Source organism: Rubrobacter calidifluminis (assembly GCF_028617075.1).
Taxonomy (GTDB): Bacteria; Actinomycetota; Rubrobacteria; order Rubrobacterales; family Rubrobacteraceae; genus Rubrobacter_E; species Rubrobacter_E calidifluminis.
In genome coordinates this window covers 1-53,511 of record NZ_JAQKGV010000017.1, presented here as the reverse complement: position 1 = coordinate 53,511, position 53,511 = coordinate 1, and the positions used below count along the sequence as shown (strand labels likewise).

The window sequence follows — 53,511 nt, the reverse complement described above, 5'->3', positions numbered from 1 at the left end:
CAAGGGCCCTGCCTCAGCCTCGATCCGGGAGACCATCTCTTCTACAGCGTGTGGATCCGATACGTCCGCGATCGCGGGGATCCCACCGCACTCTTCGACGATCCGGTCAAGTTCTTCGGAGGGTTTCATGTCGTTCGCCACCACGAGCATGCCGTCTGCGGCGAGCCTGAGTGCCGTGGCGCGGCCGTATAGGCAAGTTCGGCGTAAAGGTATTTCCAGATCCGGATATCCGGGAGCGCGTGGAGTCCCACCGCGCTCGGTGCCGGGAAGATCCATAAGCCCGCAAAGGTCAAGCGCTCCGCTCCGGGAGGCGGAACGCCCATAGCAGAAATCCTCTATCCGTTTTCACTCCTCCCGATATCACAGTCAAAACTTGTGGTCGTGATGGTCTTCCAGAAGAATACGGTTCGCTTTCGACGAGTATCACCGCCGCATTGCAGTACGGTTGCAGTAAATGCCCTTCGACATCTCAATGAAATTTTCCCCGCGGCTTCGCGTCGTTCCTGCAAAACGGGGTATTTCGCAGTGGACCCGAGGGGATTCGAACCCCTGACCCCCGCCGTGCAAAGGCGGTGCTCTCCCGACTGAGCTACGGGCCCGTGTGCCCGGATATTCTACACGTCCTTCTCGTTCACCGTCCCTCATCGAGTACTCGCTTGAGGACGACGGCGCTGTTGTGCTCTTCGTCTCTGCTGGCGTAGACGAGGGTGATGGTCCCGTGCTCGGAGAGCAGGCTGCGCAGTTCATCCAGCGCCTGCCGGCTCTCTTCACGCTCTGAGAGCTCTCTCCGGTACTTCTTCGAGAAGTTTGCGAAGTCTCCGGTTTCGTGAAACCATCTTCGCAGCTCGTTGGTCGGCGCGATCTCTTTCAGCCAGTACCCGACCCGTTCGTCCTGCCTGGGGATGCCGCGGGGCCAGAGCCTCTCGACGAAAACCCTCTGCCCTTCTCCTTCCTCCACATCCTCGTAGACCCTCTTCACCCTCACGCTCATCAAAGCAAGCCTCCCTCGAGCTGGTTCCCGGTACGCTGATACCACCGCCGCGGGTGTTTAAAACCGCGGCGGGTCGGGAGTAGACTGGTTTTGTCGTCTCCGGTCTCGGAAAGGAGGACGTTGGAGGAGAAGCTGCGTCGGCTGAGAGAGATCCTGCGCGAGGTCTATGTCCTGAGGAGGTCAGCGGCGCTCCTGTGGTGGGATCAGGCGACCAAGATGCCCCCAGGCGGTGCCGCCGGACGCGGGGAGCAACTCGCCACGCTCGGGAGGCTCGCCCACGAAAGGTTCACCTCGGAGGAGGTCGGGGAGCTTCTGGAGGCGCTCGCGCCCGCGGCAAAAGAGATGCCCTACGACTCGGACGAGGCGGCCCTGATCCGGGTGACGAAGAGGCTCTACGAGCGGGAGACCAGAAAACCGGCGGAGTTCGTCGCCCGGCTCGCCCGACACACCTCGGAATCCTACGCGGTGTGGCGCAGGGCGAGGCCGGAGAACGACTTCGCGGCGGTCGCACCATACCTGGAGCGCTCGCTCGAGCTGGGGCGGGAGCTCGCCGGCTTCTACGAGCACGAGCACATCGCCGACCCGCTCATCGCCGAGTCGGACTACGGGATGAACACGAAGAGGGTGCGAAAGCTCTTCTCGGAGCTCAGGGAAGCCCTGGTGCCGCTCGTCGCGGAGATAACGGAGAAGCCGCCGGTAGACGATTCGTGCCTGCTCAAAGAGCTTCCTGCACACGAGCAACTCGCCTTCGCAGCAGAGATGGTCTCCCACTTCGGGTACGACTTCTCGCGCGGCAGGCAGGATCTCACGGCGCACCCGTTCGCGGTCAAGGTCTCCACGCCGCAGGATGTGAGGATCACGACCCGCATCAGGCCGGGGGATCTCAGGGACCCGCTCTTCTCGACGCTGCACGAGGCGGGGCACGGGATGTACGAGCAGGGGATAGACCCGAACCTGGCGTGGACCCCGCTCGACCGGGGAGCCTCCGCCGGGCTGCACGAGAGCCAGTCGCGGCTGTGGGAGAACGTCGTCGGGAGGAGCCGCGAGTGTTGGGAACACTTCCTGCCGAGGCTCAAAGAGAGGTTCCCGGGCCACTTCGATGGGGTCTCGCTCGAGGAGTTCCACCGGGCTATAAACAAGGTCGAGCGTTCCCTGATCCGCACCGACGCCGACGAGGTCACCTACGACCTGCACGTGATCCTGCGCTTCGACTTCGAGGTCGCGATGCTCGAAGGGGACCTCGAGGTCCGCGACCTCCCGGAGGCGTGGCGGGAGAGGATGAAGCAAGATCTCGGCATCGAGCCGCCGGACGACCGCGACGGGGTGTTGCAGGACGCCCACTGGTACGACGGCATCGTCGGCGGGCAGTTCCAGGGCTACTCCTTGGGCAACATCATGAGCGCCCAGCTCTACGCCGCCGCGCTCGAAGCACATCCGGAGGTTCCCGAGGAGATCTCCCGCGGTGATTTCTCGACGCTCCACGGCTGGCTGAAGGAGAACGTCTACCGCCACGGTAGCAGGTACACCTCGGAGGAGATCCTCGAGCGGGCCACCGGCTCCGGGATAACGACCGCACCATACCTGGAGTACCTGCGCGGCAAGTACGCTGAGATCTACGACCTGTAGAGGAGGAAGATGCAGTACAGAAGCCTGGGACGCACCGGGGTGCAGGTGAGCGAGCTGTGCCTGGGGTGCATGATGTTCGGCGGGCGCACCGGCGAGAAGGATTCGATCGAGATCATCGACCGGGCGCTCGACGCCGGGATAAACTTCCTCGACACCGCGAACGTCTACAGCCGCGGAAGGAGCGAGGAGGTCGTCGGCAAGGCGCTGGGGCGCGACGGCAAGCGCGAGAGGGTCTTCCTCGCGACCAAGGTGCACGGCCGGATGGACGACGATGACCCCAACGCCGCCGGCAACCACCGCCGCCACATCATCGAGCAGTGCGAGGCCTCACTGAAGCGCCTCCAGACCGACCACATAGACCTCTACCAGATCCACCGCCCCGACTCCAGGGTCCCAATAGACGAGACCCTGCGGGCGCTGGACGATCTGATCCACGCGGGCAAGGTCCTCTACGCGGGCACGAGCACCTTCGCCGCCTGGCAGATAGTCGAATCACTGTGGGCCGCAAAGGAACTCGGGCTGAACCGCTTCGTCACCGAGCAGCCGCCCTACCACCTGCTCGACCGGCGCATCGAGCGCGAGCTCGTCCCGATGGCACAGACCTACGGCGTCGCGCTCATCCCCTGGTCCCCCCTCGCGGGAGGATTCCTGACCGGCAAGTACCGCCGGGAGCAGGAGGCCCCTCAAGACTCACGCTACGGCCTCGAGCCGCGCCGCCTCGGGCGCAACCACTTCGTCGAGGAGGCCTGGCGGGTGCTGGAGGTCGTCGAGGCGCTGGCGAAGGAGAAGGGCTGCACGCCGGGGCAGCTCGCGCTCGCCTGGTGCAAGGACCAGCCCGGGATAACCAGCCCGATCATCGGTCCCCGCACGATGGAGCAGTTCGAGGACAACCTGGGCGCGCTGGACGTGGAGATAACCGACTCAGACCGCGCCCGACTCGACGAGGTCGCCCCCCCGGGACGGGCGTCCGTCTTCTACTACGAGGCGGACTTCGGCCCCCACCCCTTCCGGTGGTAGTGGCCGCCGAAGAGCCCCGATGATCCCTGCATGGCCGAGAGCACCAGACCGAGAGCGAGCATCATCACCCCGGGAAGCAGGAACGCATCCCCGAAACCGAGCGCGGAGGCGATGAGCCCCGCCCCCACCGGCCCGGCGGAGAACCCGAGCGAGACGGCGGATGAGGCGAACCCGAAGGCGGTGGCCCTCCTCCCCGCCGGTGCGGCGTCGCGCACCGCGAGGTTCGCGGCCGGGATGATGCCGCCGAGGAAGAAGCTCGTCAGCACCCTGAGCGCCCACAGCTCGGCCACCCCGCCAGCCCAGACCTGAGGCAGGGTGAACAGACCCGCCGCGAGCAGCGAACCCGCCACCACCGGCCACGTTCCCACCCTGGGCGTGAGCCTCCCGGCGAGCACGGACCCGAGCGAGGCGGCCAGCGCACTCGACCCGATGATCCATCCGGTCTCCCCCGAGAGGTGCGAGACGGCGACGGACATCTTCTCCAGGAAACCGGGCAGCACCACCGCGACGCTGGCTATTGTGGCCTGCGCAACGAACAGCGCGAGCATCGCGGGAAGCAGCTTCCTGTAGGGGAGGGACCCCTTCTCCTCCCTCTCCTCTACCGCCTCACCCTCCCCGGCGACCGCGGCCTTCCTCTCCTCGACCACGCCGAAGAGGATCATGGCGCCGGAGACGGCCAGGAGCACCGAGGTTATGAAGAAGGAGTTGCGCACGCCCGCAACCTCGGCGAAGAGCCCGCCCAAGCCCGGCCCGGCCCCCCCGGCCAGAAACACGACCATCTGAAGCTGCCCGAGCCGCGCCCCAACCTTCTCCGAGGGTGAGTTCGACCCCACCAGCGCCGTCGCCGCGGGCGTCGTCCCGGTGAGCGTCCCCTGCAACAGCCGCAGGAACAGAAGCTGCCACGGGCTCGTTACGAAACCCATCAGGCAGATCACGACAGCCCCGGCGAACGTCGCCCGAAGAAGCATGGCTTTGCGCCCGATCCTGTCCGCGAGCCTCCCCCACAGCGGCGCCACCAGCGCCATCGTGATCCCCGAAGCCCCGTTGATGAACCCGGCCCACGCCGCCGCGCTCCCCACACTTCCCACGCCGAGCTGCCTGACGTATATCGGCATGAAGGGCATCACGAAGGTGAAACCCGTCGTCGCGATGAACTGCGAGACGAGCAGTACCGCGAACGAAACCCCCTCCGGAACCCTACCCCTCTTCCTCCCGACGATAGAGAACATCAATACCCCCTCCCGTGCCCCGCGCGGCCTCTGAGCCCGCCACGTACGCCGGAAGAGGGTGCAGATCGAAAGTAGTCGCGCCCCGGATGGAACCCGTCCGTCCCATCCTCACTGAAAACTTCGTCCTCGAACCAGATCTCTTCTTCCGTGATCCTCCTTTCTCTCAGAACAAAGGCAGACCGGTACCTTCTCGTCTTCAAATATCTGAATATATCTTAACCGACCCGTACGTACGGGTCCATGTACACCCTGTGAAGGGGCTCACCCGGTACTTTGGTCGGAGATCTCCTCGAGACGCTGCTCGCAGAGCCGGATGTCCCGTTGCAGTTCGCGGCGCAGCGTCTCCGCCCGCCTGAGGTCCTCGCGCATCTTGCGTATCCTCTCGGCTACCTCGCGCTCCTGCTGCTCGAGGCGCTCCTTGGCCTCCGAGAGCACGGCGCTCTTGGTGGCCTCCTTCGCCGCATCGCGAACGGCGATTATCTCCCGGATGGCAGCCAGGGAATATCCCATGTCCTTGAGCCGCAGGACGCGCTCCAGCCGTCGTATCTCCTGCTCCCCGTAGAGCCTGAACCCGCCCGGCGAACGCCTCTCAGGAGAGACCAGACCAAGCTCCTCGTAGTACTTGATCGTCCGAGGACTCACCCCGAGCCGCACCGCAACCTCCCCTACCTGGAGTAGCTCCTTCGAGGCGTCCATCTGTTCGAAGCCTTTCCGTCGCCCGACACGTCTGAGCCTCGTAAATTCTAACCCCGCGTTCGAATAATTTTTTGTCTCAACACCTGTACGTGCACGTATAGTTGTACTATATTAAGTAACAATTTGAAACACGGGGTTGTACAAGGTTCTTAAGAGGAGGCGGATTTTGGAGAGAGCAGCGCGCAAGAGGAGAGAGAGGGCGCACGTTCTGCGCCGTGAGCGGGAAGGTTCGGGCGCGGAGAGGCGCAGAAAGCGTTTTGGGCTGGAGTACAAGTGGAGTGCGCTCTCGTGCACGAGCCTGGGGGCGCTGCTCGCCTCCATCAACGGCGCCTCGCTGATCGTCGCGCTCCCGACGCTTCTGAGGGAGCTCCACACGGGGCTCTTCGCGCTGGTGTGGGTGCTCCTGAGCTACCTGCTGGCGCAGACGATCCTCACGATCGTGGCGGGGAGAATCGCGGACATGGTCGGGAGGAAGCGGTTGTATGTCGGGGGCTTCGCGCTCTTCACCGTGGTGAGCCTGCTCGCGGGGTTCGCGACCAACGCTGGAGAGCTCATCGCGGCGCGCACGGTGATGGGCGCCGCAGGTGCATTCATGATGGCCAACTCCAGCGTGATAGTCACCGACGCCTTCCCCCGGCGCCAGCTCGGGCAGGCGCTCGGGATAAACATGATGATGGCCGCCGCCGGCTCCACGCTCGGTGTCGTGGTGGGTGGGATCATGACCTCCATCTCCTGGCACTGGGTTTTCTGGTTCAACGTGCCGCTCGGGGTCATCGGGACCATCTGGGCCGCGGTGAACCTGCGCGAGCTCGTCACGCTTAAAAAGGGCCAGCACCTGGACATCCCCGGCAACGCGGCGTTCCTGATCGGCATCCTCGGGCTCCTCGTGGGGCTGACGCAGGGGGGGATAAAAGGCTGGAGCGCGCCGGAGGTGGTCGGAGGGTTTGTGGCCGCGGCGATCTTCCTGCCCGCCTTCCTGTTCATAGAATCGCGGGTGAAAGAGCCGCTTCTCAGGCTCTCGCTCTTCAGGAGCCGCACGTTCGCCTTCGGCAACGTGAGCGCTCTGCTGAACTCGGTGGCGCGCTTTGCGGTCATGTTCATGTTCGTCTTCTACTTCATCGGGGTGGACGGCTACGACCACCTGATGGCCGGGATACTGCTCATCCCGCTCGCCGGCGTGATGTTCGTCGTGGCCCCCATCTCCGGATGGTTCGCCGACCGGGCGCACGCGAGGGTGGTGAGCACCATCGGGATGGTCGTCACCGCCATCGGCCTCATCGGGATGGGCACCCTCATCGGGGCTGAGACCCCCTACTGGGAGATAGCGCTCTTGATGGTGATCGTGGGGGTCGGCAGCGGGATCTTCAACTCGCCCAACACCCGAGCGATCATGAACTCCGTGGAGCCCGGGCAGCGGGGGATAGCGAGCGGCACCCGCACGTTTCTGACCAACATCGGGGGGATGCTCTCGATAGCCCTGGCGCTCTCGATCATCACGAGCTCGATGCCCCGGGAGCAGATGTTCAAGGTCTTCTCCGGCACCGTGGGCCACGGGATGACCGCGGCGCAGGCCGCCCCGTTCATAAGCGGCTTCCACGAGGCGCTGCTGGTGGGGGCCGTCGCGAGCATCGTGGGCGCGGTGTTCTCCGCCTTCCGGGGGAAGGGAGACCAGGAGGATGATGGCTGAGAAGGAGGGGAAGCTGGAAGAGGAACCCCAGGAGAGCATCCTGAAGCAGCCCAAGGCCGTCTGGGCCGTGGCCTTCGCGTGCGTGGTCGCGTTCATGGGGCTCGGTCTCGTCGACCCGATCCTCCCGGCGATAGCCACGCAGCTCCACGCCACACCCCCGCAGGTGGAGCTGCTCTTCACCAGCTACTTTCTGGTTACCGGCGTCACCATGGTCGTGACCGGCGCCGTCTCCAGCCGGCTCGGTTACAAGACGACCCTTCTCTCCGGGCTCGGGCTCATAGTCCTGTTCAGCGCGCTCGCCGGCGCCTCGAGCGGGGTCGCGGGCATTGTGCTCTTCCGGGCCGGTTGGGGGCTCGGCAACGCCCTGTTCATCGCCACCGCGCTCGCGGTCATCGTGCAGCTCTCGAACGCGGGCACCGAGCGGGCCGTCATCCTCTACGAGGCCGCGCTGGGGCTGGGGATCTCGGTGGGGCCCCTGCTCGGCGGGGCCCTGGGTGGGATAAGCTGGCGCGGCCCCTTCTTCGGGGTCGCCGCGCTCATGCTCGTCGGGTTCGCCGGGCTCTTCTTCATGTTGCCGCGCCTGGAGAAACCGGAGCACAGAAGCTCCCTCGCCGACCCGTTCCGGGCGCTCGGACACCGGGGGCTCCTCACGCTCGGTCTCACAGCCCTCTGCTACAACTTCGGGTTCTTCACGATGCTCGCCTACACCCCCTTCCCGCTGCACCTCGGCGCACACGCCCTCGGCCTGATCTTCTTCGGGTGGGGCGTCTTGCTCGCGATAACCTCGGTCTTCGCCGCCCCAAGGATACAGGCCCGCTTCGGAACCCTTCCGACGATGTACGCGATGCTCGCGCTCATCGCGCTCGACCTGCTGACGATGGGCCTCGGGGTCTCCTCGCGGCCGGTCCTGATCGCGGCCGTCATCCTCGGGGGTGCCTTCCTCGGGATCAACAACACCATGATCACCACCGCCGTGATGCAGGCCTCGCCGGTCGAGCGGCCGGTGGCCTCGGCGGCCTACAGTTTCGTCAGGTTCGTCGGCGGGGCGATCGCCCCGTTCCTCGCCGGCAAGCTCGCGGAGTGGTTCTACCCCGGCGTCCCGTTCTTCGTCGGCGCGGTGGCGACCGCGGCGAGCGTGCTGGTTCTCTTCTCCGGCCGGGCTTATCTGAAGAAGGTCTAGCCACGGAGCGCAGGATCTCTCTCTGGAGGGACGCGCTATACCGGCTCTACGAAAACCGCAACCTCAGGCTGCTCCTGGCCGGACGCGGCCTGAGGAGCCTCGCGCAGGGGTACCTCTCGGTCGTCGTGCCGCTGTACTTCGCCCGCCTCGGGTACGGGGCGACCAGAATCGGGCTCGTGTTCACGGCCTCGGCGGTGACGAGCGCCATCCTCACCGCCGCCGTCGGCTTCCTCTCCGACCGCTTCGGACGCAAGGCGCTGCTCGTCGCGATCTCGCTCCTGATGGCCGCGGGCGGCCTCGTCTTCGCCCTCTCGAGCAGCTACGTCGTGCTCCTGGTCGCAGCCGCCGTCGGCACCTTCGGGCGCGGTGGCGGCGCGGGCAGCGGCGGCTCCTTCGGCCCCTACTACCCGGCCGAGCAGCCGCTCGTCGCCGCCTCGGTGCGCGACGAGGAGCGAACGGGGACCTTCGGGCTGCTCTCCTCGGTCGGGGTGCTCTGCGGGGCGGCGGGCTCGCTGCTCACGCTCGTGCCGGGGGCGCTCGCCCGCGCCGGGCTCTCCACCCTGGACGGCTACCGCATTCTCTTCCTGCTCACCGCCGTCATCGGGTGCGCGATGGCGCTCGTCGTCCTGCCGATACTTGAGAAACGGCCGAAGCCATCACGCAAGAAAGGCGGCTCCACGGTCCGCCTCTCCCCGGAAGGCCGCCGGCTGATAGCCAGGTTCATGACCACCAACGCGGTCAACGGCCTCGCGGTCGGGATGCTCGGATCCTTCGTCGCCTACTGGATGCACCGGCGCTACGGGGTGGGGGCCGGGGAGATTGGGAGCCTCTTTTTCGCGATAAACCTGGTCTCTGCGATCCCCTACCTCTTCGCCGGGCGGCTCTCGCGCAGGCTCGGGGCGGTGCGGGCGGTGGTCGCCACCCGCGCCTGCTCTGTGGTGCTGCTCGCGGCCACCGCCCTGATGCCGACCTTCGCGCTCGCCGGGGCGCTCTACCTGCTGCGCATGGTCGCCAACACCCTCTCGATCCCGGTGCGGCAGTCCTACCTCATGGGCGTGATGTCGCCCGGAGAGCGCTCCCGGGCCGCGGGGCTCGGCAACCTCCCCTCCCAGGTCGCCTCGTCGAGCAGCCCGGCCTTCGCCGGGTACCTGATGCAGAGCGTCTCGCTGGATATGCCGCTCGAGCTCGCCGCCGGATTGCAGGCCGTGAACGCCGCGCTCTACTACCTCTTCTTCAGGAAACTCCACCCTCCGGAGGAGCATCCTCCTCGCAGGGGCGGTTGACGTACCCCGAGCGGAACGGTGAGACCGCGCCGGTCTCTGGGTCGTAGGAGTGGCGCCAGACGCACCCGGTATCGGCCGCGAGCAGGTGGATGGAGACCGAGGGCACCTCGGAGACGGTGCGCACGCCGTGGATGTCGTCCCGCGGCGGGAGCAGCGGGTAGAAGTCCCCCGGGCGCAACCTCCTCCGTAGCACGACCTCGAGCTCTTCACGTTCCCCCACGGGACGCCCCTCTTCCTTCCTGGCGTAGACGACCTCCTCCTGCTCCCCGGCGTAGAGCCCGACGAGCCCCCACGAGAGATGGTCGTGCACCGGCGTGCTCGACCCGGGCGGCACCACGAGCGAGAACAGGCAGAGATCCCTCGCCGCCGAGCGGAAGATCAGCCACTGCCCGATACCCCCTCCCATCCCGCTCTCCGCAGCGGCGGAGCAGAACTCCTCCGGCAGCCACCCCTCCGCGGCCAGAAGCTCCGCAAAGGCCGGCCTCATCCGCTCGATGGCATCTTCCGGTGATGCCGAACGCACGATATCCTCCCGCACCCTCCCGACGAAGTCCCGCACCAGCGGGTGCTCCAGCAGAAACTCGTCCTCTCTTCCCATCGGTCTCTCCCTGGCATCACGGTACCGACACTCGCAGGGTACAATAACGACCGGAGGATCCAAACGCCAACGTAAAGAGGTGGAGAGGATGGCACTCTACGAATACAGATGCGCCGAGTGCGAGGAGCACTTCGACCTCATGCGGCCGATGAGCCAGGCCGACGAGCCCGCCCGCTGCCCGGAGTGCGGCTCCGACTCCTCGGAGCGGGTGATCACGGCCAGCTTCGCCTCCATGACCACCGGCGCCTCCGCTCCGTCCTCCTCCCCGAGCCCGAGCAGCGGTGGCGGCTGCTGCGGCGGTGGCTGCGGCTGCGGCTGCGGATGACGGCCATCCCCTCCCGGATCTCCCGGAGGAGGTCCTGAGGGGGATAGAGGAGTTCAACCGGGGCGCCTTCTTCGAAGCCCACGAGCACCTGGAGGACGCCTGGAGGGCGGAGAGCGGCCAGATACGCTACCTCTACCAGGGCATCCTCCAGGTCGGGGTGGGTTTCTACCACCAGCAGAACGGCAACTGGTCCGGTGCCGTCTCGTTGCTGCGCGGCGGCATAAGGAGGCTCGAGGATTTCGAGCCCGAGGTGCTCGGGATAGACGTCTCGGGGCTCGTGCGCCGCTGCCGGGGGTGCCTCGCAGAGCTCGAGAGGCTCGGCCCGGAGAGGGTGCACGAGTTCGGGCAGGAGAAGATCCCGAGGGTAGAATTCTCCCGGCGGAAGGCCTCCTCCTAGCTGAAGCCTTCGCTGGAGGCGTGCGGCACGTAGAGCCGGTGCACGTAGTCGCGCACCATCCGCTGGGTCGAAAAGGCCGGGGCCACCGTAACAACGGCCCGCCTCATCACCCCCACCCAGCCCTCCGGAACCCCGGATGGACCGGCACCGTGATAGAGGGGCACGACCGCCTCTTCCAGGATGCGGTAGAGCGCATCGGCGTCGGCCGCGTCCTGCTCCTCCTGTGAAAGGCTGGTTCCCTCCCCCCCGACGGCCCAGCCGTTCGTGCCGTCGTAGGCCTCCGGCCACCAGCCGTCGAGCACGCTCAGGTTGGGGGCGCCGTTGAGGGCCGCCTTCTGCCCCGAGGTGCCGCTCGCCTCAAGCGGAGGGCGGGGGTTGTTGAGCCACACGTCGACCCCCTGCACCAGGTGACGCGCCAAGTTCATGTCGTAGTCCTCCAGCACGAAGAGCACCCCCGACAGCTCCTCCTCCGCGGCCCGGCAGAGTTCGCGGATGAAGCCCTTCGCCGGGGTGTCCGCCGGGTGGGCCTTGCCTGCGAAGACAAACTGAACCCGACCCTCGCCGCAGATGGCGCGCAGCCTCTCCGGGTCTTGCAGGAGCAGCGTCGCCCGCTTGTAGGTGGCGAATCGGCGGGCGAATCCGATGGTGAGCGCCCCGGGGTCGAGGCCGGGACTCCCGGCCCCGATCCTCCGGGAGGCGAAGGAGAGAGCGCGTTTCTTCACCCTCCGGTGCGTCTCCCAGAGCTCCGAGGCCGGGATCTCCTCGACGAAGGACCAGGCCCCCGCGTCGTCCACCGCCTCCCGCCAGGCCCTCCCGGAGGCATATTCGTCGAAGAGCTCGGCCATCTCCGGCGAGAGCCAGCTCCAGGTGTGGATCCCGTTGGTGATGTGGTCGATCCGCCCGCCGATCTCGCGCAAGAGGTCACCCCACATGTCCTCGGTGACCTTCCGGTGGATCGCGGAGACCGCGTTGCGTCCGCCGGAGAGGCGCATGGCGAGCACGGTCATGTTGAACGTCTCGCCCCACTCCTCGTCTCTGCGGCCGAGCGCCCAGAGCCCCTCCGGCGTCGTCCCGAGAGCCTCCGGCCACCCCTGCATGAACTCCCAGAAGAGCCCCGGCGAGAAGGCGTCGTGCCCGGCCGGGACGGGGGTGTGGGTGGTGAAGACGGTGCTCGCGGCGACCCGGCGCACGGCCTCCTTGAAGGACGTCCCGGCCGCGACAAGCTCCCGCACCCTCTCCAGGGAGAGGAAGGCGGCGTGCCCCTCGTTCATGTGGAAGACGGCCGGGCGCTCCCCGACGGCGCGCAGCGCCCGCACCCCACCCACGCCGAGTATGATCTCCTGGGCGATCCTCGTGCGGGCGTCACCCCCGTAGAGCCGGGCGGTGAGCGTGCGGTCCTCCACGGAGTTCTGCGGGATGTCCGCGTCGAGCAGCAGCACGCGGCAGATCCCGACGCGAACCTCCCAGACCTTCAGGTAGAGCGTGCGTCCCGGCATCGAAACCCCGACGACCACCTCCCCGCCGTCGGGATCGTGCGCCGGTAGGATGGGCCGGGAGCGCGGGTCGAACGGCTCGTAGACCTCCCGCTGGACGCCGCCCTCGATCCGCTGGCGGAAGTAGCCCTGGGCGTAGAGGATCCCGACGCCCACGAGCGGCACCCCCAGGTCGGAGGCGCTCTTGACGTGGTCCCCGGCGAGCACGCCGAGCCCGCCGGAATAGATCGGCAGCGACTCGTGCAGCCCGAACTCTGCGGAGAAGTACGCCACCGGGGCGCGGAAGTCCGGGTAGATGCGTCCCATCCAGGTGTCACGCCGCCTCATGTAGTCGTCGAAGGCACGCATGACCCCGTGGTAGAGGTCCACGAACCCCGCATCATCGGCCGCACCCGGGAGGTTCTCCGTCTCGAGCAGCAGCCTGACGGGGTTGTGCTCGCATCGCTCCCACAGCCCGGGGTCGAGCCGCTCGAAGAGCCTCTGCGCCTCCGGGTGCCAGCTCCAGAACAGGTTGTACGCGAGCTCGGACAGCCGCTCGATACGCCGCGGCAGCCTACCCGTAAGGTGTGCCATAAAAACCTCCCAGCTCTCAGATCCTCCAGTCATACCCGGAGGAAGACCGTGACCGCAAAGAAAACGGGTGTCAGATCCCCCGGTCGAGCCCGGAGAGCTCGCGCAGCAGCCGCCTCAGGCGGGGGGCGAGGTCTTCGAGCTCGTCCGCCTCGCACCTTATGTGCAGGTGGATGCTGATCCCGGCCGGTGCGGGAGCCGCCAGGCTCACCTCGGCCGCCTCCAGCTCCCGGACCTCCGGCTCCTCCTCGCCCCCGTAGCTCGCCACCACCCGGCCGTCCTCCTCGCGCAGCAGCCCGGCGGCGCGCAGGATGTCTATCACCGCGTCCGCCCCGGTCATCACCGGCTTGTTCCGCGGCTGCTTGGCCGCCTGCGCGATGTAGGCGCGGAGGTCCGGCCGCGACATCCCCTGCCGGATGGTGACCGCGGAGACGATGTTCTGCAAGAACTCGCTGCCCGAGACGACCCTGCGCCAGTTGCGCCGGATGCCCTCCCGGTCCCTGCGAGCGAGGGCGAGCGCGAGCTCGCGGCCCTGCGGGGTTATGGTGCGCTCCTTCTCCCCCTCGAGGATGCCGATGGAGGCGAGGAAGGCGTTGTTGCGGCTGGCGCTCGCCGGGTGGGCCGAGTCGAGCTTGCGCACGTCGGCGGGGCCCGCCTCCTCACGTGCGCCGTAAGCGATTATGATGCTCGCTATCCCCTGGTACGTCGAGCCCGGCAGCCTGAACTCTCCAGCCATCCTCCGCCTTTCCAACACTCACCACGCGCGGCGACGGGCCACGCAGGAATGTAGAATACACCTTACTTATGGACACCGCGAACCGTAGGGGTGCGACCGTGCAGTCGGTCGACCGGGCCGTCTCGGTGATGGAGTTCCTCTCCGGCAACGGGTGGTCGGGTGTGACCGAGGTCGCCGAGAGGCTTGGCATCCACAAATCCACGGCCTACCGGCTGCTCACCACGCTGCGCAACCGGGGGCTCGTCGAGCAGGACGCCTCGACCGAGAAGTACCGGCTGGGCTTCGGGCTCGTCCTGCTGGCGAGTGCGGTCACGGCCGACCTGGACGTGGTGCGACACGCGAAACCGCTCTGCAGGGAGCTCGCTGAAGAGTCCGGTGCGACGGTCACCGTCTCGGTACTGGAGGGCGACGAGGCCGTCGTCATCCATCAGTCGATCCCCTCTTCGTCGGTCCTGAGCGTGGACTGGTCCGGCAGGCGTACGCCGCTGCACGCCACCGCCGACGGCAAGGTTCTGCTCAGCCACATGCCGGAGAACCGACGGGAGCGCATCCTCTCACGCCCCCTGAAACGCTTCACCGAGAACACCATCGTGGACCCCGGAAAGCTGCGGAAGCAGCTCGAGGAGGTACGCTCCCGCGGATACGCCTGCACGGTCGAGGAGCTCGAGGTGGGTCTCAACGCCGTGGGAGTGTCCATCTGCTCGGCGAGCGGCGGGATCGCAGCGATGAGCATCTCAGGACCTTCGTTCAGGCTGCCGCCGGATTCCCTCCCGGAGCTGGGACGGGAGGCGGCGAAAAGAGCCGGGGAGATCTCGTACCGTCTCGGCTTTCGCGGTGTGAAAGGCTCTTAGAAGAGCAGACGCCGGGTTATCCCACGACCCGTCTCGGGAAAAGAGGTGCGTGTGAGCGGAGAAGTCCACGACCGAACGGTAGGAGCGCGGGATACGGCGGCAGCGGCGCACGTCGTGGACCTCGGGCTGGTCTGCGCCCCGGACATACCGGAGAAGATCGGACACCGGCTCGCGCGGGAGCTGCCCTCGCTGCTCGGGAGGATGGTCGACGATGCCGTCCACTGGAAGATCTCGCTCGTCGTCGACCCCTTGACCGGAAGCGATCGTGATGCGCCGGAGCTGCTCGACGCCTGCCACAAGTGGGCGCTGCGCGAGGGCTGGGACATCGCCATCTGCCTGACCGACCTCCCACTCTACCGGGGAGGGCATCTCGTGGTGGCCGATGCGAGCCTCTCGCGGAGGGTCGCGGGGCTCTCCCTACCGGTCCTGGGGGCGACGCGGCTGCACCCGCGGGCCCGGGAGGCAGTCGTTCAGCTCGTACACGAGCTCTACCCGGCGCTGGATGGCAAAACCGCCGAAACCCGACGGGAGGAAGATCTGCCGGGGCCGAGGCCCCGGCACCTGGTCAGACGCCGCCTGGCGGAGCTCCTGGCTCCCTTCCACCGCCTGCATCCTCCAGACGAGGATATGCATCGACTGGGCGTCGACACCCGGTTCGTGGCTCCAAGGATGCGCGGTCACCTCAGGCTGTGGGCGGGCATGATCCTGGCCAACAGACCCTGGAAGCTCTTCCCCAGCTTTCACCGCTCGCTCGCCGCGGCCTTCGCGACGAGCGCCTACGTGCTGGTGATCCCAACCATATGGAGCTTCGCCCGCCACCTCGGCTGGGAGCGATTGCTGGGGCTGATGGTCGTGGCGATCTGCGCGATGGTCGTCTGGATCATCGCGGCGCATCATCTCTGGGAGCATCCGAGCAGCCGGGAGGATCGTCACTGGAGCCTGCTCTACAACGGGGTGACCGTGTTGACGATCGCGATCGCGGTGTTCTTCTCCTACACCGTGCTCTTCGTGCTGGTGCTCCTGGCGGCGTGGGTCTTCGTCCCGGAGGGCTACTTCCGCTCGATGGTGGGCGAACCGGTCGGCCCCGCCGATTACGCGACGCTGGCCTGGATGGCCACCTCGCTGGCCACCATAGCCGGGGCCCTGGGGGTCGGGCTCGAGGACGAGGAGACGGTGCTCCGGGCGACCTACGGGTACCGCCAGAGGCTACGCAACCGCACCGGCAAAGAATACGGCGGAGAGCTGTAGCCGCCCTGCGGGGTCCTCCCCACCTCGTATGACCCTCGCCGGAGAGACGGGAACCCGCATCTGCCGGTACAAAGTTTCCTCTCCAGGATGTCCGGACCCTTCAGAACCGGGGCAGCCCGGCGATTCCTCCGAGCTCCTCCCGCAGCGCACGGGCGTTCTCACCCCGCACGAACTCTACCGAGGCCCCGCGGGAAGCGGCGAGCCCGGAGAGAGCGTTGGCGAGCCTGCGCGTGCGTACGAGCCCGCCGCAGTAGGGGCACCTCTCGTGCCCGGCGGCGAGCGCGACCCCGCAGGGATCGCACCACGAGATCTCGTCCGGAAGCGGCCAGGGTACCGCCACACGGTATATCCTGCCCTCGTCCAGGGCACGCAACGTCTCCTCGAGCCCCCTCACCCCGCGCTCCCTCAGCTCCCGCAGCAACCCGCTCTCCTCACTGCGTTCGATCTCTTCCTCGGTCTCGGATATCCTGCGCGCCAGCTCACCCTCGGAGACGTCCTGCGGGAGGTGTATCCGGGCGGCGACGAGATCCTTCGCTTCTCGAGGCAGCTCCGCCACGAACTCCGACGTGCGCTCCTCGGGACCGGCGAGGATCAGACGCCTCAAGCCGAGCGACTTCACGTGGTCACCCACCTCCCCGGCCGCCCGTTTGTAGAAGCGGCGCACCCACTCCTCGACCCTGCGCTCGAAGAGGTCGTGGGCCATCCCCCCCCTGCGGGCTGGCCGAGGAGGGGGAGAGCGTGATCTCCCGCCATCCGGCGGTGTCGAAGACGTTGGCTTCTTTCAGCTCCTCCTCCAGGCTCCCGAGCGAGGAGACGAAGAGGCGGACCCTCTTGGCGTCGACGACGACCACCCCGACCGGCGCGTACTCGTCCGCCGCCAGGTCGAGCGGCGCCACGTACGGCTCACCCCAGAAGACCTCCTCGGGCAGCTCGACACCGAGCCACCTCACCTCGCGCCACCCTTCCGGAGAGGAGAAGAGCACGAGCGTCCGCATGCGCGGGCGCAGCTCCTCCACGTACCCCACGACCTCCCCGGCAAATCCTTTCGGCACCCCCTCCTCCCGCAACGCATCCTTCAGACGGATCACGTACGCCCGGTTCTGGTTCTCGGGGTTGCCGGGGTTGACGTTCAGATAGACAGAGAGCAGCGGCGGCCTCAGCCCCGCCACCCGCTCTTTGAGAGCCCGAAGATCGCCTACACCGCTCATGTCCTCTTCCCTGCCTCCCGACTTCTTCATACCCCATTATCCAGCAGAATATAGCCCCGGTAGAGCAGACCGCCACTCCCCCGGAGAACCCCCACGCTCCCCATCACCCTCGATGTGTGACGCACGTCACTCTTCCTGCAACTCCTCCCACGACCCGCGTCACGGCAGACCACCCATGCCACGGCCAGGCTGAAGGGGGCGGAGAAGGATCTCCCGACGAAGTGCAAAATTAATGTTTGAAAACTGTAAGTAAACGGTAAAATATGTGGTGCAAACGAAGCAGAAGGAGGTGGCATCGATGCTGAGTCCGTTTCGCGGCTTCTGGGATCTGAGGAACGAGATAAACCGGATGTTCGACGATATGTGGGAAGGCTGGAGGCCGCTCCGGCGCGAGGAGCAGGAGTGGGTTCCGGCGATCGACGCGTTCTCGCGCGATGGGGATCTGGTGATCCGGGCCGAGCTTCCGGGGGTCAAGAAGGATGACGTGGACATAACGGTCCAGAACGGGGTTCTCACGATCTCCGGCGAGCGCAGGGAGGAGCAGGAAGAGGAGCGCCGGGGCTACCACGTGCGCGAGAGGCGCTACGGCTCGTTCCGCAGGAGCATGACGCTGCCCGAGGGCGTCGACGAGAGCAAGATCCACGCGAAGTTCGAGGATGGCGTGCTCGAGGTCGTCGTCGAGGGCGCCAGCGGGCAGATAGGGGAGCCGCGCAGGATCCCGATCGAAGGCCCCTCCGGCTCCTGAGGGTGAGAGGGCCCGGGCGGCGTTCGGGGCCGCCCGGGTTTTTTGACTGTGAGGAGCGGCGTTGACGGGTGGGATGAGCAGGCCCGGCGAGAGCGAGGCCGGGCGCAGGATGGAAGAAGAGTTCTACCGCAGGCTCGCGGAGGTCGTCGAAGGATGGGAGGAAGCATTCGCGAGCCTGGATCTGGAGGAGCAGCGCAGGGTGGTGGCCTCCGCCGCCGAGAGCGGGCTCCTGCAGGCGATACAGATGGCCCGCGCCGCTTTGAGAAACCACGAGAACAGAAAGACGGGAGGTAGAAGAGAACATGGCAGAGAGAATGTGTGATGTGTGCGGGGTGAGGCCGGCCACGGTCACGCTGAGGAGGATCGTACCCGGCGAGCCCCCGCGGGTGCAGCATCTGTGCGAGATACACGCGGCCGAGGCGAGAGGAGCGAGGGGAGCGTCGTCCTTCGGTAGGGGCAGCCTCTTCGACGACTTCTTCAGCCGCTTCTTCGAGGAAGAACCCTTCGGGGGCACCGTCTCGGCCCCGAGGAGGCAGGCGGAGCAGGTGGACATAACCCGCTATTTCTCCGACGCGACGGAGAAGCTTTTGCAGCGGGCCGCCCGGCGCGCCGCCGAATGGGGCAGCGAGGACATAACCTCTTCGCACCTGCTCGGTGCTGCGCTCGAGGAGGAGATAGTCAGGCGGGTGCTCGAGGAGGTCGACGCCGACGCCGGTGCGATAGCGGCCCAGCTCGACGAGGAGACCGAGAAGGGTGAGCCGAAGGAGAGCGCCTCGCCCGGGCTCTCGCCGGACGCCAAGCGGGCGCTGCTTTCGGCCTACGAAGAGTCGCAGGAGCTCGGCTCCTCCTACATAGGGCCCGAGCACGTGCTGCTCGCGATAGCCCGCGACGAGGAGAGCGAGGCCGCGCAGCTCCTCAGGCGCTTCGGGCTCTCGCACACCCGGCTGCGCGGGGCGGTCGTGCGCGGCGTCGACCGCAGCGGGGCCGCGCGCGAGAAGCCCAGCTCCACCCCCACGCTCGACGAGTACGGGCGCGACCTCACCCAGATGGCCAGGGAGGGCAGGCTCGACCCGGTCATCGGACGCGCGGACGAGGTCGAGACGACGATCGAGATCCTCAGCCGCAGGACGAAGAACAACCCGGTTCTGATCGGGGACCCCGGCGTCGGGAAGACCGCCATCGTCGAGGGCATAGCCCAGAGGATCGTAAGCGGCGAGGTGCCCGAGACGCTCGCCGGCAAGCGGGTCATCGAGCTCAACCTCTCCGGGATCGTCGCCGGGACCCAGTACCGGGGGCAGTTCGAGGAGCGCCTGAAGAAGATCATCGACGAGATCCGGGAGCATTCCGACGAGTTGATCGTCTTCATAGACGAGCTGCACACGGTCGTGGGAGCGGGGGCCGCCGAAGGCTCCGTGGACGCCTCGAACATGCTCAAGCCCGCGCTCGCCCGGGGTGAGCTGCACGTGATCGGGGCGACCACCGTCGACGAGTACCGCAAGCACATCGAGAAGGACGCGGCGCTTGAGCGGCGTTTCCAGCCAGTGCTGGTGCGCGAGCTCACCGTCGACGAGACCATAGACGTGCTCAGGGGCCTCAAGGACCGCTACGAGGCGCACCACCGGGTGAAGATAAACGACGAGGCCATCGTCGCCGCCGCCGAGCTCTCCGACCGCTACATAACCGGGCGCTTCCTGCCGGACAAGGCGATAGACCTGATGGACCAGGCGGCGGCCAGGGTCCGGCTGCGCTCTAAGACCAAGCCCGAGGACACCCGGGCGATAGAGGAGGAGATAGAGCGCCTGCGGCGCGAGAAGGACCAGGCCGTCTCCGCCGAGGACTACCACAGGGCCCAGGAGCTCAAGGGCCAGATCCAGGAGCTGCAGGACCGGCTCGGGGCCTACAGGGCCGGGCACAAGGCTTCCGCCGAGGTCACGCCCGAGGACATAGCCGAGGTGGTGAGCCGTCAGACCGGCATCCCGGTGAGCCAGCTCACCCAGGAGGAGCGCCAGCGGCTGCTGAACCTCGAGAGCCGGCTGCACGAGCGGGTCGTCGGGCAGGACGAGGCCGTCTCCGCGGTCGCCGAGGCCGTCAGGCGCGCCCGCGCCGGTCTCTCCGACCCGAACCGACCCATCGGGAGCTTCCTCTTCCTCGGGCCGACCGGGGTCGGCAAGACCGAGCTCGCCCGCGCGCTCAGCGAGGCGCTCTTCGGCGACGAGGACGCCATGGTCCGCATAGACATGAGCGAGTTCCAGGAGAAGCACACCGTCAGCCGGCTCGTCGGGGCTCCCCCGGGGTACGTCGGCTACGAGGAGGCCGGCCAGCTCACCGAGGCGGTGCGCAAGCGCCCCTACTCGGTGGTGCTCCTGGACGAGATCGAGAAGGCCCACCCGGACGTGTTCAACGTCCTGCTGCAGATCCTCGACGACGGGCGCCTGACCGACGCCCAGGGACGCACCGTGGACTTCAAGAACACGGTGATCATCATGACCTCGAACCTGGGCGCCGAGAGGATCCAGGCGCACGCCAGGCGCAAGGAGTCCTTCGAGGAGCTCAAGGAGGACATGATGAAGCTCCTCGGAGCCCACTTCCGGCCCGAGTTCATAAACCGCATCGACGAGGTGATCGTCTTCCGGGCCCTCACGAAGGAGCAGATCGTCGAGATAGCCCGGCTCCTGCTGGAGCACACCCGCAGGCGGCTCGAGGCGCAGGACATCGAGGTTGAGTTCACCGACGAGGCCGTCGAACTTCTGGCCGAGGAGGGCTTCGACCCGCAGTTCGGGGCGAGGCCGCTGAGGCGCACCATCCAGCGCCGCATAGACAACGAACTCTCCCGGCTGGTCCTCGAAGGGGCGCTCGAGGCCGGGGACAGGGTCGTCGTCGGCGTGAAGGACGGCAGCTTCGACTTCGAGGTGCTCGAGGGCGCGGCCACGGTCGAGGAAAGATAGACAAAAGAAGCCCGGCTGATCGTCCTCAGCCGGGCTTCCTGTCTTCGGGCGAGAGAAAGGAGGTGGTCTTCCAGGATGAGGGAGCACGTCCGCACCGTAGCGCTCGGCGCGAACCCGCGGGGTGACGTGGAGCTCACGCGCAGATTCCTGGAGAGGGCCCGTGCCGAAGGGGCCGACGCGGTGGCCCTCGTCGGGAACCTCAGCGCGGGCGGCGAGGCGGAAGAGTACGCCGGGCTGCTCAGGACCCTGGGGGATGCGGGCCTCCCCGCCTTCTACGTCCCCGGCCCCGACGACGCCCCGGTGGGGAGGTACCTCAGGGAGGCGTACAACGCAGAGATCGTCTTCCCGTTCATACACGGCGTGCACGGCACCTTCGCCTTCGGTCCGGGGTACGTGGCGTTCGCCGGGATGGGCGGCGAGGTAGTGGACGAGCCCACCAGGGTTCGCGAAGAGGTCGAGAACCTCCGGTACCCCGCCTGGGAGGCGGAGTACCGGCTCAAGATCCTGCAGGAGCTCAGGGACTACCAGAAGGTCTTCCTGCTCGGCACCCGACCCGCCCACAAGGGTCTCGGGGAAGCCGGCAGCGAGGTCCTCGCCGAGCTCGTGAACACCTATACCCCGCGGCTGGTCCTCTGCGGCGGCGAGGGCTTCGAGCGGGTGATGCTCGGCACCTCGCTGGTGGTGCAGGCCGGAGATCTCACCTCCGGAAAGTTCATGCTCGCCGACCTGAGGGCGCAGGAGGCCAGGGAGGCAGGCCTCCAGGCGCCGGCCCCCTAAGGTCGGTACACGGAGGAGCAGTAGGCGTCGCGTCGCTCTGGTAACATTTCAGGTCATACGAACGAGATGCCACCTCAAGGATCCTCGGGGAGAGACGGATGGAGCTCCTGAACCTCTTCTGGATTTTCCTGATCATCGCCTCGCTGCAGCCGGTGATCCAGCAGCGCCTGCTTGAGCTCTCCCGGCAGAGGACCCTGGCCCGGCTCGCCTCCGAGCGGGGTTCCACGGTGATAACCTTGATCCACCGCCAGGAGACGATGTCGTTTCTCGGGTTCCCCGTGGTCCGCTACATAGACATCGACGACGCCCAGAGCGTGCTCGGCGCGATAAGGGCGACGCCTCCGGGGAGGCCCATAGACATAATCCTGCACACCCCGGGCGGGATGGTGCTGGCGGCGAGCCAGATCGCGAACGCCCTCGCTGAGCACGACGGCCCCGTGCGGGCGATAGTCCCCCATTACGCGATGAGCGGGGGCACTCTGATCGCGCTCGCCGCAGACGAGATAAACCTCGACCCCCACGCCGCCCTGGGCCCAGTGGACCCGCAGCTCGGCGAGTATCCCGCCGCCTCGATCGTCGCCGCCGCAGAACAAGCCAGAGACCCCGACGACCGCACTTTGATACTCGCAGACATGAGCCGCAAGGCCCTCCGGCAGGTCGAGAGGTTCGTCGGCAGACTGCTCGAGCACCACATGGATCCCGCCCGGGCGCGGGAGGTGGCGCGGGTACTCTCCTCGGGCACCTGGACCCACGACTACCCGCTGGAGCCCGACGAGCTCATCTCCCTCGGGCTGCCGGTGAAGGTCGGCATAGACCCCGCCGTCTACACGCTCATGAAGCTCTACCCGCAGCCGCGGGGCCGCAGGGAGTCCGTGGAGTACGTCCCCTCCCCCATCCAGCCGCCCCGCCAGCCCCGCCGTTCGGTCCCGGCCCGGGGGAGCAGAGAAGGTTAGGTCCTCCGGGCACGAAAAATCCAACCCCGCGGCCTTTGCCCTCTCCGGCCGGGTGAGCCTGTCCGGAGGTGGTGATGGCACCTTTGCTCCGGACCTCCGCCGTAGCCTGCGGGGTTGGCTCTCGATGGCTCCGTCAGCCGGTCCTGACTCCTCTCCGTTTCATCGCGACCACCCCCTTTCTCAGAGGATCTCTCTCTGATCCTCTCTCCACCCTCTTTATTAGCGGGGCCGCCCGCGCGTGCAACCCTCCTCAGCCGCCGAGCAGTCGCCTGGAGGAGGAAGGTCCTTCCTCTTCGAGCTTCTCCAGCAGATCCGAGGCGTCGGCGAAGGCGACCCTGTGGCGGGCCATCTCCCGGTGCGCCCCCTCGTAGCGAGCAGGGTCGCCGGACGCGGCCGCCTCCGAGGCTTCGCGGGAGGCCCGGGCGAGCATCCTCCCGGCGCGCTCCCGCTCGAGGCCCACGACCCTCCTTCGCAGCCGCCAGATCTCCTCGCCGATCTGCTCCTTGAGCACCGGGTCGAGGACGCTCTTCCTGCGCGCCTGCGCGTCGGCCACCGCACGCTCGAGCGCCTCGCGGGCCGCCTCGAGATCCCCTGGCGGGGCGCTCAAGCCGCGAGCCCTTCCAGCCCGAACTCGCGGCTGCGCCGGCGCAGCCTCTCTAGCGCCGAGCCCTCGATCTGCCGGGCCCGCTCGCGCGAGACCCCGAGCTCTCGGCCCGCCTCGGCGAGCGTGGCCGGCTCGCCCTCGAATCCGTTCCTGAGCGAGAGAACCCTCCGCTCCCGCTCCGGCAGCGCCGCGAGAGCTTCCGCCAGCCGGCGTCGGGCGTCGCTGCGGGCGGCCTCCTCTGCCGGGTCCTCGGCCTCACCGGGGAGCACCTCGGCGAGCTCCCCGTCGCCTTCCTCGCCTACCGGGGCCTCGAGCGAGGCGACGGGCTCGAGCGCCCGCCTCACCTCCGAGAGCTCCTCAGCGGTCCACCCGAGCGCGGAGGCCACCGCGCGCTCTCCGGCCTCGTGCCCGAGCCGCGAGCGTACCTCCTCCTCGGCGCGCGAGACCCTCCCGGCACGCTCCCACACCTCCTCAGGTACTCGCACCGGCCTCACGTACGCCATGGCGGCCCGCCTCACGGCCCGGCTCACCCACCAGTTCGCGTAGGTCGAGAGCTTCATCCCCCTGGACGGGTCGTAGTGGTCGACGGCCTGCACCAGAGCGAGCGCCCCCTCCTGCAGGAGATCTTCGAATGGTGCACCCCACCTGCGCGCGTAGCGCCGGGCGATGGCAGCCACCAGCCCGAGGTGCGACTCGATCAGACGCCGCCGGGCCTCCCGCTCACCCCGGGCAGCCCTCTCGAGCAGAGTCCTCTCATCGTCGTGAACCCTGACCGGAACGGCCACCCTGCCATGAGATACCATCTCGCACACCTCCAAGATCCAGACTCCCTCGATAAGAGTTGGACTCTTTCTGTCATATATATACCTTGCGAACACCCCTCCCAAACGCAGGAGAGGCCCGTGTCGCAGGCGGACACGGGCCTCTCGCTCAGGCTACCCGGACGTGCCGGGGTGCAGGGTGGCTCAGGAGGCGCTGCCCTCCAGGGTCTTCCTGCTCTCGCCGGCCTCGATGGCTATCTTCTTCGGGGCCACCTCGGAGACCGCGCCGGGCAGGACGACCTCGAGCACGCCGTTCTCGAGCCGGGCCTTGACGCTATCCGCATCGACCCCCTCGGGGACGGTCATGCTCCTGCGGAACGCGCCGTAGGGCAGCTCCTGCAGGTAGTGGTTGACCTCCTCTTCGGTGCCCTTACGCTGGCCGCTTATCGTGAGCGTCGTCCCCTCGAGGGTGATGTCCACGTCATCCAGTGTCACGCCCGGCAGGTCGACGTGGATCACCAGGTCCCCGCCGTGGGCGTACACCTCCATCGGCGGCGCCCAGAGCCTCTCCTGGCCACCCCGGCGCCTGCCGAACAGGCTGCCTACCATCTCGTCGAACATGCGGTCGAACTCACTCTGAATGTCCCAGAACCCACGGATCGGAGCAAGAGCCATGGAACACCACCTCCTTTCCTGCTCGTTACTACGTCTCGTTCGTTCCAGCCTCGTTATTAGCGGGAGATCCGGCGAATGCAAGCCCTCCCGGAGATCCGGGGTAAACTACATTTCGGGATGCACGGAGAGTACAAGAGCCGCGGCGGCAAGCTCGTCGTCGCCGACCTCGAGATCGAAGGCGGGGTGCTGAGGGGCGTGCGCGTAAGCGGCGACTTCTTCCTCGACCCTCCGGAGGCGCTCTCGGCGATCACGGGGGCGCTGGAGGGGGCGCCGGCCACGCTCGCGGAGGAGGAGCTGGCCGCGCGTATCAGGGAGGCGCTCCCGCCGGAGGCCGAGATGGTCGGCTTCTCGCCCGAGGCCGTCGCGCGGGCTGTGAGGAGGGCGCTCTCGTCATGAGCCTGGAGGATCGCTGGAAGCGCTACCGGTGGCGTCTGATCCGCGGGGAGCCGGTCGATCCGCCGGTGAACGTCGCCATAGACGAGGTTCTGACCCGCAGGGTCGGCTCCGGAGAGCGACCGCCGACGCTGCGCTTCTGGGGGCGCCACAAGGACGAGGTCGTGATCGGCCGCTTCCAGTCCGTGAGCAACGAGGTAAACGAGGAGGAGGCGCGCAGGGAGGGCGTCGAGATCATCCGCCGCACCACCGGCGGCGGCGCTATGTTCGTCGAGCCCGGGAACATAATCACCTTCTCGATCTACGCTCCCCTGGAGCTGGTCGCCGGGATGTCGACGGTGGACTCCTACGCTTTCCTCGACGAGTGGGTCGTGGAGGCGTTCCGCTCGCTCGGAATCGAGGCCTACTACGAGCCGATAAACGACATCTCCTCGAAGAACGGCAAGATCGGGGGGGCGGCCCAGGGACGGGCCCACGGCGCCGTTTTGCACCACGACACCCTCTCCTACGAGATCGACACCGCCAGGATGCTCCGGATACTGCGCATCGGGCAGGAGAAGCTCTCGGACAAGGCCATCCAGAGCGCCGAGAAGCGGGTCGGCCCCCTGCGGCGCCAGACCAGCCTCCCCCGCGAAGAGATCATCGAACACATGATAGAGACCTTCGCCGGGCGCAACACCGCAGACGGCCTCACAGAGGATACCCTCACCCCGGAAGAGCTGGCCGAAGCCGAACGCCTCACCCGCGAGCTCTACGGGACCCGCGACTGGATCTACTCGATCCCGTAGCGCGGGACCACGGCGACGGTGCAGCGGGCGCTGCAGACGAGCCGTCCGCGCTCGTCGGTGATCCTCACGTCCCAGAGCACCTCCCGATCGCCGCGGTGAATGGGCTGCCCCAACGCCCTCACCGTCCCCCTACCCTTCGGCCGGAGGTGGCTCGCCGTGACCTCCGTACCGACCACGCTCTGCCGCTCCTTATCCACCATGTCGTAGGTTCCGAGGCTCGCGACGGTCTCCGCCAGCGCCGCCGAGGCCCCGCCGTGCAGAAGCCCGAAAGTCTGCCGGGTCGGGCCGTGCACCGGCATCTTCGCGACGACCCTCCGAGCACAAACCTCTTCTATCTCGATCCCCAAAGCCTCCATGAGGGTCTCGAAGGAAGAATCCAACCCACCACCCCTTCGACTCTCTTCGCACGGATCATCCCCACCACAGCCCGAAAAAACGAAGGCAACGGATCGGAGAACAATGAAGGAGGCCGGCCCGAAGGCCGGCCTCCTTCACTGGCCTCTTTCAGGTGGCCAGAGCCGAAACTACTGACGACGGCGCAGGACAGCGAACGTCAGGATGCCCGAACCAAGAAGCAGGGCAGCAGCCGGAAGGATGATCGCCGGACCACCGCTCTCGGCCAGCTTCCCACCCTTCTGGCCGGTGCCGCTGACGCTGCTCATGGCGCTGCTGCTCATGGCGCTGCTGCTCATGGTGCCGCTGCTCATCATCGTCGAGCCCCCGCCCATCGCGCTGCTGCTCGCAGAGGAGCTGCTGGCAGGGCTACTGGCAGTGCTGCCCGTAGTGCCACCCGTAGTCTGCGCGAAGGCAGCCGGCGCGAGAAGCAGCACCGCTATGAGCGCGGCCGCAGCCAGATACACCAACCTCTTCACTCTACCTCCTTCCATTACTCTCCATGTCAACATCATCCTCTCTGCCGGGAGAGGATATACCCACAGTCTAGCAAAGCAAAAACCTCAAATGGCCCATTTACTTAAATTTTTTTAAAGAATACTCCATATAGTCCTCCATCCCTCACTGGAGGTCGAAGGAGCGGGAGCAGTAGGATTCGAACCTACGGGCGGCACAGCCGCCTCTGGTTTTCAAGACCAGCGCATTCGTCCGCTCTGCCATGCTCCCGTACCCACCGGGGATTTTACACCGGCTCCCTCAGGTCTTGAAGGCCGAGGGGCATATGTCGTTGAGCACGCAGTTCGGGCAGTCGGGGCGGCGGGGTTTGCAGACCCTCCTGCCGTGCAGGATGAGCAGGTGGGAGAAGAGCGGCCGCTTCTCTTCCGGGACCAGCTCGATGAGGTCGCGTTCTATCTTTTCGGGGTCCTTCTCGCGGCTGAGGCCGAGGCGCCCGGAGAGGCGGCGGACATGAGTATCGACGACCACGCCCTCGCCGTTGCCGAAGGCGGTGCCGAGGACGACGTTCGCCGTCTTGCGGCCGACGCCCGGGAGGGCGGTGAGTTCCTCCAGCGTGTGCGGCACCTCGCCGCCGTGCTCCTCGACGAGGGTGCGGGCCATCCCCTGTATGGCCCGGGCCTTGCTGCGGTAGAAGCCGCTCGGGCGCAACATCTCCTCCAGCTCGTTCGGGTCGGCCTCGGCGTAGTCGCGGGCGGTGCGGTACCTCTGGAAGAGGCGGGGTGTGATCTTGTTCACGGTCTTGTCGGTGGTGCGGGCGGAGAGGATGGTGGCGACCAGCAACTCCAGAGGGTTCGACCAGGAGAGCTCGGTCGTGGCGCCGGGGTAGAGCTCTTCGAGCCGGGAGAGAACCTCCCGGGCTCTCCTGCGCTTCGTTTCGTCCGGCATGTTCTCTCCCCCTCCCTCGCCCGTCATCGTGGTTTCGTCCGCGGGCGCGATTATATCCCGGTAAACTCTTCTGCAGGCTACGGAGTTCAGGAGGACCGAATTGGCCGAGGTCAGCTTCGACTACACGAACCTCATCGAGGTGGAAGGTGGCATCACGGAGAAGGAGCTCTCGGAGATCACACCCCGGCTGCAGGAGGCTGCCGGGAAGCTCCTCGAGGACGAACCCGGGTTCATGAAGCTCCCGGAGACGCGCGAGTACGCCGACGCCTGCCTGAGGACGGCCGGCGAGATACGAAGCTCGAGCCCGACGGACTTCATCCACATCGGCATCGGGGGCTCCGCCCTCGGCCCGATAGCGCTGCACCGGGCGCTCAACCACCCCTACTACAACCAGATGCCCGAGCGCAGGGGGCCGCGCATCCACTTCGCCGAGAACACCGACCCCGCGACGCTCGCCGCCATCCTGGACGTGGCGGAGCCGGAGGGGACGTGGGTGAACGTGGTGACGAAGTCGGGCTCGACGGCGGAGACGATGGCGGGCTTCCTCGTGGTGCGCGGGATGCTGGCGAGCGCTCTGGGGGACTTCGGCTACCAGCACCGCACGATCGCGACCACCGACCCCGAAGAGGGCTTCCTGAAGCGGATCGCCGACCGGGAGGATCTGCGCACGCTCCCCATCCCGAAGGACGTGGGCGGGAGGTTCTCGGTGCTCTCACCGGTTGGGCTTCTGCCCGCGGCGGTCACGGGATTGGACATAGACGCCCTCCTGCGCGGAGCCGCGGAGTGCGTGCGCGAGGTCAGGGAGCGGGGGGCGGAGCATCCGGCGGTCGTCGGAGCGGCGATGCACTACCTGATGGATACCGCGCGCGGGCGGAACATCCGGGTGATGATGACCTACGCCGACGCGCTGGAGCGGGTCGCGGCGTGGTTCGTCCAGCTCTGGGCCGAGTCGCTCGGCAAGGACGGGAAAGGCTCCACCCCACACGGGGCGGTCGGGACCACCGACCAGCATTCCCAGCTGCAGCTCTACATGCAGGGGCCGCAGGACAAGGTGATCGAGATCGTGCAGGTCGAGGAGCACCCGCGCGACCTGGAGATCCCGCCGGCCTACGAGGATCTCGAAGGCGTGGGCTACCTCGGCGGGCACACGATGGCCGAACTGCTGAACGTCGAGTGCGACGCGACCCGGCGGGCGCTCACCGAGGCGGGACGCCCGAACACCACGATCCGGCTGGACCGCATCAGCGAGGAGAACCTCGGCTACCTCTTCGTCGCGCTGGAGGTGCAGACCGCGATCGCGGGCTCCCTCTACGGCGTGAACGCCTTCGACCAGCCGGGCGTGGAGGCGAGCAAGCAGTTCACCTACTCCCGGATGGGGCGGCCCGGATACTAGTCTCCGGGCCATCCCTCCGGTATACTCGACAACGTAAGATACTTCACAAGCCAACCGGAGCACAGGAGGCCGGGTGCAGCAGACCACAAGCGTGCCGGAACACCGGCGACGGACAGGAAGGGAGTACGAAGACCCTCCGATAGTGGAGACAGCCCTGGGGATCGTCTTCTTGTTCGGCGCGCTGGCGTTCTCGTTCCTCAGCCCGCCCGCCACGCTGATACCAGCCTTCGGGCTGATGATCCCCGCCGCCGCCCTGCTGGGGCACGCGGCGAACGGGATCGTGAAACGCAGGCGCGCGCTGCCCTCGGCACCGGCTAAAGAGCGTGAGCTGCTCACGGCCCTCAGGGAGGGCGGGGGCAGCCTCACCGCGGCGGACGTGGCGATGAGCACCACGCTCACCGTAAGAGAGGCCGACCAGATGCTCTCCGAGCTGACCGGCGGCGGGCACCTGCGCGTCGAGAGGCGGGACGACGCCCTGTACTACTCGCTGGTCGGGCGCTACGGCCCCCGGGAGATGAGCGGGGAAGACTCCTCCGGCAAAGCCTCGCCGTGAAGAGCCGGCCCCAAGGCTCCTTCTTCACCTGATCGCAACACCGAACACCACCGGGGCTGCGCGGCCCCAAAGCGGGCCGCGCTCCCGGTCTTCCACCACGCGCCACAGCTCGGGCCCCCACCGGCGCAGCTCGCCGAAGGCGTCGTTGCGCTCGACGTCGTCCGCGACGAGCACCCCTCCCCCGGTCAGGTAGGGCCAGACGAGCCCGAACTCGCGCAGCATGTTGCTCCGGGTGTGCAGGCTGTCGTGCACGAAGAGGTCCACCCGCCCGAGCCGTTCGAGAAGCCCGGGGAGCACTTTTCTGCTCGCTCCCCGGTGCAGGCACCACCGCCTCCTCATCCCCTCGTCCACCGCCACCCCCCAGGACTTCTCGTAGCCCGATCTCAGCGGGGGCAGGTCGACGCTGTGCAGGATGCCGCCTCCGTTCTGCTCCAGCGCCCTCAGGATGAACGCCGAGCTCACCCCGTAGGCGACCCCCGTCTCGAGTACAACCCGGGGCCGCAGCAGGCGGCAGAGGAGGTAGCACAACCGGGCGAGCAGGGAGTCCGCCGCCCAGCGCCGCATGAACGGGTCCTCACCGCGTATGTCGGCGAGCAGACGCCGGGTCCTCTCCTCGACCTCGCGCAGCGCCGGCTCGGAGAGGACCCGCCCGACATCACCGAAACGTTCCTCGAGTTCCTGTAGAAGCCCCTCCCATCCGACGGTGTCGTAGGAGACCCGCCCTATGAGGATCCGCTCCAGCAGCATCTCTGCGTACCCCGCGGCCCGGTCACGAAACTCTCCCGGGGCTTCCGGCAACAGGGCCAGAAGCAGCCCCAGGCTCCTCAAATTCCCGGTGAGGTCACCGCACTCCATGGCCTGCCAGATGATAACCCGTGCTACACTCCCGGACCGTGGCGAAGGATCTGCTGAAAGCCGGTCTGAAGCTCGTCTTCTGCGGCTACAACCCGTCTCTGAGATCGGGGAAGAGCGGCCGCCACTACGCGCACCCTGCCAACCGCTTCTGGCGCGTGCTGTACGCCGCCGGGATCACGGAGAGGCTCTACCGTCCGGAGGAGGACGAAGAGCTGCTCGGGCTCGGCATCGGGTTCACAAACCTCTGCCCCCGCCCGACGCGCCGCGCCGACGAGCTGAAGAGGCAGGAGGTCCTCGCCGGAGCCCGGCGGCTGCGGAAGGACCTCGAACGCTTCCGGCCCCGCGCCGTTGCTTACACGGGCATCGGGGTCTACCGCTGGTTCCGGGGCTCATCGCGGTCGAGTTGGGGCGTGCAGGGAGATTCGGCCGTACCCGGGATCGTGGACATCGTCGTTCCCTCCCCCTCCGGCCTCAACCGGATGCGCTTCGAGGAGCTCGTCGAGCACTACAGGATACTGGTCCCCTTCGTCAGGGAAGAAGCCCGGCGGGGATGAAAGAGGGGCGCCAGAGCGCCCCTCACCTCACGTACGCCTCCTCCTGCCCCCGCGCGCGGTACGCCCGACGAACAGCCGGTAGAGCAAAAGCAGGATGATCGCACCGATTATCGCGACGATGATCGAGCTCACGTTCACCCCCGTCACCCCGGGCCCGCCGAAGGCCCCGACGACGATCCCGCCGATGATCGCCCCGACTATACCGATGATGATGGTCACGATGATCCCGCCCGGGTCGTCCCCCGGCAGGATCAGCTTCGCAAGCGCCCCCGCGATCAGACCAATGATTATCCAGGACACGATGCCCACTTCCCGAACCTCCTATGTAGTCATGGTTACTACTGCCCACCAGTATACTCTGGTTTTCGAAATAACAAAACGTCAGGTCTGCTGTTTTGCCGGAGGTCCGGGGTTACGCATGAGGAGCGATAGCAGCAGGGCGATCGCGGCGACGGCCGCCATGCCGAAGGCCACCGCGTGCAGGTGGGGAGTATCCACGCCGGAGGCGAACTCGACGCCGAGCAGGCTGGTCGAGAGGATGGTGCCAAGGTAGCGCGAGGTCTGGAAGAGGCCGGAGGCGCTGCCGACCTCCTCCTGGGGCACGAAGCTGTAAAGGGCGGTCTGCAGCCCGAGGTTGTTGAACCCGCCCGCGCTGCCGAGGATGACGAGCGCGAGGAGGAGGTGCGGGATGCCGCCGCGGGCTGGCACGGTGGAGAGCAGTATGCTGCCGGCCACCATACAAAGTGCGGCGAAGATGATGCCGGGTTTCGGGCCGATGCGGTCTATCAGGCGGGCTGCGAGGGGGGTGAGGACGACGCCGCTTCCGGCGAGGGCGAGCATCATGGTACCGGTGGTATCGGCGGGGATGTGCCGGGCGTCCTGCAGGTAGGTCGGCATACCGATGAAGGAGCAGTAGTAGACGACGTTAACAAGCACGAACTGGAGGTAGACCGAGACCACCTCCCGGTGCGCGAGGGAGCCGCGCAGATCCAGGAAAGGACTTCGAGCGGAGCGCTCGCGGAGGTAGAAGAGCCCCGCCGCTGCGAGGGCGACACCACAGGCGGGGAAGTCGGGCGATCCCCGGAGCGAGAGCAAGAAGAGGAGCGCCCCGATCACGCAGGCAGCGAAGAGCAGTATGCCTGCGGGGTCGAGCTTCACGAGTTCTTCCGCGAATTCTCCGCGCTCACTCTTGCGGACCTGCCGGTCGGCGGGCAGGACCCGCCAGCCCAGGACGAACGAGAAGACTATGAATGGGAGGTTGACGAAGAAGACCAGAGGCCAGTCACCGTAGCGGACCAGGAAACCCCCGATGGTTGGTCCGAAGGCCGCCGACGTCGAAGAGAAGACGGCGAGCACCCCGAGGGCGGAGGCCTGCCGTTCGGTGATGTGTTCCCGGATCATCGCAGCGCCGGCCGGGAAGAGCGCCGAGGTCCCGGCGGCCTGCAGCACCCTGAACCCCACGAGCCACCAGAACGTGGGTGAGAGGGGGGCGAGCATGCTCGCCATCGCCGAAACCACGAGCCCGCAGAGGAACACCCTCTTGCGCCCGTAGAGGTCCGAGAGCCTCCCCATGAGCGGCTGTGCGATCGCACTCACCAGATAGAAAACCGAGATGATCCAGGAACCCTCCGCGAAGGTCATCCCGAAGTCGTGGTTTATCCGGGAGAGCGCGACCGCGATCATGGAGGAGTTGAGCGGGTTCAGAAGCGTGGCGGCGGCTATGGCCGCGAGCATCAGGTTGCGGTTCGGCGAAGATCCGCTCCCGGAAGACGGTCTCACGCTCTCGCGCTGCCTCGCATCCAGAACACTCAGCCAAAGATACCACCTTGCTTGACGGGGTCAAACGTTTTTGCGGGTTCAGGAACGTCCGAGGTAGCGCTTCTCGACCGAGGCGACCAGCGAGCAGGTGGTGTCCACCATGTTCCCGACGTAGAGGCCGCTGGCCTGCGTGTGGGGCTGGTAGGCGTCGGGACGGGAGAAGCCGTAGTAACTCTCGAGCCAGCCGGCGAGCTCGGCGTGGGCGTGCGGGCAGCGTCCTCCCATCGGCCGGGTGCTCCGACTCATAACCCCCTCCCGCGCCTCGATGAGCGGCCACTGTATTCCGCCTCCCTTCACTACCTCGAAGGTGAGCGTGACGCGGCTGGTCACCTCGAGCGCGACCCCGCACGGCTTGCCCTGCCCCTGCCGGGCGTGGCAGTCCCCGGTGTAGAAGAGCGTCCCCTCGTTGAAGCCCGGCAGGTAGACGGTGTTGCCGGGACTGACGCCCGGCACGTCCATGTTCTCCCGAAAGGCCCCGGTGCGAGCGCGGAGATTGCCTCGAGTTCCGGGGCCACCGCGATCGTCCCGACGAACGGCTCCCACGGGAGCCTGACCCCGACCTCCTCGTTCTCCAAGTAGCGCCCGCCTCCCTCCTCGATGAGCCTCCACACGTAGACCCTCTCCGGTAGCGGGTCCTGCAGGGTACGCTGAGACCGGTCGATGTCAGCCCGCCAGATACGGTATGTAGCAGCCCACCACGTATTCGCGGGCGGGGTCTATCTCTTGCAGGTGCGCCACCAGCGTATCTCCCGCCCCGGCCCCCTCCACGTAGATGGGCCCGGTCTGCGGGTCCAGGAACTTCGCAGTTGCGAGCGCCCGGCCAGAAAGGTCATGGATGATCTTATATTCTGCTCTCGAAGGCGTCCTCGGTGTGGATCACCCTCTTTCGCTCATCCCGCCCCGCGCCACCGGCTTCCGCAAGGGATGAAGACGTAGCTGTAGTCCTCCGGGAGGACCTCTACTGTCCGACCCTCCACGTTTTCTCCTCTCCCGGTTCCTACTGCATCATATCCCCGACCTTCATCGTCCCCCTCTGCACCAGCTCGACGCGGTAGCCGTCCGGGTCCAGGACGAAGGCTATCCTGTAGTCGTTGCCATCCACGGTCATCGTCTTGGGCTCGACGGCCACCTCGACCCCCTGCTCTTTGAGCCGCGCCACGGTCCCCTCGAGATCGTCCACGACGAAGGCGACGTGGCCGTAGCCTTCCCCGATATCGTAGGGCTCGGTACGCCCGTGGTTGTGGGTTAGCTCGAGCATCGGAGAGGAGGGATCCTCCTCCATCGCGAAGAAGTAGTTGGTAGCATCGGAGAAGTGCATCTCCCCAACCTTCTTCATCCCGAGCTTGTTCACGTAGAAGTCCGTGCTCCGCTCGGGGTCGAGGATCCTGTAGCAGGTGTGTATGTACGAGGCAGCCAAGGGGACTCCTTTCTCTCGCCCACAGCGACCCGTCTTCCACAACTTTCCCGTATGTCTTTTTCGACATGTTAGTCGAGCAGCTCCCCCGCGACACCAGAAAGCCACGATTTTCTGAAATGGTGAGAAAATGGTCCCCTCAAGCCACAGATCGTCCTCCAGAGACAGAGCCCCCACCCAGACAAGCAGCCCACTTCCAGAAAAGACCGATCAAGTAAAAAAGCCGCCCGCGAGGAGAGACGGGCGGCCATGGAACACTCCGGAACGCGGGACTAGACGATGCTCCTGTACCCGTTCACGTAAGAGGAGATGATCGGATCGTAGCGCACCACGGTGCCCGGGTAGGGCGCGTCGATCATCTGCCCGTTCCCGACCGCTATCCCGACGTGCGAGGCGAACCCGTACCCATAATCGCTGAAGACGAGATCACCCGGTCCAGGGGTCGAAACCGGCGTCCCGTAAGAAAATTGTGCATAGGAGCTGTGCGGCAGGTAGATCCCGAAATCCGAAAACACAGCCGTAACCAGCCCGGAGCAGTCGACCCCGGCCCGCGACTCACCGCCCCAAACGTAAGGAACGCCAAGATAGCTCTGCGCGTCGGAGACGATCGCATCTCCAGAGACAGTCTGCGCCTCCGCCGAACGCGACGCCATCACCGCAGCCGTCAGCGCCAGCGCCAGAGCCGCAAGCACGATTCCGAGCCTTAGCCTTACACTCACAGCCAAAAGGACGTATCCTCCCTCTCTAGCCTGCAACAGTCGGGGATCTCTCACCCTGTAGAGAACCCCCTCCTCTCAACGGGGCACGAGGGTAACCGTTTTGAAATCTTTACGCAAACTCATCGCAACCACTTCGCAAGAACTTCGAAACACGTAAACCGCCCAGTGATGGGGCAAAATGGGAAATCAGGGTCGGGAAGCATTTTAAATTTCCTTAACACTGCGGCAATTCGTGTAACAAGCAGGGGTGGATGTGGGAGATCCTTGGGTAAGGTATGCTTCGCGGGGTGAACGGAAGAGGGAGGAAGGCGTGATCGAGCATCTGGTTTTGTTCACGGCGAAGGAGGAGGCCTCCGGGGATGAGCTGGCGGATCTTGTCGCCTCTCTGCGGGCGCTCAGGGAGAAGGTACCGGGGGTGGTGGACCTCACGGCCGGGGAGAACTTCAGCGATCGGGGAGGAGGTTTCACCCACGGGCTCTTCGCGCGGTTCGAGAGCGTGGAGGATCTCGCGCGCTACCGGGAGCACCCGGAGCATCTGGCGGTGCTGGAGAAGCTCGGACGGCTCACGACGAACCTCATCGCGGTAGACTACGAGGCGTAGCGAGGAGCGAAGAGGAGGCCTCTCTGGATGGGCGGTCGGGTGGCGGTGGTGCACGACCGCGGGCTGGAAGACTACGGGTTCGGCGAGGACCACCCGTTCAACCCCTTGCGCATCCGGCTCGCGCTGGAGTTGAGCGAAGCTGCGGGGCTGTTCGAGGGTTACGGCTTCGTGAAGAGCGCACCGGCCACCGAGGAGGACCTCCTGCAGGTACACAGCCTCACCTACGTGAGGCTCGTGCAGAAGGCGGACGAGGTCTCGGATCTCTCGGAGCTAGTCCACTACGGGCTCAACACCCCGGACAACCCGGTCTTCCCCCGGATGCACGAGGCCTCCGCCAGGGTCGTCGGGGCGGTACTCACTGCGGCCCGGATGGTGGCCGACGGGAGCTGCGAGCACGCGATGTGCATCGCGGGGGGGCTGCACCATGCGCTGCGGTCCAGGGCGAGCGGGTTCTGCGTCTACAACGACGCGGCCGTAGCCATAGCGCGCCTGAAGCAGGAGCATCCGCACCTGCGGGTGGCCTACCTCGACACCGACGCCCACCACGGCGACGGGGTACAGTGGGCGTTCTACGACGACCCGGAGGTGCTCACCATCTCCATGCACGAGACCGGGAGGTTCCTCTTTCCCGGGACCGGTGGCGTCGAGGAGCGCGGGAGGGGCGAGGGGTACGGCTACGCCGTCAACGTACCGCTCGAGCCGTTCACCGACGACGAGTCCTGGATCTCCTGCTTCGAGGCCGTCGTGCCCGAGGCTTTGAGGGCCTTCGAGCCGGACATCATCATCTCGCAGAACGGCTGCGACGGACACGCCCTGGATCCCCTCACCCACCTTTCGGCCAGCATGGCGCTCTACGAGTACATCCCGAGGCGGGTGCACGAGCTCGCCCACGAGCTCTGCGGCGGGCGCTGGGTCGCGCTTGGCGGAGGAGGGTACGACCACTGGCGCGTCGTTCCGCGGGCGTGGACGGCTTTGTGGGCCGCGCTCTCGCACCAGGAGCTCCCGGAGAAGATCCCCGCCGGGTGGCTCGCCCGACACGAGAAAGAGAGCCCGGTCGAGCTTCCCACGCTCATGCACGACCCCGCGCCCGAGAGCATCCCGCGCGCGAAGGAGATAGCATACGCGAACAACAGGAACACCGAGCGGGTGCTGGAAGAAGTCGTGAGCCTCATACACGGCAGAAAGCGAGGAGAGTAACCGGAGGTACGTGAGATGACGCAGACCGTTCCCGGCACCAAACCGGCGAAGGAGACCCGCAGCAAGGTCACGGGGGAGCCCCCCTACAGGGTCATCCTGCACAACGACGACCACACCCCCATGGACCACGTCGTCTACGCCCTGCGGAAGGTCATCCCGCGCATGAGCCTCCCGCGCGCCGTCTCCTTGATGCTCGAGGCCCACACCAGAGGGAAAGCGGTCGTGGCCCGCTGCCACAAAGAGCTCGCCGAGCTCTACCAGGAGGGGCTCCAGAACGAGGGGCTCATCGCCACCATCGAGCCGGACCGGGCCGGCTAACCCCCGATCTGGCTCATCGTCCGACGCCGCGACTCCTCGGGGAGAGTCTGCCCCGCCGGGGGCTTTATGCGGGCGGCGTGCCAGAGTACCTCGTGTATGGCCGGGATCGGGTCGGGAGAGCGGATCGCATCCTTCACCGGCACGTCCAGGTCGGTGAGCAGGCAGGGGTGGATCTTGCCGTCGGCCGTGAGCCTCAGGCGCGAGCACATCGCGCAGAAAGGTTCGGAGACCGGGGTTATGACACCGAAGTTGCCCGGGGCGCCGGCGAACCTGAACTCGTCGGCCGGGGCGGCCGGATCCTCCTTCTCGACTGGTTCGAGCTCGCCGAGCTCTTCCTGCGCCCGCTCGAGGATCTCGCGCCCCGAGATGAAGAGCTTGCGGAAGCGGGTGCCGTCGGTGTCGCCGTTTAAGGGCATCAGCTCGATGAAGCGCACGTGCAGCGGGTAGCGCAGCGTGAGCCGGGCCATGTCCGCGATCTCGTCGTCGTTTATCCCCCGCATCGCCACCGCGTTTATCTTCACCGGCGACAAGGGTGTCTCGAGCGCGGCCATTATCGCGTCCCAGACTCTCTGGAAGTGGTCGCGGCGGGTTATGAAAGCGAACTTCTCGGGCTTCAAGGTATCGAGGGAGATGTTTATCCTGTCGAGCCCGGCCTCGACCAGGGCATCCAGGTTGTCCCGGAGGAGAAAACCGTTGGTCGTCATCGTGACCTCTCTGAAGCCGAGTGACTTCAGGCCGCCTACGAAGTCGACGACGCCCTTGCGAACCAGCGGCTCGCCGCCGGTCACGCGCACCTTGGTTATCCCTAAAGCGAGGCAAGCCTCGGCGAAGATGAGCATCTCGTCGAGCGTGAGGTGCTCGCTCTTATCCTGGAACTTTATGTCCTCGGGCATGCAGTACTGGCAGCGGAAGTTGCACCGGTCGGTGACCGATATCCTCAGGTAGTCGATCTTCCTGTCGTAGCTGTCTGTGAGCTGTGCCATGGTTTCCTCGGGTCGCCGCCTCTGTAGAAACGATTGTATCCCAGATGTCCTATCCGGCATCCGCCGGTGTGCCCTCGATCAAACCGAGCCGGCGGGCGAGCGGGGCAGCGGTGGTGGCCTGGAGCAAGAGCGTGGCGAAGACCGCGAGCGCTACCATCGAGACGGCGATATCCGCCCCCTTCACTCCCTGGGCGAGCAGCAGGCTCGCCACCGCCGTCGGCACGACCCCGGTCTCGCGCGACCAGCACAAAAAGAGGAGCTCGTCCCGGCTCCAGCGGGCCCTGCGATCCGGCAAGAGGGAGACGAGCACCGTGACGGGCCGGGCTACGAAGATGAAGACAGCCATCACCACGAGCCCCCCGAGGAAATACTTCGAGAGCGCGTCGAAGGGCAGGTTTATCCCGAGGGTGACGAAGATGAGGAGGGTGGCGATCTCGGCGATCTGGGCCACGAAGCTCTCCAGCCGGCGGGCGTGGATCTCGTCCTGCCCGAGCCCGAGCCTCCTGCCGAGCCTGAGATCGCCCATGTTGCCGACCACGAGCCCCATCACGAACGCAGCCAGGTACCCGGATCCCCCCACCGCCTCGTTCGAGAAGTACGCGAGCGCCACCACCGCGAGTATCGCCACGCCGGGGGCCTCGTCCCAGATCCCCCAGCGGGTCGTCGTGGAGACCAGGTAGGCGAGCAAGAACCCGGCGAAGAGCCCGATCGCGGTCCCGATCACCATCTCCTCGACGAACCCGAAGAAGGTGTCCGAGAGGGTGAAGCTCCCGGACTGCACGGTCCCCACCAGCGCCAGCGCCAAAACCGTGCTTATGGGGTCGTTGAAGGCCGACTCCGAGATCAGGGTCTGCGAGATCTTGGGGCGGACGTTGAGCCGGTCGAAGAGCGGGATCAGGATGGCCGGGTCGGTGGCCGAGAGGATCGCCCCGACCATGAGCGCGACCGCAAAACCCACCCCGAAGACCCCCGCGACCGCGAGCGCGACGATGAAGGCGGTCACGATCACGCCGGGCAACACCAGAAGCCCGAGCCCGAACGCGACGCGCGAGATGACCTTGAGCGAGACCCCGACCCCGCCGTGGAACAGGATCATCGCGACCCCGGCGTTGAACAGGAGCTGAGCCCCCACCCCGCCCAAAGGGTTGGAGGCGACCCCGAGCACCGCCGGCCCGATGAGAACGCCGGCCGCGATCATGACGACCATCTCCGGCAGCCGCACGATCCTGGCGACGAGCTGCGAGACGAGCCCGGCCCCGAGGATGAGGCCGAAATCGAGCAGTATCCTCTGCAGCTCTTCCAGAGATTACTCCTCTCCCCCGACGAGTGCGACCAGCCGCTCCGCGAGCCTCTCCCATCCGAGATGCTCGACGCAGTTGCGCCGCACCACCTCACGACTCAGCCGGCGCTCCTCCTCCGGAAGCCCAAGATACTTTATCAGGGTGCGGGCCAGGTTCTCTCCAAAATCCTCCATCCCCACCGCGAGCGGGAAGGGAAGCCCCTCCCCGATGATCGCCGCGGCCTCGGAGAGGCCGGAGTGGTCCGCCACGAAGGGCACCACCCCGCTCGCCGCCTCCTCGGCGGCGACGAGCCCGAAGGTCTCCGGGAAGATCGAGGGCACCACCGCCACCTCCGCCGCCGGGAGCAGCCGCGCGAGGTCTTCGTGGTAGAGCGGCCCGATGAACTCGACGTCCTCGTGCATCCCCTCCGCCTCGCGCAGCAGCCCCAAACCCGGATCGAAGTGCTCCAGAGGGGCCTCCACGCCTCCCTCGAGGAGCCGCCCGGAGCGCGCGATGAGCGAGAGCAGGCGCCCATCTCCGGTCCCGAGCGCGAGCGTGAGCGCCTGCAGCGCCTCCCGGAAGGTCCCGAACCCGACGACGAGCAGCCGGGCTCCGGTCCTTCGCCTGACCCGGGCAAAAGCCTGGAGCAGGACGTGCACCCCCTTGGAATGGATGAGCTTGCCAACGTAGACGACGAGCGGTCCGTCGGCCGCGAGAAGACGCTCCAGCCTCTCACCCGCGTCCCGGTCGTGGGCGCGCGCGTCGTAGGTGGCGGCGATGGAGCCCAGACGCTCCGCGAGCTCGCCGGGGGTCTCTGGGCCCCGCTCCTGCAGCTCGAGGAGCGCGCGGGCCTGCTCCGGGCCACGCCCCGCCCCCCCGCGGAGCTCTCGGGGGAGCGCGTGGTCGAGCGCGTCGGGGCGGAAGAGGTCGGTGTCCACCCCGCCCGGGAAGGAGATGGTCCTCCCGGCGAGATGCGGGAAGTCTTCCGCGATCGTGCCGGCGCTGTGCCGCGAGAGGGCGAGGATGCGCCTTGCCCCGGCGACCCCCTCGCGGGCCAGCTCCATGTAAAGGGGGCTCCTCCTCGCCACGTACTGCAGGCAGCTGCCGTGCACGATGCTCACGTAGGGTACGCCGAGACCCCCGAGCGCCCGGCGGGCTATGAGGGGGCCGGGGACCGAGTGGTTGGTGACGGCGGCCGGAGCTCCGCTCTCGCGCGCGACCGTCTCGAGCGCGGCCGCATTCGCCTCGAGGTAGAGGTCGAGCTCTTCCCGCGTGAGATCCAGGAAGGTCTTCACCCGCCAGCCGGGGTATTCGTCGTAGACGTAGACCGGCAGGAGGTCTCCGATCGCGGGGTTGTAGACCACGCAACGTCCCGGGTACGGCGTTTCCCGTTCGCCGAGCACCCCGGTCCCATCCGCATCCGCGGTGGCGTGGGCGTCCACGAAGTCGTAGGAGAGGGGGTCGGGCTCCTGACAGAGCAGGTGCACCTCGTGTCCCCCGCGCACCAGCGCCCGGCAGAGGTTCTGCACGTAGACGTTGCTCCCCGAGCCGGAGAACATGTAGCCGTGGGTCACGAGAAGCTTCAGGGCTCCGTCACCTCCGCGAGAAGGGGCTTTCCATCCCGGAAAGGTACCACAGGGGGAGACCGCACCGGAAGCTGCTGTAATATGGATGCCACGGAAGCGGCCCACACGGCTCAAGGAGGATCTCGAAGGTGGCACGCACGAAGGCAGCGACCCCGAAGGTCGGCGAGGAGGCCCCGGACTTCAACCTGCAGAGCGCACAGGGAGGCAGACTGCGCCTCAGCCTGCGCACCGTCCGGGGACCGGTGGTGGTCGCCTTCTACCGCCCGTGGTCGGAGGAGGACGCAGAATACTTCCGGGCGCTGGCGAAGAAGGAGGACGACATAAACCTCGCGCTCGGCACCATCGTCGGCATCGGCGTGGCCGAGCCGGACGAGGCGCGCGAGTTCTGGCGCAAGACCGGCATAAAATCCTACGTCCTCTACGACTACACCCGGGAGTGGGTCCCCGAGTGGGGGCTTCTGGAGCGCGACCGCGAGCACGGGGACTACGCCCGGCCGGCGACCTTCATCGTGGGCAAGGACCGCCGCATAGCGCACGCCTGGTTCGAAGAACGCCCCTCCCCCGAGGAGCTCTTCGAGAGGGTGCACGAGATCACGGGGCTCCCCAAACCCCCGGAGGAACAGGAAGAGCCCCAGAAGAAGGCCAGGAAGGAAGGGGAGGAGAAGGCTCCCGGCGGCGCCGGACGCGCGGCCCGCGAGCAACCGGAGCCCGCAGACGGTGCGGACCCGGCAGACGAGGATTGACCGGCGTGGAGCCGGAGGAGCTGCGCTCCCGCCTCGAAGCCCGGGAGGAGCACCTGCGCAACCTCTACGAGGAGCTCGCCGCCCTGCGGCTCGAGGCCGACGAGGCGAAGGCCGAACGGGACGCGATAGAACGGGAGCTGCACTCCCTCAGGGAGAGGCGCGGCCCCTTCTTCCGCCGTCGGGACGAGGAGACGAGGGACCTGCGGCGAAAGCTCGCCCGGCTCGAGGAGGAGAACACCACCCTGCGCTCCCGGCTGCATGAGCTCGAGTCCCTCCTCTCCGAGCTCACGGACCCGGAGAGGAGGCTCGAGGCAGCCGCCAGAGCCTTCAACAGCTCACCAGAGGCGGCAAGGGAGGTCAATGCGATCGCCAAATCCTTCGGCAGGCCCGAGGTGCGGCTCAGCCTCGGGACGCGGCTGCCGCCCCCGGTGGCCGTCATCTTCCGCTGGCCCGAACTCTCCTACCGGACCTACGAGATCTCCCCCGAGGAGGGCGAGGTACGCCTGATCTCGGAGGGGGAAGAGCCATCAGAGGAGATGTTGCGTGCGGAGCCTAACGCCAGCCTGGAAGACGATGGACGTCTGGGCCTCCTCTGAGACCCCCTAGGGCCTCCTCTCTTCCTCTTCGCCCAGCTCCCCCTCCTTGGGGCGGCCGATCTGGTCCAGGAAGTCACCTGCGCCCCGGATCGTGGAACGGGTCATCCGCGAGATCCTGCGCGGCCCCAGCACCACGAAGATCACGAAAGCGAAGACGAGAACTTCGAATGGACCAATCATCGACCGGCATCCTCCTTCAGCCAACCTTTCACCGTCCGCGTGCCTCCATGAGCGCCTTGAGGCGCTCCAGCGAGCGCTCTCCGTTCCTGCGGGCGAACCTCTCGGCCCCGACGAGACGGGCCGCCCGGTCGAGGAGGTTGCGCCTTAGACGGAAATGTCCGCTGTAGCAGACCACGCAACCGCGCTCCCCGTCGGGACGCACCACCACCTCTCCCCCGCCCTCGACGACCGAGGTGTAGACCCAGCGGATGCGGCCTTCGCTGCGCTCGGTCACTCTCACTTCTGGCTCCATCCTGCCAACCGGGGTCTCGAGGTGCAGCCGGTAGTGCTCCCCGTCTAGCCTCTCCACCGCTTCCACGCCGACCATCCACTCCCGGGCGTTGCGGAAATCGCCGATGTAGCGCGAGACGTAGGTGGCGGGTGCGGCGAGGTGGCGTTCGATCCTTACCGAGCCCCCCGCTGGTTTTACGCCCATCCCAGCTCCTCCAGATGCCCATCATCTATACCGAAGTGGTGGGCGAGCTCGTGGATCACGGTAATGCGGACCTGCTCCTCGAGCTTCTCCGGCGGGAAATCCCGCTCCAGCGGGCCGCGGAAGATCGTGATCCTGTCCGGGAGCTGTGCCCAGTAGCCTGCGCCACGCCTGTCGAGCGGCACCCCCTCGTAGAGACCGTAGAGATCATTCGAGTCCTGGGAGAGCGGGGAGGAGAGGTTCGGCCAGTCCTCGACGACTATCGCGACGTTCTCGAGCATGCCGGAGAGCCCGGCGGGCAGGCTCTCGAGAGCCTTCTCGACCAGTTCGTAGAAATCGTCCGCGCCGCCCGCATGATTCATTTGGATTATTTTATCCCAAAGGGCCTGGCGGGCCCTCCTGGGCTAGAATTCCCGCAGGTCAGTGTCTCGTTACCACGGAGGTGGTCGCGTCTTGGTGCGGTTCCTGGCGGGTTTCGGCGCAGGAAGGTGGGCCGTGTGGCTGTTCTGCCGCCTTGTGGGCAGGCCGTTGCCGGTGGAGCACGCTGCGGAATGGATGAGGATCCCCGAGCACTCCGTCGAGCAGGTGCTCGAGACCGGCGCGCTAAGGAGCCTCAAGCCGGAGGATGTGCTCGAGACAGCCCGCAGGATGGACCGCCAGCGACGTGAGCACGACGAGCGATATCGTGGCTCCCCCACTCCTTGATGGAGGGCTTTACTTCCCACAGACGATCAGCGTAACATGTTGATGCTTCACGGAAGCTCCATTAGAAAGGCATATGCACCAACGGGGGTGGCGGTGGAGAGCTCGGGAGGATCTCTCTTCAGGAATCAGGGCTTCGTCAGGCTCTGGGTGGGACAGGCAATCTCTTTCCTCGGTGACGCCATCTCCATGGTTGCGCTGGTCGTCCTGGCTGCAGGGCTCGGTGGGAGGGCGTCGGCTGTCGGCGGCATCCTGGTGGCCCGCCTGCTGCCGACGCTCGCCGGGCCCTTTGTCGGCGTCCTCGCCGACCGGCTAGACCGCAAGGCGATCCTGGTCGGCAGCGACCTCGCGCGGGCGGCGCTGACCCTCGGGATCATCTTCACGCGGGACATCTTCACCCTGTATGTGCTGGTCTTTCTGATCGGGCTCGCCAAGACCTTCTTCAACCCGACGATCCGGGCCGCCTTCCCCAGCGTGGTCGCCGGCGGCAACCTGACCCGCGCCAACTCGATCATCAGCAGCACCTTCAGCACCTCGATCTCCGTTGGTCCCGCGCTCGGTGGGTTTTTGGTCGCGACAGCCGGGCTGGACGTGGCCTTTGCACTCGATGCCGTCTCATTTCTCATCTCTGCGATCTTCCTCGCGCTGGTGCCGTTCTCTCGCCCGGAGCACGCGGAGGATTCGGGATTCTTCGAGGAGTTCAGATCCGGGGTCGGTTATCTCCTGCTCTCGCGCGTACCGCTCGCGGTGGTCGTCGGGGCCTCGCTCATCGTCTTCACGACCGACCTGGTCACCCCGGCAGAGATCTTCCTGGCCCGGCATTTCGGAGCCGGGACCGAAGGATATGGCGTGCTGATGAGCCTCTACGGGGTGGGCATGGTGGCCGGCAGCGCGCTGATGGCGACGGTGGCTGAGCGGGTGCGGCTGCTTCCGGTCTACCTCGTGGCCCTCCTGGGATACGCGGTCGCCCTCTGCGGGGCCGGGCTCTCCCCGCTGTTCACGCTCGCGCTGGCGGCCATCACGCTCGCCGGCATCTCGAACGGGGTGGACAACGTAACCTGCGACACCATACTGCAGACCAGCGTCCCGGAGAATTTCCTCGGGAGGGTCTTCTCGGTGAGGTTTCTGGGCTTCGGTATCGGGGAAGCGGTGGCTTATCCTCTCGGCGGGCTCCTGACCGACGCGACGGGGCCTTCCCACACGTACCTGATCGCAGGCATCGCGACCGCCCTCGCACTCACCTTCACGATCGCGATGCTCCGTTTCGCACCCTCGAAGAGGGGCTAAAGTTTCCGGGGTGCGTGTACGATAATCTACAGGTGAAGTTTTCAACCGCAGGTTTGATCGTGTATCATGGGTTCCCATCCGGGGATTGAGGACGAACTGGCGATCATGACACCCGCCGGCCTTCCACGAGAGGCGTAGATTGGGCCAGGACCACCTGAGAACCTACCTTTCGACGCTCGCGGTTTTCGCCGTGACGCTGGTGGTCTCCTGGATCTACTGGTACGGCGTCCCGCTCGACGGGCGGTTCATCGGTGGTGCGGCCGTCTTCGTTCTGCTCATCACCGCGGGACGCTTCATCTCCGGAGAGAGCGGAGAAAGATCAGGCACCGGTCCTCAGGACGTCGTGCTCGTATGCGCACTCTCCCTGATGGGCCCCACCTGGACCGCCGCGGCCGCGCTCCCCGCGGCCTTTTTCACGGCACGCCGCGACGGATGGCGGGCGGCGTGTGAGGCATCATCCTGCGTGGTAGCGGCGCATCTGGCCGGGATGTCTTTCGTCCCCTTCCACCGCCCGCTGCTGTACGCCAGGCCCGAGCCGACACCGGAGATCTTCTACGGCACGTTCCTCGCCGGAGCAGTGCTGATAGCGAGCCGGGATGCGGCCGGGGTGCTCTTCCTGAAGTTGAGGGAGGGACGTCCGATCCTGGAGTCGTGGCGCGAGTCGGTCCAGCCCTATCTGGGGGCCCATGCGACCGGCGCGCTGGCTTCCGCCCTGGCGATGTCGGTCTTCGCAGCCTACGAACCAGCCGCCGCCGGTGTCGCCCTCGCCGGCGCCGTGGCGAGCAGGACCATCGCCTCGCGCTCGCGGGCCAGGATCGAGCGCCTGCGTGCCCTGCAGGGCCGGGTGAAGACGCTGGAGGAGACCCTCTCCGGAGCGAGGCTGTGGTTCGCGGCGACCATGATCCTGGAGCTCGGCCGCCGGGACCACTATTCCCACCGCCACGCCGCCGCGACGGCGATCTACGCCGGTGATCTGGCGCGAGAGATGGGCCTGGAGGGGTCCAGGGCCGCCCGGGTGAGGCTCGCCGCCCTGCTACACGACATCGGGATGTCCAGCTTTCCGGAGGAACTGCTGCTCCAGCCGACGCATTTCGAACCGGCCCCCCAGGGGGCTCTCGCCGAGCACCCGGCGCGCGGTGCGCAGATCCTCTCGCCGGTGGCGGGCCTGGAGGAGATGACCGGCTGGGTTCTTTGGCACCACGAACGCCCCGACGGCCAGGGATACCCAAACGGGTTGCGCGGCCGCTGGATACCGGTGGAGGCGAAGATCATATCCGTAGCCCAGGCTTACGCCGCGCTGGTGCTGGACAACCCGTGTCGGAATGGTGTCCCCCCGGAGGAGGCGAGAGCATACCTGGTCGCCGGCGCTGGAAGAGAGTTCGACGCCGGGGTGGTGCGGGCCTTCCTGCGCATCCTCGACACTGAGGCCGAAGACTACAAAGACGCCTCAGGAGCACGCTTCACATTCCCCGAACCGCCGGAAACCTCCCGGCTGAGAGGCCTCGGGCACGGCGCGTGATACAGGTGGAACCGCAGGAGCCATTTGCCATTTGCAAGAGGGAAGAAGATAATTTAACAGTTGGTATTGTTGCCCTTCTGGAGGGGGGCGGCTTGATGAAGTCGGCGGTTCGGTGTGGCTGAGCGAAACAACACGCGTTCGCCCGGTATGATCCGGGTGCTGCTTGCGTGTGCGGTGCTGGCCCTGCTCGGGTCCGGCTGGCCTGCGGAGGCGCCGTGGTGGACCTACCTGGGCGCGGCGCTCGGCCTCCTGTTCGGGCTCGTGGGGATCTACGGGAGGCCTGGGCTGCTCGTCCGGGAGCCGCTTTTGTGGGCCGCGGCGGACGCGCTGTGCGCGAGCCTGGTCGTCCCCGGCACCGGAGGGGGCACCTCCTGGTTCTTCGTTCTCTACCCGCTCTCGGCGTTGAGTCTGTCCCGTTTCGAACAGGCCGAACGGGTGCTGCTCTCTGGACCGGTGCTGGCGGCGGGGTATCTCGCCGCCGCGTTGATAACGGGCGGGGGTGGTCCCGGGATCTGGGTGAGGACCGCCGCCATCCTGGTCGCCTTCGGCCTCGCCGCCGCGACGAGCCTGCAGCTGCAGGAGGCATCCCGGAGGGAGCGGGAGCTCGCCGAGGCCCTGCGTGAGAGCCACGATCAGGAGGAGCGTGAGCTCGAGCTCGTCATGCGGCTCGGCCCCCTGCTGGCCAACCTCAGCCTGGAGGCCGTGCTGCAGTGGACCGCCGAAACTGCCAGCGCGCTCACCGGAGCCCCCTACGCGCACGCCGCCCTGCTCGACGGTGCCAGCCACCGCACCTTCACGGCTGAGAAGCGGGAAGCCTACCCCAACTGGTGGCACCCGGAGATCCAGAAGCTCCTCCTGTGGAGCTGCCGGGAGAGGAAGACGGTCAGGAGCGAGGAAGAGGTCTGCGGGATGAGGGGATTCGTGGCCGCGCCGTTCACGAGCGCTGGTGCGGAGCCGTCCGGCGCCCTGGTGGTCGGGGGCAGGGAACCCGGTCCGGCGGACGAACGGGCGCTCGAGATGCTCGCCGCCCAGGTGGCCCCGGTACTGGAGAGAAACCGGGTGCAGGCTCCGGGGGGCAGGGACCCCGTGACCGGCCTGCCGGGCTACTCATCACTGTACCGGACCCTCCGCTCCGAGCTCTCCGGAGAGCGCCAGATCACGCTGCTGGCCGCGGACATAAACGGGCTGCGTCGCTACAACCGGGCCCACGGGCTGGCCGCCGGGGACCTCCTGCTCAGACAGATCGCCCGCAGCCTCGAGAACCTGCAGCTGGAGGCATTCCGCTGCGGGGGCGACGAATTCGCCGTGCTCATCCGTGGCTCCAGCCGGGCACGGGCCAACAAAGCCTCCCGGGCCATACAGCAGGCGACCGTCAGGCTCACCTCCGACTCCCGCACCCCGCTCTCGGCCTCCGTCGGGTACGTGCTGAGCCGCAGCGGGGAGGATGCTGATGAACTTATCGAACGCGCCCTTGCAACCGCCGAAGAGACCAAGGGCGAGCAGGTGATGGCCTGGCAGGTGGCCCTCGCCCCTGGAGAGCAGACGGACAGGACCGCGGCGGCGCTCGTCGAGGCCTCGGAGGTCAGGATGCCCTACCTCGGTGCGCACATGCGGGTCGTCTCCAGCCTCGTGCGCCGGATGGCGGAGGTCATGGGCCTGCAGCGCGAGGAGGTCGAGCTGTTCTCGCTCGGCGGCCTGCTGCACGACATCGGCAAGATAGGTATACCCGACGAGATTCTGCTCAAGGAAGACCCCCTGACCGACGAGGAGTACGAGACAATAAAGAGCCATCCGGTGCTGGGCGCGAGGATCCTGGAAGCGGCGGGCGGGATGGAGCCGGTAATCCCGGCCGTCCGCCACCACCACGAGCGGCTCGACGGGCGCGGGTACCCCGACGGGCTGCAGGGCGAGGAGATTCCGCTCGCCGCCCGCATCGTCTTCGTCGCCGACGCGTTCGAGGCGATGACCCGCGGCAGGCCCTACCAGTACAGGATCTCCCCGCGCGAGGCCCTGGAAGAGATAGAGCGCAACGCCGGAACCCAGTTCGACCCCGTGGTGGCCTCAGCCCTGAGGCAGGTGGTCGAGGAGTTCCCGGACCGCCGGACGGGTACCGGCGGCTGAGCCCTCGCCGGCAGAGGGTATACTCACGTCTCGTGGATCTCTTCGACTCTGGAGGCGAAGAGGAACTTTCTCGCCGCGCCCCGCTCGCAGAGCGGCTGCGCCCGAAGACGCTCGATGAGGTGGTCGGCCAGGGTCACCTAACCGGCGAGGGCGGCCCTCTGCGCGAGGCTCTCGAGCGTGGGAGGGTCGGATCGGTGATCCTCTGGGGGCCTCCCGGCACCGGCAAGACCACCCTCGCCCGCGTCCTATCCCGGGAGGTCGCCGAGGAGTTCGTCCCCCTGAGCGCGGTCGAGAGCGGGGTGAAGGACCTGCGGGCGGCGCTGGAGGGGGCGCGCGAGCGGCTCAAGTACGAGAGGAGGGGGACGCTCCTCTTCGTGGACGAGGTGCACCGCTTCAACAAGGCTCAGCAGGATGCACTTCTGCCCGCGCTCGAGGAAGGACTCGTGGACTTCATCGGGGCGACGACGGAGAACCCCTCCTTCGAGGTGACCGCACCGCTCCTTTCACGGTCGCGGGTGTTGCGCCTGCGGCCGCTTCAGGCCGGCGATCTTGAGACGTTGCTGGAGCGGGGGCTAAAGGAGCTGGGCGTCGGGATCTCGGCCGAAGCGCGGGACTACCTGCTGCGCCTCTCGGGTGGGGACGCGCGCAGGATGCTGAACGCCCTGGAGATCTCGGCCCCGGGAAGTGAGGAGGTGGGGATCGCGGAGATCGAACGGGCGCTCGGACGGCAGGCCCCGCGCTACGGGCGCGAGGAGCACTACGACGTCATAAGCGCGTTCATAAAGAGCGTGCGCGGCGGCGACCCGGACGCCGCCCTCCACTACCTGGCCCGAATGATAGAGGCCGGAGAGGATCCGGTCTTCATCGCCAGGCGGCTCGTGATCCTGGCCTCCGAGGACGTCGGCAACGCCGACCCGCATGCTCTGCCGCTCGCGGTGGCCGCCGCCGACGCCGTCCGCCTCGTCGGGATGCCCGAGGGCAGAATCCCGCTTGCTCAGGCCACCACCTACCTGGCCTCCGCCCCGAAGTCCAACGCCGCCTACGCCGGGATCGGCCGGGCGCTCGAGGACGTGCGCTCCGGGATCACACCCGAGGTACCCCTGCACCTGAGGAACGCCCCGACCGACCTGATGCGGAAGGAGGGCTACGGAGAGGGCTACGAATACCTGCACGCGAGCGGCAGGGAGGGGATGAACCAGCGGTATCTCCCGGAAGAGCTCTCGGAAACCGTCTACTACGAACCCAAGAGACGGGGGGCGGAGAAAGAGATCGGGGAGCGTCTCGAAAGGTGGCGCCGGGAACGCGAGGAGCGTGAGGAGGGGCGGGCCTAGGCGGAGTCCTCGGCGAGCCTCCCCGGAGACGCATCGAGCGCGCTCTTCCAGTTCGTCTTCGGCAACAACGCCAGGAAGACCAGCGGCTCGAACCAGGTTATGTAGGCGTAGAACCAGTAGCTCGATACGAGCTGGAAGCCTACCACTAGCGCCGCGGAGAGGGCCGCGAGCCGCCGGACGGTCATGGTGCGGGGCAAGCAGGCGACCAGCAGAGCGAGCAGCCCCAACGCGAGGGTGAGCGGGAGCTTCAGGGGCTCCAGGAGCGGAACCTGGGTGAAGATCGTCCAGGGGGTCACGCGCCCGTTCTGGAAGGCGAAGGTACGCTCGTAGAAGGTCTTCGCGGCCTCGATCGGGCCGTTCCCGCCCAGCAGGAGCACCCAGAACGAGCCGACCAGGACGGCGAGCCCTCCGAGGGCGAAGTCGATCAGGGGGCCCGGCCTCAGCCGGCGGCGCTCGTAGAAGAGCCAGAGGGGGCCGAGGATCAGCGGGAAGAGCTTTATAGCGAAGCCGGCGGCGACCACCGCCCCGCGGGCCAGCGGGGAGCTCACCAGCGCGAGCCCGACCGCGAACGCGGCGGCGACGAGCACGTCGTTGGTGTCGTTGTTCGTCGCGTAGAGGGTGTAGGGGTAGGAGGACCAGGCGAGAAAGAGCGCCCCGGCCCCCTTCACCCCCGCGAAGCGGTAGCCGCAGAACATCATCGCCAGCGCCCCGACGACGTAGGCGAAGACCGTCAGCGCGTGCGCGGCGGGGAGATAGTCCCAGTGCCCGGAGTAGCCAAAAAGCTGGATGAAGGGCACGTAGAGCAGGTAGTTGAGTGGACCGTAGGTGTCGCCGCTGGCCACATCGGGCGGCATGTGACCGTAGGGGGAGACGCCGTGCATGATGCGGTCGGCCCCGGCGACCCCGGCGTATCCCACGTCGAGGACCCGCGAGCTCAGGTTGAGCCAGAGAAGAAACCCGCTCGCTGCCACCCCGAGCGCGAAGAGGACCGGGGCGGGGAAATTGGAAGTCTGCTCGACTCTCTCCCCTACCCCGAAGCCCATGAGCAGGGTGCGCAGGAAGAGGTAGACGAGCGGCGGGTACCAGAGCAGGACCGCCGGGTGTACGATCCCCTGCCGGAAGTAGGCGTGGGAGACGAGGAAACCGAGCAGGGCCGCCACGTCGAGCGTCCGGAGCGAGAAGAGCCGGTCGTTGCGCAGGAAGGCCACCGCGAAGATCAGCGCGAGAGGCCCCCACACGTACCAGTAGTTCGCCGGCCCGCCGTAGGCCCAGCTCTCCCCGCGGGCCATCTGCCAAAAGACCTGCGCCCCGGTGTAGACGTGCTCCAGGGCCCAGGTGCGGTCGTCGATCTCGACCTCCGCGATCTCCCGGCTCTTCCCGCCCGAGGTGCTCCAGAAGCTCACCTTCCAGCGGCCGCCCTCGTAGCTGGCCTGCGCGGTGTGGGAGGGATGGCGTGAGAGCTCCGCGCGCACCTTCGGATTCGCGGCGGCGAGCTTTATGGCCTCTCTACGAGAGAGCGTGGGGTACGAGACGCGATGCGCCGCCGGCGTGATCTCTACTCTGATCACCCGTCCGGTCGCATCCAAGACGAGGAGCCGGGCGACCGTCTTGCCGGATGTCTGCTCGACGAGGTCCACCCTCCACTCGCCGTCCGCCGGGTCGTAGACGGCTTTGGGCTGCACCGTCGGCCGGGTTATGTACTCGTGGACGGCCGGCACGTAGTACGCCTTCTGCTCGGCCTGTCGCGCGCTCATCTCGGGCCTGCCGGCGAACCCGGCGGCCAGGAGCAGGCACCCGAAGAACACCGCGAGCATGAGGAGCCTCCCGCGGTGCGCCTCCCCTCTCATCCCGCCCTCTTCCCGGCCGGGGCGAGGAGCAGGGCGAACCACAGGATCACGAGCAGCGCGTTGCGCGCGAGCAGCAGCATCACCTCGGGTTCGTGTCCCACCACGAGCTGGTGGTAGTGGAAGGGGTATATAGCCGTGGTGAGGCAACAGGTCACGAGAAAGACGGCCGAGAGGAAAACCCCGAAGGCCCCCTCCGCGCCGAGCGGTACGAGGGGTAAAAGCCAGATCATGTACTGCGGCGAGAGGACCTTCGAGCCGAGCATGAACGCGAGTATAAACGCCGCGGCATAACGGGGGAAAAGCGCGGGCGGCATCCCCCCGGGCCCATGGCGGCGCCACAGGAGGAAGAGGCATACCAAGAGCAGCGCGGCCGTGAGCGGCAAGCTCAGCGAGGCGGCGAGGTTCGCCCATCCGCCGTGCACCTCGAAAGCCCCGTACGAGAAGCCGACCCAGCGCACCGCGCCGAGCGCGAGCAGCACCGAGGACGCCAGGCTCTCGAGCTGCAGCCCGCGCCCCGCCTGATACCCGAAGCTCGCGGCGAGCCCCTGCTCTCCCAGGAGTCCGGCTGGCACGAGGAACAGCGCGACGACGAGCAAAAGGACGCCGAAGCCGAGGCCGGCGCGCCGGAGGCGCCGGGCCCCACCGAGAGCGGCGAGCGGGAAGGCCGCGAGCGCCGGGATGATCTTCGCCGCCGTCCCGAAGCCCAGCGCGGCGAAGGCCGGCAGGGAGCGTCCCCTGGCGGCGCAGGCCGCCGCCGCGGCGAGGGTCAGCGCGACGACCGGGTCGTAGCGGGCCGTCGAGACGGGGTAGAGGACGAGCGCACCGAGGGCGAAGACCAGCGAAGCCGCCATCGCCCGGCGTCCCGATGCGCGGGCGGAGAAGGCTGTGAGCATCATGCAGGCCACGAGCACGAGCGCCATCTCGGAGGCGAAGTACAGCGAGTAGGTGGTCCTGTCCGCAGCAAAGGGAGCCGGCGGGAGGAAGGCCAGCAGGCTCCCCGGGGGGTACTCGATGAAGAAGTCCCGGTAGGGGATCTCCCCCCGCAGCACGGCGCCGGCGACGGCATGATAGAGCTTCAGGTCGTTGGAATCTTTTGCCTGGGCGGGGGGAAGCGTCAGGTAGAGACTCATCAGAAGCAGGTAGAGCCCCGCCCCGATCGCGAGCAGGCCGGCAAAGACCGAAAGCGGGGTCGCACGCTCTTCCTGCGCCTTCTCTGCGGGGAGCCTCTGCACAGAGGTGGGTATATCCGGCCGAAGGCCGGATGTAAAGGGCCGGCGGGCCCGCTAGAAACGCTCGACGGCGGGCCTGAGGTCGAGCTCGAGCGTCCAGGCCGTCGGATCCTGGACGTGTAGCCGCCAGTAGGTCTCGGCGATGGCCCCGGGGGAGAGCATCGTGTGCGTCTCGCGGTCCGGCTGCATGGCGCGCACGCGGGGCGTGTCGATCTGACCGTCTATGACGACGTGCGCCACGTGCACCCCCTGCGGCCCGAACTCGCGTGCCATCGACTGCGCGAGCGCCCGAAGCCCGAACTTGCCCACCGCGAGCGCCGCGAAGCGTGCCGACCCGCGCAGCGACGCCGTGGCCCCGGTGAGGATGATGGTCCCGCGCCCCGCCCCTGCCATCGCGGGCAGCACCTCGCGGGCACAGTAGAACGCCCCGGCGCAGTTGGCCCTGAAGCAGTAGTCGAAGCGCTCGGGTTCTATCTCCAGGATGCCCCCGGGCTGGAACGCCCCCGCATTGTACACGAGCACCTGCGGGTCGCCGAGCTCCGACCGGATGCGCCCGAACGCCCGCGCGACCGACTCATGGTCGGTGGCGTCCGCCAGAACGGGGAACGCCCGCCCTCCCCCCTCCTCTATCTCCCGCCGGGCC

58 protein-coding genes and 2 tRNA genes are annotated in these 53,511 nt (G+C 67.2%); 29 read left to right on the top strand and 31 right to left on the bottom strand.

The genetic code is table 11. The features are described from left to right. Window positions 1–526: 526 nt before the first annotated feature. Both PJB24_RS13330 and PJB24_RS13325 read right to left on the bottom strand, forming a co-directional pair. Window positions 527–599, bottom strand: a tRNA-Ala gene (locus PJB24_RS13330). A gap of 32 nt (window positions 600–631) precedes the next feature. Then, on the bottom strand, window positions 632–991 hold the full coding sequence (locus PJB24_RS13325) for a DUF488 domain-containing protein (protein ID WP_273846636.1): 360 nt from the start codon (window positions 989–991) through the stop codon (window positions 632–634). Between the two features lie 120 nt (window positions 992–1,111). Between PJB24_RS13325 and PJB24_RS13320 the strand changes: the two genes are divergently transcribed. Then, complete coding sequence (locus PJB24_RS13320; RefSeq protein ID WP_273846634.1) at window positions 1,112–2,617, top strand: carboxypeptidase M32; 1,506 nt, start codon at window positions 1,112–1,114, stop codon at window positions 2,615–2,617. A 9-nt stretch (window positions 2,618–2,626) separates the two neighbouring features. Continuing rightward, the gene (locus PJB24_RS13315; RefSeq protein ID WP_273846632.1) at window positions 2,627–3,634 is read left to right on the top strand and encodes an aldo/keto reductase; all 1,008 of its coding nucleotides are present in this window, start codon (window positions 2,627–2,629) and stop codon (window positions 3,632–3,634) included. Here the strand turns inward: PJB24_RS13315 and PJB24_RS13310 are convergent. Then, the gene (locus PJB24_RS13310) at window positions 3,595–4,863 is read right to left on the bottom strand and encodes an MFS transporter (RefSeq protein ID WP_273846630.1); all 1,269 of its coding nucleotides are present in this window, start codon (window positions 4,861–4,863) and stop codon (window positions 3,595–3,597) included. The genes PJB24_RS13315 and PJB24_RS13310 overlap by 40 nt on opposite strands. Window positions 4,864–5,124: 261 nt before the next feature. Then, window positions 5,125–5,559: a MerR family transcriptional regulator gene (locus tag PJB24_RS13305; RefSeq protein ID WP_273846628.1), complete on the bottom strand. Its 435-nt coding sequence runs from the start codon at window positions 5,557–5,559 to the stop codon at window positions 5,125–5,127. 166 nt (window positions 5,560–5,725) lie between these two features. On the opposite strand from PJB24_RS13305, the gene PJB24_RS13300 reads away from it, so the two are divergent. The 3 genes from PJB24_RS13300 to PJB24_RS13290 are packed head-to-tail and all read left to right on the top strand — an operon-like array spanning window position 5,726 to window position 9,709. Next, window positions 5,726–7,246 carry an MFS transporter gene (locus PJB24_RS13300; protein WP_273846624.1) on the top strand — a complete coding sequence of 507 codons (1,521 nt, stop codon included), beginning with the start codon at window positions 5,726–5,728 and terminating at the stop codon, window positions 7,244–7,246. Next, the gene (locus PJB24_RS13295; protein WP_273846620.1) at window positions 7,239–8,426 is read left to right on the top strand and encodes an MFS transporter; all 1,188 of its coding nucleotides are present in this window, start codon (window positions 7,239–7,241) and stop codon (window positions 8,424–8,426) included. The genes PJB24_RS13300 and PJB24_RS13295 overlap by 8 nt, the downstream gene beginning before the upstream one ends. Then, on the top strand, window positions 8,327–9,709 hold the full coding sequence (locus PJB24_RS13290; protein ID WP_273846619.1) for an MFS transporter: 1,383 nt from the start codon (window positions 8,327–8,329) through the stop codon (window positions 9,707–9,709). Before PJB24_RS13295 ends, PJB24_RS13290 begins: the two co-directional genes overlap by 100 nt. On the opposite strand, the gene PJB24_RS13285 is transcribed toward PJB24_RS13290, so the two are convergent. Next, window positions 9,660–10,307: a cysteine dioxygenase family protein gene (locus PJB24_RS13285; protein ID WP_273846617.1), complete on the bottom strand. Its 648-nt coding sequence runs from the start codon at window positions 10,305–10,307 to the stop codon at window positions 9,660–9,662. The genes PJB24_RS13290 and PJB24_RS13285 overlap by 50 nt on opposite strands. An 88-nt stretch (window positions 10,308–10,395) precedes the next feature. Between PJB24_RS13285 and PJB24_RS13280 the strand changes: the two genes are divergently transcribed. Together PJB24_RS13280 and PJB24_RS13275 are read left to right on the top strand one after the other, a co-directional pair. Next, entirely contained in the window at window positions 10,396–10,632 is a 237-nt protein-coding gene (locus PJB24_RS13280) for an FmdB family zinc ribbon protein (protein ID WP_273846615.1), read from the top strand. Further along, on the top strand, window positions 10,607–11,029 hold the full coding sequence (locus tag PJB24_RS13275) for a DUF309 domain-containing protein (RefSeq protein ID WP_273846613.1): 423 nt from the start codon (window positions 10,607–10,609) through the stop codon (window positions 11,027–11,029). The genes PJB24_RS13280 and PJB24_RS13275 overlap by 26 nt, the downstream gene beginning before the upstream one ends. On the opposite strand, the gene glgP is transcribed toward PJB24_RS13275, so the two are convergent. Both glgP and PJB24_RS13265 read right to left on the bottom strand, forming a co-directional pair. Then, window positions 11,026–13,095, bottom strand: coding sequence for an alpha-glucan family phosphorylase (glgP, locus tag PJB24_RS13270; RefSeq protein WP_273846611.1), 2,070 nt, complete (start codon window positions 13,093–13,095; stop codon window positions 11,026–11,028). The two genes, PJB24_RS13275 and glgP, sit on opposite strands and share 4 nt — an antisense overlap. A gap of 70 nt (window positions 13,096–13,165) precedes the next feature. Then, window positions 13,166–13,828 (bottom strand): hypothetical protein, encoded by a 663-nt coding sequence (locus PJB24_RS13265; protein WP_273846609.1) that lies wholly within the window; start codon window positions 13,826–13,828, stop codon window positions 13,166–13,168. Between the two features lie 68 nt (window positions 13,829–13,896). On the opposite strand from PJB24_RS13265, the gene PJB24_RS13260 reads away from it, so the two are divergent. Next, the gene (locus tag PJB24_RS13260; protein WP_273846607.1) at window positions 13,897–14,679 is read left to right on the top strand and encodes an IclR family transcriptional regulator; all 783 of its coding nucleotides are present in this window, start codon (window positions 13,897–13,899) and stop codon (window positions 14,677–14,679) included. Between the two features lie 51 nt (window positions 14,680–14,730). Further along, window positions 14,731–15,927, top strand: a complete 1,197-nt coding sequence (locus PJB24_RS13255) for a hypothetical protein (protein WP_273846604.1) — start codon at window positions 14,731–14,733, stop codon at window positions 15,925–15,927. A 100-nt stretch (window positions 15,928–16,027) separates the two neighbouring features. Here PJB24_RS13255 and PJB24_RS13250 read toward each other — a convergent pair whose 3' ends face one another. Together PJB24_RS13250 and PJB24_RS13245 are read right to left on the bottom strand one after the other, a co-directional pair. Then, window positions 16,028–16,630, bottom strand: a complete 603-nt coding sequence (locus PJB24_RS13250; protein ID WP_273846601.1) for a VLRF1 family aeRF1-type release factor — start codon at window positions 16,628–16,630, stop codon at window positions 16,028–16,030. Next, on the bottom strand, window positions 16,551–17,135 hold the full coding sequence (locus tag PJB24_RS13245; RefSeq protein WP_273846599.1) for a baeRF10 domain-containing protein: 585 nt from the start codon (window positions 17,133–17,135) through the stop codon (window positions 16,551–16,553). The genes PJB24_RS13250 and PJB24_RS13245 overlap by 80 nt, the downstream gene beginning before the upstream one ends. Before the next feature lie 298 nt (window positions 17,136–17,433). On the opposite strand from PJB24_RS13245, the gene PJB24_RS13240 reads away from it, so the two are divergent. The 5 genes from PJB24_RS13240 (at window position 17,434) to PJB24_RS13220 (ending at window position 22,555) form a co-directional block, all read left to right on the top strand. Then, window positions 17,434–17,880: an Hsp20/alpha crystallin family protein gene (locus PJB24_RS13240; RefSeq protein WP_273846595.1), complete on the top strand. Its 447-nt coding sequence runs from the start codon at window positions 17,434–17,436 to the stop codon at window positions 17,878–17,880. Window positions 17,881–17,941: 61 nt separating this feature from the next. Continuing rightward, window positions 17,942–18,202 (top strand): hypothetical protein, encoded by a 261-nt coding sequence (locus PJB24_RS13235; RefSeq protein ID WP_273846593.1) that lies wholly within the window; start codon window positions 17,942–17,944, stop codon window positions 18,200–18,202. After that, entirely contained in the window at window positions 18,183–20,825 is a 2,643-nt protein-coding gene (locus PJB24_RS13230) for an ATP-dependent Clp protease ATP-binding subunit (protein ID WP_273846591.1), read from the top strand. Before PJB24_RS13235 ends, PJB24_RS13230 begins: the two co-directional genes overlap by 20 nt. A gap of 75 nt (window positions 20,826–20,900) precedes the next feature. After that, window positions 20,901–21,602, top strand: coding sequence for a metallophosphoesterase family protein (locus PJB24_RS13225; protein ID WP_273846589.1), 702 nt, complete (start codon window positions 20,901–20,903; stop codon window positions 21,600–21,602). Window positions 21,603–21,700: 98 nt separating this feature from the next. Beyond that, entirely contained in the window at window positions 21,701–22,555 is an 855-nt protein-coding gene (locus PJB24_RS13220) for an SDH family Clp fold serine proteinase (RefSeq protein ID WP_273846587.1), read from the top strand. A 250-nt stretch (window positions 22,556–22,805) separates the two neighbouring features. Here PJB24_RS13220 and PJB24_RS13215 read toward each other — a convergent pair whose 3' ends face one another. The 3 genes from PJB24_RS13215 to PJB24_RS13205 form a co-directional block, all read right to left on the bottom strand. Beyond that, complete coding sequence (locus PJB24_RS13215) at window positions 22,806–23,162, bottom strand: hypothetical protein (protein WP_273846585.1); 357 nt, start codon at window positions 23,160–23,162, stop codon at window positions 22,806–22,808. Beyond that, on the bottom strand, window positions 23,159–23,962 hold the full coding sequence (locus PJB24_RS13210; RefSeq protein WP_273846583.1) for a sigma-70 family RNA polymerase sigma factor: 804 nt from the start codon (window positions 23,960–23,962) through the stop codon (window positions 23,159–23,161). The genes PJB24_RS13215 and PJB24_RS13210 overlap by 4 nt, the downstream gene beginning before the upstream one ends. A gap of 162 nt (window positions 23,963–24,124) precedes the next feature. Further along, the gene (locus PJB24_RS13205; protein WP_273846581.1) at window positions 24,125–24,595 is read right to left on the bottom strand and encodes an Hsp20/alpha crystallin family protein; all 471 of its coding nucleotides are present in this window, start codon (window positions 24,593–24,595) and stop codon (window positions 24,125–24,127) included. A 117-nt stretch (window positions 24,596–24,712) separates the two neighbouring features. Here PJB24_RS13205 and PJB24_RS13200 point away from each other — a divergent pair, with 117 nt between their 5' ends. Beyond that, window positions 24,713–24,991, top strand: coding sequence for a lipoate-protein ligase small subunit (locus tag PJB24_RS13200; protein ID WP_420541948.1), 279 nt, complete (start codon window positions 24,713–24,715; stop codon window positions 24,989–24,991). Further along, on the top strand, window positions 24,988–25,776 hold the full coding sequence (locus tag PJB24_RS13195; RefSeq protein ID WP_273846579.1) for a lipoate--protein ligase family protein: 789 nt from the start codon (window positions 24,988–24,990) through the stop codon (window positions 25,774–25,776). The genes PJB24_RS13200 and PJB24_RS13195 overlap by 4 nt, the downstream gene beginning before the upstream one ends. Here PJB24_RS13195 and PJB24_RS13190 read toward each other — a convergent pair. The 4 genes from PJB24_RS13190 to nth form a co-directional block, all read right to left on the bottom strand. After that, window positions 25,761–26,132: a hotdog fold thioesterase gene (locus PJB24_RS13190; protein ID WP_420541947.1), complete on the bottom strand. Its 372-nt coding sequence runs from the start codon at window positions 26,130–26,132 to the stop codon at window positions 25,761–25,763. The genes PJB24_RS13195 and PJB24_RS13190 overlap by 16 nt on opposite strands. Before the next feature lie 168 nt (window positions 26,133–26,300). After that, complete coding sequence (locus PJB24_RS13185) at window positions 26,301–26,648, bottom strand: hypothetical protein (protein ID WP_273846575.1); 348 nt, start codon at window positions 26,646–26,648, stop codon at window positions 26,301–26,303. Between the two features lie 161 nt (window positions 26,649–26,809). Further along, a tRNA-Ser gene (locus tag PJB24_RS13180) sits at window positions 26,810–26,895 on the bottom strand. Between the two features lie 30 nt (window positions 26,896–26,925). Further along, a complete protein-coding gene (gene nth, locus PJB24_RS13175; protein WP_273846572.1) occupies window positions 26,926–27,570 on the bottom strand; it encodes an endonuclease III in 645 nt (214 codons plus the stop codon). Between the two features lie 100 nt (window positions 27,571–27,670). Here nth and PJB24_RS13170 point away from each other — a divergent pair, with 100 nt between their 5' ends. Together PJB24_RS13170 and PJB24_RS13165 are read left to right on the top strand one after the other, a co-directional pair. Continuing rightward, window positions 27,671–28,963 (top strand): glucose-6-phosphate isomerase, encoded by a 1,293-nt coding sequence (locus PJB24_RS13170; protein ID WP_273846569.1) that lies wholly within the window; start codon window positions 27,671–27,673, stop codon window positions 28,961–28,963. Window positions 28,964–29,036: 73 nt separating this feature from the next. Next, window positions 29,037–29,516 (top strand): hypothetical protein, encoded by a 480-nt coding sequence (locus tag PJB24_RS13165; protein WP_273846567.1) that lies wholly within the window; start codon window positions 29,037–29,039, stop codon window positions 29,514–29,516. Window positions 29,517–29,540: 24 nt separating this feature from the next. On the opposite strand, the gene PJB24_RS13160 is transcribed toward PJB24_RS13165, so the two are convergent. Continuing rightward, entirely contained in the window at window positions 29,541–30,371 is an 831-nt protein-coding gene (locus PJB24_RS13160; RefSeq protein WP_273846564.1) for a class I SAM-dependent methyltransferase, read from the bottom strand. A 20-nt stretch (window positions 30,372–30,391) separates the two neighbouring features. On the opposite strand from PJB24_RS13160, the gene mug reads away from it, so the two are divergent. Continuing rightward, window positions 30,392–30,925, top strand: coding sequence for a G/U mismatch-specific DNA glycosylase (gene mug / locus PJB24_RS13155; RefSeq protein ID WP_273846561.1), 534 nt, complete (start codon window positions 30,392–30,394; stop codon window positions 30,923–30,925). A gap of 27 nt (window positions 30,926–30,952) precedes the next feature. Here the strand turns inward: mug and PJB24_RS13150 are convergent, their stop codons facing one another. From PJB24_RS13150 to PJB24_RS13130, 5 genes are all read right to left on the bottom strand, one after another. Then, window positions 30,953–31,234, bottom strand: coding sequence for a GlsB/YeaQ/YmgE family stress response membrane protein (locus tag PJB24_RS13150; protein ID WP_273846559.1), 282 nt, complete (start codon window positions 31,232–31,234; stop codon window positions 30,953–30,955). Between the two features lie 72 nt (window positions 31,235–31,306). After that, window positions 31,307–32,704, bottom strand: a complete 1,398-nt coding sequence (locus PJB24_RS13145) for an MFS transporter (RefSeq protein WP_273846557.1) — start codon at window positions 32,702–32,704, stop codon at window positions 31,307–31,309. Window positions 32,705–32,782: 78 nt separating this feature from the next. Then, complete coding sequence (locus tag PJB24_RS13140; RefSeq protein ID WP_273846555.1) at window positions 32,783–33,202, bottom strand: acetamidase/formamidase family protein; 420 nt, start codon at window positions 33,200–33,202, stop codon at window positions 32,783–32,785. A 538-nt stretch (window positions 33,203–33,740) separates the two neighbouring features. Further along, window positions 33,741–34,160 carry a VOC family protein gene (locus PJB24_RS13135; RefSeq protein WP_273846553.1) on the bottom strand — a complete coding sequence of 140 codons (420 nt, stop codon included), beginning with the start codon at window positions 34,158–34,160 and terminating at the stop codon, window positions 33,741–33,743. A gap of 269 nt (window positions 34,161–34,429) precedes the next feature. Next, window positions 34,430–34,876, bottom strand: coding sequence for a C40 family peptidase (locus tag PJB24_RS13130; protein ID WP_273846551.1), 447 nt, complete (start codon window positions 34,874–34,876; stop codon window positions 34,430–34,432). 310 nt (window positions 34,877–35,186) lie between these two features. Here PJB24_RS13130 and PJB24_RS13125 point away from each other — a divergent pair, with 310 nt between their 5' ends. From PJB24_RS13125 to PJB24_RS13115, 3 genes are read left to right on the top strand one after another with little or no spacing between them, the layout of a single operon-like run. Then, window positions 35,187–35,477 (top strand): Dabb family protein, encoded by a 291-nt coding sequence (locus PJB24_RS13125; RefSeq protein WP_273846549.1) that lies wholly within the window; start codon window positions 35,187–35,189, stop codon window positions 35,475–35,477. A 27-nt stretch (window positions 35,478–35,504) separates the two neighbouring features. Next, window positions 35,505–36,674 (top strand): acetoin utilization protein AcuC, encoded by a 1,170-nt coding sequence (locus tag PJB24_RS13120; RefSeq protein ID WP_273846547.1) that lies wholly within the window; start codon window positions 35,505–35,507, stop codon window positions 36,672–36,674. A gap of 15 nt (window positions 36,675–36,689) precedes the next feature. After that, window positions 36,690–36,992, top strand: coding sequence for an ATP-dependent Clp protease adaptor ClpS (locus tag PJB24_RS13115; protein WP_273846546.1), 303 nt, complete (start codon window positions 36,690–36,692; stop codon window positions 36,990–36,992). On the opposite strand, the gene moaA is transcribed toward PJB24_RS13115, so the two are convergent. From moaA to PJB24_RS13100, 3 genes are read right to left on the bottom strand one after another with little or no spacing between them, the layout of a single operon-like run. Next, complete coding sequence (moaA, locus tag PJB24_RS13110) at window positions 36,989–37,975, bottom strand: GTP 3',8-cyclase MoaA (RefSeq protein ID WP_273846544.1); 987 nt, start codon at window positions 37,973–37,975, stop codon at window positions 36,989–36,991. The genes PJB24_RS13115 and moaA overlap by 4 nt on opposite strands. A gap of 49 nt (window positions 37,976–38,024) precedes the next feature. Continuing rightward, window positions 38,025–39,239 carry a cation:proton antiporter gene (locus tag PJB24_RS13105; RefSeq protein WP_273846638.1) on the bottom strand — a complete coding sequence of 405 codons (1,215 nt, stop codon included), beginning with the start codon at window positions 39,237–39,239 and terminating at the stop codon, window positions 38,025–38,027. 42 nt (window positions 39,240–39,281) lie between these two features. Further along, window positions 39,282–40,829, bottom strand: coding sequence for a glycosyltransferase (locus PJB24_RS13100; protein WP_273846543.1), 1,548 nt, complete (start codon window positions 40,827–40,829; stop codon window positions 39,282–39,284). A 140-nt stretch (window positions 40,830–40,969) separates the two neighbouring features. On the opposite strand from PJB24_RS13100, the gene PJB24_RS13095 reads away from it, so the two are divergent. After that, a complete protein-coding gene (locus PJB24_RS13095) occupies window positions 40,970–41,584 on the top strand; it encodes a peroxiredoxin family protein (RefSeq protein WP_273846540.1) in 615 nt (204 codons plus the stop codon). Beyond that, window positions 41,581–42,180, top strand: a complete 600-nt coding sequence (locus PJB24_RS13090) for a hypothetical protein (protein WP_273846537.1) — start codon at window positions 41,581–41,583, stop codon at window positions 42,178–42,180. Before PJB24_RS13095 ends, PJB24_RS13090 begins: the two co-directional genes overlap by 4 nt. A gap of 6 nt (window positions 42,181–42,186) precedes the next feature. Here the strand turns inward: PJB24_RS13090 and PJB24_RS13085 are convergent, their stop codons facing one another. From PJB24_RS13085 to PJB24_RS13075, 3 genes are read right to left on the bottom strand one after another with little or no spacing between them, the layout of a single operon-like run. Beyond that, window positions 42,187–42,360 (bottom strand): twin-arginine translocase TatA/TatE family subunit, encoded by a 174-nt coding sequence (locus PJB24_RS13085; protein WP_273846535.1) that lies wholly within the window; start codon window positions 42,358–42,360, stop codon window positions 42,187–42,189. A 28-nt stretch (window positions 42,361–42,388) separates the two neighbouring features. After that, window positions 42,389–42,835 (bottom strand): SRPBCC family protein, encoded by a 447-nt coding sequence (locus tag PJB24_RS13080; protein WP_273846533.1) that lies wholly within the window; start codon window positions 42,833–42,835, stop codon window positions 42,389–42,391. Then, window positions 42,826–43,194, bottom strand: a complete 369-nt coding sequence (locus PJB24_RS13075; protein WP_273846531.1) for a metallopeptidase family protein — start codon at window positions 43,192–43,194, stop codon at window positions 42,826–42,828. Before PJB24_RS13075 ends, PJB24_RS13080 begins: the two co-directional genes overlap by 10 nt. A 91-nt stretch (window positions 43,195–43,285) precedes the next feature. Here PJB24_RS13075 and PJB24_RS13070 point away from each other — a divergent pair, with 91 nt between their 5' ends. The 5 genes from PJB24_RS13070 to PJB24_RS13050 all read left to right on the top strand — a co-directional run bounded on the left by PJB24_RS13070 (window position 43,286) and on the right by PJB24_RS13050 (window position 49,792). Then, window positions 43,286–43,537 (top strand): hypothetical protein, encoded by a 252-nt coding sequence (locus PJB24_RS13070; protein WP_273846529.1) that lies wholly within the window; start codon window positions 43,286–43,288, stop codon window positions 43,535–43,537. Between the two features lie 93 nt (window positions 43,538–43,630). Beyond that, window positions 43,631–44,821 (top strand): MFS transporter, encoded by a 1,191-nt coding sequence (locus PJB24_RS13065; protein WP_273846527.1) that lies wholly within the window; start codon window positions 43,631–43,633, stop codon window positions 44,819–44,821. A 139-nt stretch (window positions 44,822–44,960) separates the two neighbouring features. Continuing rightward, entirely contained in the window at window positions 44,961–46,340 is a 1,380-nt protein-coding gene (locus PJB24_RS13060; RefSeq protein ID WP_273846525.1) for an HD-GYP domain-containing protein, read from the top strand. 114 nt (window positions 46,341–46,454) lie between these two features. Further along, on the top strand, window positions 46,455–48,461 hold the full coding sequence (locus PJB24_RS13055) for a diguanylate cyclase (RefSeq protein ID WP_273846523.1): 2,007 nt from the start codon (window positions 46,455–46,457) through the stop codon (window positions 48,459–48,461). Between the two features lie 32 nt (window positions 48,462–48,493). Continuing rightward, window positions 48,494–49,792: a replication-associated recombination protein A gene (locus tag PJB24_RS13050; RefSeq protein ID WP_273846521.1), complete on the top strand. Its 1,299-nt coding sequence runs from the start codon at window positions 48,494–48,496 to the stop codon at window positions 49,790–49,792. On the opposite strand, the gene PJB24_RS13045 is transcribed toward PJB24_RS13050, so the two are convergent. From PJB24_RS13045 to PJB24_RS13035, 3 genes are all read right to left on the bottom strand, one after another. Next, window positions 49,789–51,639 (bottom strand): glycosyltransferase 87 family protein, encoded by a 1,851-nt coding sequence (locus PJB24_RS13045; RefSeq protein WP_273846520.1) that lies wholly within the window; start codon window positions 51,637–51,639, stop codon window positions 49,789–49,791. The genes PJB24_RS13050 and PJB24_RS13045 overlap by 4 nt on opposite strands. Then, complete coding sequence (locus PJB24_RS13040; RefSeq protein ID WP_273846517.1) at window positions 51,636–52,871, bottom strand: glycosyltransferase 87 family protein; 1,236 nt, start codon at window positions 52,869–52,871, stop codon at window positions 51,636–51,638. The genes PJB24_RS13045 and PJB24_RS13040 overlap by 4 nt, the downstream gene beginning before the upstream one ends. Before the next feature lie 51 nt (window positions 52,872–52,922). Continuing rightward, the coding region (locus PJB24_RS13035; RefSeq protein ID WP_273846515.1) for an SDR family NAD(P)-dependent oxidoreductase at window positions 52,923–53,511 on the bottom strand (589 nt) is incomplete at its 5' end.

Bases quoted from the DNA above. Each gene is read 5' to 3' on its own strand.
- moaA (WP_273846544.1), bottom strand. From the start codon at position 37,975: ATGGCACAGCTCACAGACAGCTACGACAGGAAGATCGACTACCTGAGG.
- PJB24_RS13285 (WP_273846617.1), bottom strand. From the start codon at position 10,307: ATGGGAAGAGAGGACGAGTTTCTGCTGGAGCACCCGCTGGTGCGGGAC.
- PJB24_RS13140 (WP_273846555.1), bottom strand. From the start codon at position 33,202: ATGGACGTGCCGGGCGTCAGTCCCGGCAACACCGTCTACCTGCCGGGC.
- PJB24_RS13120 (WP_273846547.1), top strand. From the start codon at position 35,505: ATGGGCGGTCGGGTGGCGGTGGTGCACGACCGCGGGCTGGAAGACTAC.
- PJB24_RS13085 (WP_273846535.1), bottom strand. From the start codon at position 42,360: ATGATTGGTCCATTCGAAGTTCTCGTCTTCGCTTTCGTGATCTTCGTG.
- PJB24_RS13305 (WP_273846628.1), bottom strand. From the start codon at position 5,559: ATGGACGCCTCGAAGGAGCTACTCCAGGTAGGGGAGGTTGCGGTGCGG.
- PJB24_RS13240 (WP_273846595.1), top strand. From the start codon at position 17,434: ATGCTGAGTCCGTTTCGCGGCTTCTGGGATCTGAGGAACGAGATAAAC.
- PJB24_RS13295 (WP_273846620.1), top strand. From the start codon at position 7,239: ATGGCTGAGAAGGAGGGGAAGCTGGAAGAGGAACCCCAGGAGAGCATC.
- PJB24_RS13220 (WP_273846587.1), top strand. From the start codon at position 21,701: ATGGAGCTCCTGAACCTCTTCTGGATTTTCCTGATCATCGCCTCGCTG.
- PJB24_RS13200 (WP_420541948.1), top strand. From the start codon at position 24,713: ATGCACGGAGAGTACAAGAGCCGCGGCGGCAAGCTCGTCGTCGCCGAC.
- PJB24_RS13190 (WP_420541947.1), bottom strand. From the start codon at position 26,132: ATGGAGGCTTTGGGGATCGAGATAGAAGAGGTTTGTGCTCGGAGGGTC.
- PJB24_RS13315 (WP_273846632.1), top strand. From the start codon at position 2,627: ATGCAGTACAGAAGCCTGGGACGCACCGGGGTGCAGGTGAGCGAGCTG.
- PJB24_RS13260 (WP_273846607.1), top strand. From the start codon at position 13,897: ATGGACACCGCGAACCGTAGGGGTGCGACCGTGCAGTCGGTCGACCGG.
- PJB24_RS13115 (WP_273846546.1), top strand. From the start codon at position 36,690: ATGACGCAGACCGTTCCCGGCACCAAACCGGCGAAGGAGACCCGCAGC.
- PJB24_RS13080 (WP_273846533.1), bottom strand. From the start codon at position 42,835: ATGGGCGTAAAACCAGCGGGGGGCTCGGTAAGGATCGAACGCCACCTC.
- PJB24_RS13310 (WP_273846630.1), bottom strand. From the start codon at position 4,863: ATGTTCTCTATCGTCGGGAGGAAGAGGGGTAGGGTTCCGGAGGGGGTT.
- nth (WP_273846572.1), bottom strand. From the start codon at position 27,570: ATGCCGGACGAAACGAAGCGCAGGAGAGCCCGGGAGGTTCTCTCCCGG.
- PJB24_RS13225 (WP_273846589.1), top strand. From the start codon at position 20,901: ATGAGGGAGCACGTCCGCACCGTAGCGCTCGGCGCGAACCCGCGGGGT.
- PJB24_RS13230 (WP_273846591.1), top strand. From the start codon at position 18,183: ATGGCAGAGAGAATGTGTGATGTGTGCGGGGTGAGGCCGGCCACGGTC.
- PJB24_RS13250 (WP_273846601.1), bottom strand. From the start codon at position 16,630: ATGGCCCACGACCTCTTCGAGCGCAGGGTCGAGGAGTGGGTGCGCCGC.
- PJB24_RS13280 (WP_273846615.1), top strand. From the start codon at position 10,396: ATGGCACTCTACGAATACAGATGCGCCGAGTGCGAGGAGCACTTCGAC.
- PJB24_RS13075 (WP_273846531.1), bottom strand. From the start codon at position 43,194: ATGAATCATGCGGGCGGCGCGGACGATTTCTACGAACTGGTCGAGAAG.
- glgP (WP_273846611.1), bottom strand. From the start codon at position 13,095: ATGGCACACCTTACGGGTAGGCTGCCGCGGCGTATCGAGCGGCTGTCC.
- PJB24_RS13195 (WP_273846579.1), top strand. From the start codon at position 24,988: ATGAGCCTGGAGGATCGCTGGAAGCGCTACCGGTGGCGTCTGATCCGC.
- PJB24_RS13210 (WP_273846583.1), bottom strand. From the start codon at position 23,962: ATGGTATCTCATGGCAGGGTGGCCGTTCCGGTCAGGGTTCACGACGAT.
- PJB24_RS13265 (WP_273846609.1), bottom strand. From the start codon at position 13,828: ATGGCTGGAGAGTTCAGGCTGCCGGGCTCGACGTACCAGGGGATAGCG.
- PJB24_RS13045 (WP_273846520.1), bottom strand. From the start codon at position 51,639: ATGAGAGGGGAGGCGCACCGCGGGAGGCTCCTCATGCTCGCGGTGTTC.
- PJB24_RS13205 (WP_273846581.1), bottom strand. From the start codon at position 24,595: ATGGCTCTTGCTCCGATCCGTGGGTTCTGGGACATTCAGAGTGAGTTC.
- PJB24_RS13325 (WP_273846636.1), bottom strand. From the start codon at position 991: ATGAGCGTGAGGGTGAAGAGGGTCTACGAGGATGTGGAGGAAGGAGAA.
- PJB24_RS13245 (WP_273846599.1), bottom strand. From the start codon at position 17,135: ATGAGCGGTGTAGGCGATCTTCGGGCTCTCAAAGAGCGGGTGGCGGGG.
- PJB24_RS13160 (WP_273846564.1), bottom strand. From the start codon at position 30,371: ATGGAGTGCGGTGACCTCACCGGGAATTTGAGGAGCCTGGGGCTGCTT.